At 62.6% G+C, this 57,671-nt stretch carries 48 protein-coding genes, 1 tRNA gene and 1 pseudogene (2 of these 50 running past the window's edge); 15 read left to right on the forward strand and 35 right to left on the reverse strand.

Translation table 11 applies throughout. From position 1 onward, the window contains the following. Positions 1-1,040, reverse strand: the 5' portion of a protein-coding gene (gene ilvA / locus O4H62_RS06755) for a threonine ammonia-lyase IlvA (protein WP_269386503.1). The gene continues 235 nt to the left of window position 1, outside the view; the window shows 1,040 of its 1,275 coding nt (coding positions 1-1,040); its start codon is at positions 1,038-1,040; its stop codon lies off the left edge, out of view. Positions 1,041-1,104: 64 nt separating this feature from the next. Here ilvA and O4H62_RS06760 point away from each other — a divergent pair, with 64 nt between their 5' ends. After that, on the forward strand, positions 1,105-2,559 hold the full coding sequence (locus O4H62_RS06760; RefSeq protein ID WP_269386504.1) for a TrkH family potassium uptake protein: 1,455 nt from the start codon (positions 1,105-1,107) through the stop codon (positions 2,557-2,559). Between the two features lie 201 nt (positions 2,560-2,760). Beyond that, positions 2,761-4,146: a methyl-accepting chemotaxis protein gene (locus O4H62_RS06765; RefSeq protein ID WP_269386506.1), complete on the forward strand. Its 1,386-nt coding sequence runs from the start codon at positions 2,761-2,763 to the stop codon at positions 4,144-4,146. Positions 4,147-4,281: 135 nt separating this feature from the next. On the opposite strand, the gene O4H62_RS06770 is transcribed toward O4H62_RS06765, so the two are convergent. Together O4H62_RS06770 and wrbA are read right to left on the reverse strand one after the other, a co-directional pair. Continuing rightward, positions 4,282-4,368 (reverse strand) — tRNA-Leu (locus O4H62_RS06770). A gap of 141 nt (positions 4,369-4,509) precedes the next feature. Then, on the reverse strand, positions 4,510-5,109 hold the full coding sequence (wrbA, locus tag O4H62_RS06775) for an NAD(P)H:quinone oxidoreductase type IV (protein ID WP_269386507.1): 600 nt from the start codon (positions 5,107-5,109) through the stop codon (positions 4,510-4,512). A gap of 189 nt (positions 5,110-5,298) precedes the next feature. On the opposite strand from wrbA, the gene O4H62_RS06780 reads away from it, so the two are divergent. Both O4H62_RS06780 and O4H62_RS06785 read left to right on the forward strand, forming a co-directional pair. After that, a complete protein-coding gene (locus tag O4H62_RS06780) occupies positions 5,299-6,060 on the forward strand; it encodes a competence/damage-inducible protein A (protein WP_269386508.1) in 762 nt (253 codons plus the stop codon). 83 nt (positions 6,061-6,143) lie between these two features. Then, positions 6,144-6,986 carry a universal stress protein gene (locus O4H62_RS06785; RefSeq protein WP_269386509.1) on the forward strand — a complete coding sequence of 281 codons (843 nt, stop codon included), beginning with the start codon at positions 6,144-6,146 and terminating at the stop codon, positions 6,984-6,986. Between the two features lie 45 nt (positions 6,987-7,031). On the opposite strand, the gene O4H62_RS06790 is transcribed toward O4H62_RS06785, so the two are convergent. Then, on the reverse strand, positions 7,032-7,628 hold the full coding sequence (locus O4H62_RS06790; protein WP_269386510.1) for a LysE family translocator: 597 nt from the start codon (positions 7,626-7,628) through the stop codon (positions 7,032-7,034). A gap of 200 nt (positions 7,629-7,828) precedes the next feature. Here O4H62_RS06790 and gpt point away from each other — a divergent pair, with 200 nt between their 5' ends. From gpt to O4H62_RS06815, 5 genes are all read left to right on the forward strand, one after another. Continuing rightward, positions 7,829-8,326, forward strand: coding sequence for a xanthine phosphoribosyltransferase (gpt, locus tag O4H62_RS06795; protein ID WP_269386512.1), 498 nt, complete (start codon positions 7,829-7,831; stop codon positions 8,324-8,326). A 305-nt stretch (positions 8,327-8,631) separates the two neighbouring features. Further along, positions 8,632-8,967 carry a hypothetical protein gene (locus tag O4H62_RS06800; RefSeq protein ID WP_269386513.1) on the forward strand — a complete coding sequence of 112 codons (336 nt, stop codon included), beginning with the start codon at positions 8,632-8,634 and terminating at the stop codon, positions 8,965-8,967. After that, positions 8,964-10,667, forward strand: coding sequence for a methyl-accepting chemotaxis protein (locus O4H62_RS06805; protein WP_269386514.1), 1,704 nt, complete (start codon positions 8,964-8,966; stop codon positions 10,665-10,667). The genes O4H62_RS06800 and O4H62_RS06805 overlap by 4 nt, the downstream gene beginning before the upstream one ends. A gap of 259 nt (positions 10,668-10,926) precedes the next feature. Next, on the forward strand, positions 10,927-11,427 hold the full coding sequence (locus O4H62_RS06810; protein WP_269386515.1) for an NUDIX hydrolase: 501 nt from the start codon (positions 10,927-10,929) through the stop codon (positions 11,425-11,427). Between the two features lie 717 nt (positions 11,428-12,144). After that, on the forward strand, positions 12,145-15,945 hold the full coding sequence (locus O4H62_RS06815) for a vitamin B12-dependent ribonucleotide reductase (protein WP_269386516.1): 3,801 nt from the start codon (positions 12,145-12,147) through the stop codon (positions 15,943-15,945). Positions 15,946-16,327: 382 nt separating this feature from the next. On the opposite strand, the gene O4H62_RS06820 is transcribed toward O4H62_RS06815, so the two are convergent. Together O4H62_RS06820 and O4H62_RS06825 are read right to left on the reverse strand one after the other, a co-directional pair. Further along, entirely contained in the window at positions 16,328-16,615 is a 288-nt protein-coding gene (locus tag O4H62_RS06820) for a GIY-YIG nuclease family protein (protein ID WP_269386517.1), read from the reverse strand. 880 nt (positions 16,616-17,495) lie between these two features. Next, entirely contained in the window at positions 17,496-17,873 is a 378-nt protein-coding gene (locus O4H62_RS06825) for a DUF6481 family protein (RefSeq protein ID WP_430538390.1), read from the reverse strand. A gap of 315 nt (positions 17,874-18,188) precedes the next feature. On the opposite strand from O4H62_RS06825, the gene O4H62_RS06830 reads away from it, so the two are divergent. Both O4H62_RS06830 and O4H62_RS06835 read left to right on the forward strand, forming a co-directional pair. After that, complete coding sequence (locus O4H62_RS06830) at positions 18,189-18,953, forward strand: metallophosphoesterase (RefSeq protein ID WP_269386518.1); 765 nt, start codon at positions 18,189-18,191, stop codon at positions 18,951-18,953. 87 nt (positions 18,954-19,040) lie between these two features. Beyond that, the gene (locus O4H62_RS06835; RefSeq protein WP_269386519.1) at positions 19,041-19,259 is read left to right on the forward strand and encodes an alkylphosphonate utilization protein; all 219 of its coding nucleotides are present in this window, start codon (positions 19,041-19,043) and stop codon (positions 19,257-19,259) included. A gap of 36 nt (positions 19,260-19,295) precedes the next feature. On the opposite strand, the gene O4H62_RS06840 is transcribed toward O4H62_RS06835, so the two are convergent. From O4H62_RS06840 to O4H62_RS06875, 8 genes are all read right to left on the reverse strand, one after another. Continuing rightward, a complete protein-coding gene (locus tag O4H62_RS06840) occupies positions 19,296-20,510 on the reverse strand; it encodes a cation:proton antiporter (protein WP_269386520.1) in 1,215 nt (404 codons plus the stop codon). An 88-nt stretch (positions 20,511-20,598) separates the two neighbouring features. Continuing rightward, entirely contained in the window at positions 20,599-22,077 is a 1,479-nt protein-coding gene (locus O4H62_RS06845; protein WP_269386521.1) for a protein adenylyltransferase SelO, read from the reverse strand. A gap of 101 nt (positions 22,078-22,178) precedes the next feature. Then, positions 22,179-22,685 carry a peptide-methionine (S)-S-oxide reductase MsrA gene (gene msrA, locus O4H62_RS06850; RefSeq protein ID WP_269386522.1) on the reverse strand — a complete coding sequence of 169 codons (507 nt, stop codon included), beginning with the start codon at positions 22,683-22,685 and terminating at the stop codon, positions 22,179-22,181. After that, entirely contained in the window at positions 22,686-23,135 is a 450-nt protein-coding gene (msrB, locus tag O4H62_RS06855; RefSeq protein WP_269386523.1) for a peptide-methionine (R)-S-oxide reductase MsrB, read from the reverse strand. Positions 23,136-23,259: 124 nt separating this feature from the next. Beyond that, positions 23,260-24,183, reverse strand: a complete 924-nt coding sequence (locus O4H62_RS06860) for a patatin-like phospholipase family protein (RefSeq protein ID WP_269386524.1) — start codon at positions 24,181-24,183, stop codon at positions 23,260-23,262. Between the two features lie 134 nt (positions 24,184-24,317). Then, on the reverse strand, positions 24,318-28,508 hold the full coding sequence (locus O4H62_RS06865; protein WP_269386525.1) for a translocation/assembly module TamB domain-containing protein: 4,191 nt from the start codon (positions 28,506-28,508) through the stop codon (positions 24,318-24,320). 1 nt (position 28,509) lies between these two features. Next, entirely contained in the window at positions 28,510-30,450 is a 1,941-nt protein-coding gene (locus tag O4H62_RS06870) for an autotransporter assembly complex protein TamA (protein ID WP_269386527.1), read from the reverse strand. 120 nt (positions 30,451-30,570) lie between these two features. Next, positions 30,571-31,077 carry a DUF1993 domain-containing protein gene (locus O4H62_RS06875; protein WP_269386529.1) on the reverse strand — a complete coding sequence of 169 codons (507 nt, stop codon included), beginning with the start codon at positions 31,075-31,077 and terminating at the stop codon, positions 30,571-30,573. Between the two features lie 190 nt (positions 31,078-31,267). Between O4H62_RS06875 and O4H62_RS06880 the strand changes: the two genes are divergently transcribed. Then, entirely contained in the window at positions 31,268-33,823 is a 2,556-nt protein-coding gene (locus O4H62_RS06880; protein ID WP_269386530.1) for a GcvT family protein, read from the forward strand. A gap of 4 nt (positions 33,824-33,827) precedes the next feature. Continuing rightward, complete coding sequence (locus O4H62_RS06885) at positions 33,828-34,640, forward strand: 2-keto-4-pentenoate hydratase (RefSeq protein WP_269386532.1); 813 nt, start codon at positions 33,828-33,830, stop codon at positions 34,638-34,640. Between the two features lie 126 nt (positions 34,641-34,766). Here the strand turns inward: O4H62_RS06885 and sufA are convergent, their stop codons facing one another. The 7 genes from sufA to O4H62_RS06920 all read right to left on the reverse strand — a co-directional run bounded on the left by sufA (position 34,767) and on the right by O4H62_RS06920 (position 41,884). Next, on the reverse strand, positions 34,767-35,156 hold the full coding sequence (gene sufA / locus O4H62_RS06890; protein WP_269386533.1) for a Fe-S cluster assembly scaffold SufA: 390 nt from the start codon (positions 35,154-35,156) through the stop codon (positions 34,767-34,769). A 108-nt stretch (positions 35,157-35,264) separates the two neighbouring features. Next, the gene (locus O4H62_RS06895) at positions 35,265-35,654 is read right to left on the reverse strand and encodes an SUF system Fe-S cluster assembly protein (protein ID WP_269386535.1); all 390 of its coding nucleotides are present in this window, start codon (positions 35,652-35,654) and stop codon (positions 35,265-35,267) included. Positions 35,655-35,667: 13 nt separating this feature from the next. Then, the gene (locus O4H62_RS06900) at positions 35,668-36,906 is read right to left on the reverse strand and encodes a cysteine desulfurase (protein ID WP_269386537.1); all 1,239 of its coding nucleotides are present in this window, start codon (positions 36,904-36,906) and stop codon (positions 35,668-35,670) included. After that, entirely contained in the window at positions 36,899-38,170 is a 1,272-nt protein-coding gene (sufD, locus tag O4H62_RS06905; protein WP_269386539.1) for a Fe-S cluster assembly protein SufD, read from the reverse strand. The genes O4H62_RS06900 and sufD overlap by 8 nt, the downstream gene beginning before the upstream one ends. A gap of 43 nt (positions 38,171-38,213) precedes the next feature. Further along, the gene (gene sufC / locus O4H62_RS06910) at positions 38,214-38,969 is read right to left on the reverse strand and encodes a Fe-S cluster assembly ATPase SufC (protein ID WP_269386540.1); all 756 of its coding nucleotides are present in this window, start codon (positions 38,967-38,969) and stop codon (positions 38,214-38,216) included. Positions 38,970-39,088: 119 nt separating this feature from the next. Then, positions 39,089-40,558: a Fe-S cluster assembly protein SufB gene (sufB, locus tag O4H62_RS06915; protein WP_269386541.1), complete on the reverse strand. Its 1,470-nt coding sequence runs from the start codon at positions 40,556-40,558 to the stop codon at positions 39,089-39,091. A 153-nt stretch (positions 40,559-40,711) separates the two neighbouring features. Further along, positions 40,712-41,884: a cysteine desulfurase family protein gene (locus tag O4H62_RS06920; protein WP_269387548.1), complete on the reverse strand. Its 1,173-nt coding sequence runs from the start codon at positions 41,882-41,884 to the stop codon at positions 40,712-40,714. A 247-nt stretch (positions 41,885-42,131) separates the two neighbouring features. Here O4H62_RS06920 and O4H62_RS06925 point away from each other — a divergent pair, with 247 nt between their 5' ends. Beyond that, positions 42,132-42,809 carry an alpha/beta hydrolase gene (locus O4H62_RS06925; RefSeq protein ID WP_269386543.1) on the forward strand — a complete coding sequence of 226 codons (678 nt, stop codon included), beginning with the start codon at positions 42,132-42,134 and terminating at the stop codon, positions 42,807-42,809. 363 nt (positions 42,810-43,172) lie between these two features. On the opposite strand, the gene O4H62_RS06930 is transcribed toward O4H62_RS06925, so the two are convergent. Beyond that, positions 43,173-44,333, reverse strand: a complete 1,161-nt coding sequence (locus O4H62_RS06930) for a Fic family protein (protein WP_269386545.1) — start codon at positions 44,331-44,333, stop codon at positions 43,173-43,175. 332 nt (positions 44,334-44,665) lie between these two features. On the opposite strand from O4H62_RS06930, the gene O4H62_RS06935 reads away from it, so the two are divergent. After that, the gene (locus O4H62_RS06935; RefSeq protein ID WP_269386547.1) at positions 44,666-45,514 is read left to right on the forward strand and encodes a hypothetical protein; all 849 of its coding nucleotides are present in this window, start codon (positions 44,666-44,668) and stop codon (positions 45,512-45,514) included. 111 nt (positions 45,515-45,625) lie between these two features. On the opposite strand, the pseudogene O4H62_RS06940 reads toward O4H62_RS06935, so the two are convergent. From O4H62_RS06940 to nuoN, 13 genes and pseudogenes are all read right to left on the reverse strand, one after another. After that, a pseudogene (locus O4H62_RS06940) lies at positions 45,626-45,856 on the reverse strand (ABC transporter); the annotation flags it as partial. 107 nt (positions 45,857-45,963) lie between these two features. After that, positions 45,964-46,848 (reverse strand): mechanosensitive ion channel family protein, encoded by an 885-nt coding sequence (locus O4H62_RS06945; protein WP_269386549.1) that lies wholly within the window; start codon positions 46,846-46,848, stop codon positions 45,964-45,966. A 149-nt stretch (positions 46,849-46,997) separates the two neighbouring features. Continuing rightward, positions 46,998-47,828 (reverse strand): LssY C-terminal domain-containing protein, encoded by an 831-nt coding sequence (locus tag O4H62_RS06950; protein WP_269386551.1) that lies wholly within the window; start codon positions 47,826-47,828, stop codon positions 46,998-47,000. A gap of 251 nt (positions 47,829-48,079) precedes the next feature. Next, a complete protein-coding gene (locus O4H62_RS06955; protein ID WP_269386553.1) occupies positions 48,080-48,535 on the reverse strand; it encodes a dihydrofolate reductase family protein in 456 nt (151 codons plus the stop codon). A gap of 201 nt (positions 48,536-48,736) precedes the next feature. Continuing rightward, positions 48,737-49,438 (reverse strand): ABC transporter ATP-binding protein, encoded by a 702-nt coding sequence (locus O4H62_RS06960; RefSeq protein ID WP_269386554.1) that lies wholly within the window; start codon positions 49,436-49,438, stop codon positions 48,737-48,739. Beyond that, on the reverse strand, positions 49,431-50,726 hold the full coding sequence (locus O4H62_RS06965; protein ID WP_269386555.1) for a lipoprotein-releasing ABC transporter permease subunit: 1,296 nt from the start codon (positions 50,724-50,726) through the stop codon (positions 49,431-49,433). Before O4H62_RS06965 ends, O4H62_RS06960 begins: the two co-directional genes overlap by 8 nt. 27 nt (positions 50,727-50,753) lie before the next feature. Beyond that, positions 50,754-52,097, reverse strand: coding sequence for a proline--tRNA ligase (gene proS, locus O4H62_RS06970; protein ID WP_269386557.1), 1,344 nt, complete (start codon positions 52,095-52,097; stop codon positions 50,754-50,756). Positions 52,098-52,581: 484 nt separating this feature from the next. After that, the gene (locus O4H62_RS06975) at positions 52,582-52,815 is read right to left on the reverse strand and encodes a hypothetical protein (RefSeq protein WP_269386559.1); all 234 of its coding nucleotides are present in this window, start codon (positions 52,813-52,815) and stop codon (positions 52,582-52,584) included. A gap of 136 nt (positions 52,816-52,951) precedes the next feature. Then, positions 52,952-53,233 (reverse strand): DUF1467 family protein, encoded by a 282-nt coding sequence (locus tag O4H62_RS06980; protein ID WP_269386561.1) that lies wholly within the window; start codon positions 53,231-53,233, stop codon positions 52,952-52,954. Between the two features lie 12 nt (positions 53,234-53,245). After that, entirely contained in the window at positions 53,246-53,650 is a 405-nt protein-coding gene (gene mce / locus O4H62_RS06985; RefSeq protein WP_269386563.1) for a methylmalonyl-CoA epimerase, read from the reverse strand. Positions 53,651-53,660: 10 nt separating this feature from the next. After that, positions 53,661-55,328, reverse strand: a complete 1,668-nt coding sequence (locus tag O4H62_RS06990) for a ribonuclease J (protein WP_269386565.1) — start codon at positions 55,326-55,328, stop codon at positions 53,661-53,663. A 238-nt stretch (positions 55,329-55,566) separates the two neighbouring features. Beyond that, the gene (locus tag O4H62_RS06995; protein WP_269386566.1) at positions 55,567-56,310 is read right to left on the reverse strand and encodes a biotin--[acetyl-CoA-carboxylase] ligase; all 744 of its coding nucleotides are present in this window, start codon (positions 56,308-56,310) and stop codon (positions 55,567-55,569) included. Positions 56,311-56,328: 18 nt separating this feature from the next. Next, positions 56,329-57,671: the 3' portion of an NADH-quinone oxidoreductase subunit NuoN gene (gene nuoN / locus O4H62_RS07000; protein ID WP_269386568.1), read on the reverse strand. It continues 100 nt past the right edge of the window; the window shows 1,343 of its 1,443 coding nt (coding positions 101-1,443); the start codon falls outside the window, past its right edge; the stop codon is at positions 56,329-56,331.

The raw sequence follows: 57,671 nt of genomic DNA on the forward strand, positions 1-57,671 counted from the left end.
CGCAGGATGAAATATTTCTTCGTGCCCGCGTACCGCATGGCCCGTTCCTTGACGTCGGGCAGCCGCTCGAAATCGAAATTGCCGCCGGAGACCACCGCCACCACCGTCTTGCCGGCCAGCTTGTCCGGCCCCAGGGCCTCGAGTGCCGAGATCGACAAGGCGCCGGCCGGCTCAAGCACAATGCCCTCGGTGTTGAGGATCCGCGTCATGGTCAGGCAGATGGCGTTTTCCGGCACGGTCATCACCTGGTCGGGCCGGAACCGCTTGAGGATCTCGAAGTTGCGCTCGCCGATTTCGGCCACCGCGGCGCCATCGACAAAATTGTCGATCCTGCCGAGCTTGACCCGGTGGCCGGCGCCAAGGCTTTCCTTCAGGCTCGGGGCCCCCGCCGGCTCGACCAGCAGGAAGTTGTCCGTATCGACCCGGCCTTCAAGATAGCGCGCTATTCCGGCGGAAAGACCGCCGCCGCCGACCGGCAGCACGATCAGATCGGGCGCTTCGCCCTCCGGCAGCTGGGCTGAGAATTCCGCGGCAACGCTCGCCTGCCCCTCGATGATGTCATCATGGTCGAACGGCGGCGTCATCAATGCGCCCTCGGCCGCGGCGAACTCCCGCGCCGCGTCGTAACAGGCATCGAAGAAATCGCCGGTCAGACGGATTTCGATGAACTCGCCGCCGAAGACCCGCGTCTTGTCGATCTTCTGCTGCGGCGTCGTCACCGGCATGAACACGACGCCCTTGCGACCGAAATGCCGGCACACATAGGCAAATCCCTGGGCGTGATTTCCCGCCGACGCGCAAACGAACAGGCTCTGTTGCGGATTTGCCACCAGAGCCTTGCGGATGAAATTGAACGCGCCCCGGATCTTGTAGGACCTGACCGGAGACAAATCCTCCCGCTTGAGCCAGATCCGCGCGCCAAATCGCGCCGACAGATGATCATTGAGCTGCAACGGCGTTTCCGCAAACAGCGCCCGCATCTCGGCAAGAGCGCTGTCGACGGAACGGCGGAAGGCATCGGGAGATTGTTTTTCGGTCATGACGGGTCTATGCCACGGGAACCTGCCGGTTGCCAACCGGATCCGGTTTTTGAGAGGGCAAGGGGTGCACGGTCTAACCATCAGATACGCGATCTTCATCGCATCCATGACGGGACTGTATCTTTCAGTGGCCATGCTGGTTCCGGCCGCTCTCGACCTCTACAACGGAAATCCCGACTGGATGGTGTTCACCGCCGCAGCCTTTTCGGTCGGCGCGGTCTGCCTCGCCTCGGCAACCGCCAATCGCGGTTCGGCCGCACCGTTTTCGCGGCGCATGGGATTTCTTCTGGTCAATTTGTTGTGGCTGACGCTTTCGGTGACAGGAGCCGTTCCGCTCTACCTTTCAGGCCTTGGGCTAGACATGGCCGACGCGCTGTTTGAATCGGTGTCCGCTGTCACCACCACCGGTTCAACTGTGATTGCCGGTCTTGATTCGGCCCCGCCCGGCCTGCTTCTATGGCGCTCGATGCTGCAATGGTTCGGCGGCATCGGCATTGTCGCGATGGGGCTTCTGGTGCTGCCGTTCCTCAAGGTCGGCGGCTTCACCGTATTCAAGATCGAATCTTCCGACACCTCCGAGAAGCCCTTCGCCCGCTTTGCCGTTTTCGTGCGCGCCTTTTTCGCTATCTACATCGGGCTGACCTTGGCCTGCGCCATTCTGTACGCAATATTCGGAATGAGCGGGTTCGACGCCGTCAACCATGCCATGACCACGATAGCCACCGGCGGCTTTTCGACCCATGACGCGTCATTCGGCGCATTCGATTCCCTTGCGCTGATCTGGACGTCGACACTGTTCATGGCGCTTGCTGGCCTTCCCTTTTCGGTCATGATCCTGTTTGCCGTGCGCGGCAGGCTCGATGCCTTGCGCGATCCGCAGATCGTTGCCTATATCGGCCTGATAGTGGTTCTCTCCATCATCGTCGCACTCAGCCTGCGGCTGAGCCAGGGCGAGAGTTTCGCCTACGCGCTGACCCATGCCGCGTTCAACATCGTTTCAGTTGTCACCACCACCGGCTTCGCCAGCAGCGACTACACGCTCTGGGGGCCGTTCGTCATCGTGATTTTCTTTGTCGCCACGTTCCTGGGTGGCTGCTCCGGATCGACCTCCGGCGGCATCAAGGCATACCGGCTGGTGATCATTTTCGGCTCAATCCGTTCCGGTCTCCTGCGGTTGATTTATCCCAACAGTGTCCGTCCGGTTCGATACGGCACTGTTGCCGTCGATTCGGAGATGCAGCGAACTGTGTTTCTGTTCGTCTGCGCCTATATCGGGATCTGGGCGCTGGGTTCGATGGCTCTGGCCGCCACTGGCCTTGATGTCGAAACCGCCATCTCCGGATCGATCACTGCGCTCGCCAATGTAGGCCCGGGCATCGGACCGGTGATCGGACCGTCCGGCAACTTCAGTTCTGTCGGGGATCCAGCAAAGATCATCCTGATTTTCCTGATGCTGATGGGACGGCTGGAAATACTGGCGGTTCTTGTTCTGCTGATGCCCGCTTTCTGGCGCGAATAGTGGCATCGGGACTGTATTAGAGCTAAATTATCCAAAGCTTAACCAAGATCTGATTTTCTTCACCAAGCTGGAGGACAGAATCGCATGCACGCTTTGCAGGTTTCCTATCCCGATCAACCGGATACTCTCACGGATGAAGGATCAGATGAAGCTCACATCTTGACGCCCCCCGCGGAAGATCAGGCCAGACTCGAGCGAGCCATGAACGTGATCGGTTCGCAGATCGGTGAATTGTCGGTCAATATTGCCGATACCAGTGGCATGGTCGGCGACGTTTCCAGTTCGATGTCGCGCCAGGCCGAGGAATTCCACTCGCTCACCCGCGACATTTCGATGATTGCCAGGTCGAACCAGACCGTGGCCGACGCCTCCCGCGGCGCGATCGAGGCCGCCAGGACCACCCAGGCGGGTCTCGACACCACCACGCAAAGCGTCAACGGCATTCTTGTCAACGCGGTCTCCGACATCAAGTCCATGGCGACCAACGCCACGGAGATCACCGGCGTTCTCAACTCCGTCTCCGGGCAGATCAAGGAAATCCACTCGTTTTCGGAATCGATCCAGGGCATTGCCACACAGACCCAGTTGCTCGCCGTCAATGCCGGCATCATGGCGGCCCATGCGGGCGAGGCAGGGCGCGGATTTGCCGTTGTCGCCGACGCGGTCAAGCAGCTGGCCGACAAGACCGGCACCGTCTCGCGTGACATTGTCTCCCGGCTCGAAGCCCTGCGCTCGATTGTCGACAAGCTGCAGAAGCAGAACGCCGACAACGAGATGGTGGCGACCGCAGCGCACCAGCGCTCCACTGAAATAGACGAGGAATTGCAGAAATTCACCGGCTTCAGCCAGACCGTGGCGGGAATGATCAGTGAAATCGAACGGATCAGCGATCCGGTCGAAGAGACCACACGAGCCTGCTCGACAGTCCTTGCCAAGGTTTCGGATCTCGACAAGCAGGTGCACTTGAGCGCCGACATGCTGACAGCGGCCAGCGCCAAGATCGACCGCCTGGTGTCCTTCTCCGAGGACGTCATCGGCGAGGTCGCCGAGAGCGGCATCGAGACCGAGGACACGCCGCTCATCCGCCATTGCATGGCCAAGGCCGAGGAAGTCGCCTCGCTCTTCGAACAGGCTGTCCGGTCCGGCGCCATGTCGCTCTCGGATCTGTTTGACGAAAACTACACGCCCATCGCCGGAACCGATCCGCAGCAGCACATGACGCGGTTCACCAGCCACACCGACCGCCTGCTGCCGCCCATCCAGGAGGCGATGCTGGAATTTGATCCGCGCGTCACCTTCTGCGCCGCGATCGACCGCAACGGCTACCTGCCCACCCACAACAAGATCTATTCGCAGCCGCAGAGTTCCGATCCCGTCTGGAACGCCGGCAACTGCCGCAACCGCCGCATCTTCAACGACCGCACCGGGCTTGCGGCCGGCCGCAACACCAAGCCGTTCCTGCTGCAGACCTACCGGCGCGACATGGGCGGCGGGAATTTCGTGCTGATGAAGGACCTCTCCGCGCCGATCGTGGTCAACGGACGCCACTGGGGCGGCCTCCGCATCGGCTTCAAGATCGCCGTTTGAACGAACTGCACAAGCTCGAAAAAGCGACAGATTGCGCAAAATCCGGAACATCTGGACGAAGGCCCATCAAACCGACAAAGCGGATATCGATCGCCAATAGACCAGACGCGAGCGAATGATCCATATCAGCCGGAATGGTGCGGACGACGGGAATCGAACCCGTACAGCCTTGCGGCCGAGGGATTTTAAGTCCCTTGCGTCTACCAGTTTCGCCACGTCCGCACGTCAGCTAGTCGGTACCGGACGATCCGCATGCAGGCAAGGGTTCCGGCGCGGTTTGCGCAAAAAACAGGGACACCCCGCTGTCACCGACAACGGGGCGTCTTGGTACGGAGCCGGCAAACCAGGCTGCCGTCAGTCCTGTCAGGCGACAAGCTTGGCCGTGATTTCAGCAACCCGCTTGCCCTGGAATTCCGCGCCTTCAAGCTCCTGTGCCGAGGGCATCCGCGATCCATCGCCATTGCTGGTCGTTGTCATGCCGTAGGGCGAACCGCCACGGACCACGTCATTGCCCATCTGGTCCTGGTAGGCGTAGGACAACGGCACGATGATCATGCCGTGGTGCTGCAGGGCCGCCTGGGTGCTGACAATCGCCAGTTCCGCGCCACCGTGCTGCGTCCCCGTCGACACCATCACCGAAGCGACCTTGTTGATGAGCTTGCCTTCCGCCCACAGCGGACCGGTCTGGTCGAGGAAGTTTTTCAGCTGTGACGACATCATGCCGTAACGGGTCGAGACACCGAAGATGATCGCGTCGTAGTCGGCCAGATCAAGCGGATCGGCGATCGCGGCTTCCTGGTCCAGCTTGTAGTGCGCAGCCTTGGCTACCGCCTCCGGCACCAGTTCAGGCACGCGCTTGATTGTCACGTCCGCTCCGGCCGCCGCCGCGCCCTTCGCAGCCGCCTGCGCCATGGCCTCCATGTGGCCCCAGCTCGAGTAGTAAAGCACCAGTACCTTCGCCATAATCGTCTCCTTGTTTGTGTCGCCGCCCGAAGCGGCCGATGCCCGAGAGATAGGCGTTTTATTGTTCATCGAAACCCGTAAAATGCAGCACGGATTGTTCACAGTCTGAAGCGATCCGAAACATAACGCGCCCTTGCGCAAACCCAGAGATCAGGTCTATTCAAGTCGATTTCGCCAAGGAGCACGACCATGAGCGACGCCCGTACCGTTACCGCCGCAGCGCTCGCCATCGGCGACGAACTGCTGTCAGGCCGCACCAGGGACAAGAACATCGGCCATCTGGCCGAACTGCTCACCGCCGCCGGCATCGATCTCGAGGAGGTCCGCATCGTGCCGGACGATCAGGACCGGATCGTCGAAGCACTCAATGCGCTGAGAAACCGCTACGATTACGTGTTCACCTCCGGCGGCATCGGCCCTACGCATGATGATATCACCGCCGATGCCGTGGCGGCGGCCTTTGGCGTCGCCTGCACCCATGACGCCGACGCGCTGGCGCTGCTGGGCGCGCACTATGCCGAGCGCGGCCTGGAATTCACCGAGGCCCGGCGCCGCATGGCCAGGATGCCGGTCGGCAGCCGCCACATCGACAACCCGGTCAGCCGTGCGCCGGGATTCGTCATCGGCAACGTTCACGTCATGGCCGGCGTTCCGTCCGTCTTCCAGGCCATGCTGGACAATGTGCTGCCGACATTGAGCACGGGAGTGAAGATCCTATCCGAGAAGGTCAGTTGCCCGTTCGGAGAGGGCGATATCGGCGATCCGCTGAGCGCCATCGCCAAGGCCCATCCCGAGGTCAACATCGGCTCCTATCCGCGTTTTACAGGCGACAGTTTTTCCACAGAGATCGTCATCCGCGGCCGCAGGCAGAGCGCAATCGATGCGGCCAGGGCCGATGTCGAGGCGATGCTCGCAAATGTCGCTTCCAAGCTCGGCGCCAGGACCGTTTGATAAGGATCAATGCGTCCGCACTGCGTGCACAGCATGATGTCTCCATAGACGCATTTTTCGCGCCGTTCAGAGGAGACTTCATTATGGCCTATCATACGATCCTTGCCGTCTACGCAACACTGGCTGACGTGGCGCCGGTCACTTCGGCCATTGCGGGCTTCGCGGCAGGCACGGACGTGCATCTGATCGGCTGCCACGGGGAACCGTCCCAGTTCGTCGTCCTGTCGGCTCCGATCGATGTCCCCGACGCGGCCACCATCGCCGCGCTCTACGAACAGGCCGATGTCCGCATGCGCGAAGTCGGCGAAGCCTTCGACAAGGCCTGCGAAGCCGAAGGTCTGTCGCACGAGTGGCGTCCAGTGCGCTCGCCCGGCGGCGACAGCGCGATTTCCGCCCTTGTCAGCGCCCGCTCCGCCGACCTGGTGGTCGTGCGCCAACCCGACCGCGCGGCCAACGAGGACATGGCCACCAATGTCGAGGCGCTGCTGTTCGAAGGCGGGCGTCCGGTTCTGTTTCTGCCGTCGAGCGGCAAGCTGGCAACGCCGATCAAGCGCATTGTCGTTGCCTGGGACGGATCCCGCGAGGCCGCCCGCGCCACCCACGACGCGCTGCCCCTGCTCAAGGCGGCCGAAGCCGTCGAAATCGTCATTGTCGACCCCGACAAGCTGCCCGACATCGATGCACCGCTCGCCGGCACTGATATCGCAAGCTGCCTGTCGCGGCACGGCATCCATGTCAATGTCACGACCGTTTCCAAGGGATCGGGTTCGACCGCCGAGGCCATTTCGGTCCAGGTCACTGCCAGCAATGCGGACCTTGTGGTGATGGGCGCATACACCCATCAGCGTCTCCGGGAATGGCTGTTCGGCGGCGTCACCAGGGCGTTCCTGGAAAACTCCCCGGTTCCGGTTCTGATGTCACGATGATCTGACCATTCCGGTCTGGCGTGCGGTGCAGCACCGCCGCACGCCCTATTTCAACAGCATCCACAGCGCCACGCCGGCCAGCAGAAGAGCAAAACCGCGGTTGAGCCATCGTGCGTAGCCCTCATTTCGGAACAGCCGCCCCAGCGCATCTCCGGCAAGCGTCCACAGCAGAAAAGCCAGGAAGTTGTTCAACGTGAACACCAGCGCAATCATCGCGATGTGATCATACTCGCCGGTGACAACGAGCCCGCCGAACTGGGAATACATCAGCAGGATGATCAAATAGGCTTTCGGGTTGAGGATCAGAAGCCAGACCCCGTCAAGAAAACCCGCTCCCCGGACGGACGATCCCGTATCTGCCCGACCGGAAGTCGCCATCCGCCAGGCCAGCCAGAGCACGTAGAGGGATCCGGCGGTCTTCAGGATGAAGAACAGCCGCGAACCGGGATCAAGTACCGAAACAAACCCTGCACCAATGCATCCCGTCACCAGCAGCGTGGCAATATGATAGCCCGCATTGGCAGGGAGCGTTGCAGCCATGCCGAACCGGGCGCCTAGTGCCGCGAAGAACATGTTTCCCGGACCGGGACTGTAGGCCAGTGGCAACAGGAACGCCAACAGCGGAAAAATCAGTGAGTTCATCGGGACAACTCCTCCAGTTGGGAGTGTTGATCCTTGCGCGCGGCCCCGTGTTGCCGCCACCCGATTCCATCCAGACTGACGACAATGGTTCATAGTTGCGCCGGCTGGCTTGCATTCGCCAGGAGATTCCGGCTATTTGCCGCGCTTGGATCATCAAACGGCAGCCACTGCGGCTGCCATCTCACTCGAGGAAGCCAGCCATGTCTCTTCCAGACAAAGCCTTTCCGGTCTCATGGGACCAGTTCCACCGTGACGCGCGCGCGCTTGCATGGCGGTTGAGCGGAAGCGGGCAAGTCTGGAACGCGATCGTCTGCATTACCCGCGGCGGGCTTGTTCCGGCTGCCATCATTTCCCGCGAACTCGACATCCGCCGCATCGATACCGTCTCGGTTGCCTCCTATCATGATTATGTCAATCAGGGCGAAATGCAGGTCCTCAAGGAAATCAATTCGGATATCCTGGAAACAGAGGGCGAAGGCGTCCTCATTGTCGATGACCTGACCGACACCGGAAAGACAGCGGCAATCGTCCGGGCGATGCTGCCCAAAGCCCACTTTGCCACCGTTTATGCCAAGCCGAAGGGCCGGCCACTGGTCGACACCTTCGTCACCGAAGTCAGTCAGGACACCTGGATCTACTTCCCCTGGGACATGGGCTTTGCCTATGTCGAACCGATCGCCAAGGACTCCCGCGGCTGATCTGCCCCCGGCTTGCGGCCGGGCGCAACTCGAAAGCGGCTCCGGCGCGCTTGCTCGACTGGCTGGTTTGAGCACACCCTCCCCCGATCCATTCTCCGGCGGATGACGGCAGCAGCATTGCGCTGATTCCGTTTCAGCCGTCGACTTGGCCGACCTCAGAATTTGGAAGGGCAGCATTAACCGTCCCTTACACATATGTGTAACATTATAGGGCGACCATTAATGATCCCCGGCTGGAATGATATCAGCTTGTCAAAGCCCGTGACGGGCATGCACCGCAGCCAATCGGCATATCATTCACCACCATGCGACAATCCGCGCCAGATTCCGGCAATACGTTCAGGCAGTGCCGCATCGTCGGTATGAACCTCGCTGTGATCCTTGTCGTTCTCTCCGCGGCCGCGATCGTTCCGCGCAACGGCAAGGCATTGGTGATTGTTTCCCCCTGGAGTGACCCCGGGCGGGTCATCGAGGTCATTGCCGACGCCGGTGGATCGGTCATGAACGGCACCGGCGCGCCCTATGCCGCGATCGCCCATTCCGATGAACCCGGGTTCGCCTTCCGCCTTTTTAAATCCGGCGCAATGCTGGTCCTCGACGGTAGTCTCGCTTTCTTTTGCAGGAGTAATTTTTCGCCATGAACTACATGACCTCGCTCCGTACCCGCGCAGCCATCGCTATCGTTTCGCTGCTTTGGATCAACCTCGGCATGATGATCCTGCGTTACCTCTGGGGCATGCAAGCCGACCCCGTCGTCGTGCTGGGCGGCGGCGCAGCCATCGCCGCTGCTGCCACCCTGACATGGTGGCGTGACCGGACCGGCACGGCAACGCAGATCTCCACGGCACTGGCGCACGCGGCAAGCGTTGCGCTTCTTGTCTATGCGTTCTCCGGCTCTCCACTGCAGATCGACATGCACATGTACTTCTTCGCCAGCCTGGCGATCTGCGCATCCTGGGTCAACTGGCAGCCGATTCTGGCCTTTGCCGGCCTGACGGCGGTGCACCATCTGGCGCTGTTCTTCCTGATCCCGGCGGCCGTTTTTCCCGGTGAGACCGATTTCAGCCGCGTCGTATTGCACGCGGTCATCCTGATCCTCGAGGCCGGCGCACTGGTGGCTTTGGGCCACTCGCTGGCAAGCGCCTTCGCCCAGAACGACGAGGCGATGCGCGAAACCGAAATCGCCAACCGGCAGGCCGGTGAAATGTCGCGCAAAGCCGAGGCGGCACAGCAGCAGAACCTCGAGGATGCAAGGAAACGCGAAGCCGAACGCGCGTCAGACACCGAGCGCCTGCAGTTTGCCATGCAATCGCTTGGCCGCGGGCTTCGCCAGCTGGCGGAAGGCGACCTCCGTTTCCGTCTCAACGACCGGTTCGACGATACGCTGGAAGTTCTCAGAAGCGATTTCAACTCCTCGATGGAATCGCTCGAGCAACTGGTGGCCGAACTTGGCGCTTCCGCGCGTCAGATAAGCGAAGGCTCCAACGGCGTCTGCGCCGATGCGGAGCGCATTTCGCAGCGCACCGAACAGCAGGCCGTATCGCTGGAAGAAACCGCCGCTGCAATCGGCCGCATCACCGAAAACGTCCAGACCGCGTCCAAGCGCGCCGGAGAGGCCGGAACCCTGGTCGACGAAGCGACGAAGAACGCCTCGGTTTCAGAACAGATCGTCTCCAAGGCCGTCAGCGCCATGACCGAGATCGAAGGCTCATCGCGCCAGATCGGCCAGATCATCACGGTGATCGACGAAATCGCCTTCCAGACCAATCTTCTGGCTCTCAATGCCGGCGTGGAAGCGGCGCGCGCCGGCGAGGCTGGCAAGGGCTTTGCGGTGGTGGCGCAGGAAGTGCGCGAACTGGCGCAGCGCTCGGCAAGTGCTGCCAAGGAAATCAACGCCCTGATCGAAACCTCGTCGACGCAGGTCAGCAGCGGCGTGACACTGGTCAACCAGACCGGCGAGGCTCTCCGGTCGATCGGCGAACAGGTCAAGCATATCAACGACTACATCGCCAAGATTGTCGACACGGCCCGCGAACAGGCAGCCGACATTTCCGAGATCAACTCGGCCGTCGTCAACATGGACCAGACAACCCAGCAGAACACCGCGCTGGTTGCCGACACCACGAAATCGATCCGCAACCTTGCGGTCGACGCCGACGGACTTGTCGCCAAGCTTGCCGTGTTCAGCGTCAATGAGCGCACCATGTCGACCCCTGCCCCGGCTGCCAGGGCCAGGCCCGCGGCTCCCGCCCCCCGGGCTGCGGCCAAGGCCGCAAAACCGGTCCGGCATGCAGGCGGTGGCGCCGCCGCCGCGGTGGCACAGGAATGGGACGAGTTCTGATCCCGCCGCGACCACGCGAGGTCTCCGGTCTCCGGAATATTGGCCTTGTGAAATGAAGCACTATATTGGGGACACAGCGCGCTGTGTCCCCTTTTTGGTTACGCTCGCTCCGGCAACCGCCGGTCCCACCGGGATTGCGACGGCGCCGTTCGGCGATCGGTGTGCCATTGCCGGCTGGACAGGCTCCGGCATCCGGCTACATGTATCAATTCGGTCATAAACCCATGAGAACATCGACCCAGGAGGCGATTCGCTCAACATGACGGCATTCGACAGGCTCAAACATCTGCTGGACCTGTTCAGGCTTCCCGACGAACCTCGGGCGGGACTGAAACAGAAATCCAGACGGCAATCGGCGGCTGCTGTTTTCCGCGGCTCCGGCGATGAGCGTGAGCTGTTGCTGGTGACCAGCCGCGACACCGGCCGCTGGATCGTACCCAAGGGCTGGATCGAGGACGGTGAAGACGGCGCCGAGGCCGCGTTGCGGGAAACCTGGGAAGAAGCCGGCCTGATCGGCGAAGTCCTGCCGGGCGGCCCTGTCGGGCATTATCGCTACATCAAGCAAAGGCAGCGGCGCCGCGACGCCGTCTGCGATGTCGATGTCTATCTTCTCATGCTGCGCGAGGAACGCGACCAATGGCCGGAGCAGGGCCAGCGCCGGCGCAAATGGTTTCCGATCGCCACGGCCATCGGCCTGATCGGCGAAGACGGATTGAAGGAAGTCATTCGCGACGCCTTCCAGATTCTCAAGGCCGCGTGACGGCGCCGGCCGCAAAACAACGCCGGCCCCTCTTCCTTCACCAACCAGTCCTGGTCAAATATACATCTGGCAGCCTGGCCCTCCCGAAACTTGAGGCCGGATGATTACTTGACCTCGTCACCGATATAGGCAACCCCGCAAAGCAGAGCCTAAATGCTTGATTGATCACGCAACCTGGCTGACCTGAGTCGGGCATCACTCACCAGCCTGCCGCCTGTGGCGTTTCCTTTGCGTTTCTGCGGGCAATGGCCAAAGCGCCCAAACACGTTTTTGTCCTCGTTTTCCACAGTCGCCATCCACTAGATATGGTGTGCAAGAATCTGCCACCGACAACCCCTTGACGCATCCAGCCGAGTCGCTGCTTATAGGACAGACGTTGCGGCGGCAGCGCGGCTGGGATGTTACGAGGCCAGTCAAATCCCGACATTTTTCGGTTCAGAGCATCTTTCACCGTGGCTTCCGCGGTGCATTGAGGGCGCGCTTTGACACGGAAAAAGAAGCGGCGACCTGCCAAGAGGGGACTGGCATAAATGAGTTGTTAACACTATATTTAGTGTTTACAGCCAACCTACCCACAAGATAGAGGGTTCCCCACGCGGGAATCAAACGAGTGACCGAGTTGTGAAACTGGCTGTACAATGAGTGTGCGGCCTGCGGGGAAGATTTTGTCGTGACGCAAGAATGCGTTCGGCTGCGAATTCAAAAAAGAGGACGACAATGCGCATTGAACGCCGGTTCACCAAAGAGGGCCAATCAGCCTACGCGGATATCGAATTCCGCAAGGCCACCAGCGAGATCAGGAACCCTGACGGCTCGATCGTTTTCCGCCTCGCCGACATCGATGTGCCGGTACAGTTCAGCCAGGTCGCAGCCGACATCCTGGCGCAGAAATATTTCCGCAAGGCCGGCGTTCCCGCACGCCTGAAGAAGGTCGAGGAAAACTCGGTGCCGTCATGGCTGTGGCGTTCGGTCGCCGATGAAGAGGCCCTCGCCTCGCTTCCCGAGGACGAGCGCTACGGATCGGAAACCGATGCCCGCCAGGTCTTCGACCGGCTCGCCGGCACCTGGACCTACTGGGGCTGGAAGGGCGGCTACTTCACCAGCGAAGAAGACGCCCGCGCCTTCATGGACGAGCAGGCCTACATGCTCGCCACCCAGCGCGTCGCCCCCAACTCCCCGCAATGGTTCAACACCGGCCTGCACTGGGCCTACGGCATCGACGGCCCCGGCCAGGGCCATTTCTATGTCGATCCGTTCACCGGCAAGCTCACGAAGTCCAAGTCCTCCTACGAGCACCCGCAGCCGCATGCCTGCTTCATCCAGTCGGTCGAGGACGATCTCGTCAACGAGAACGGCATCATGGACCTGTGGGTGCGTGAAGCCCGCCTGTTCAAATACGGCTCCGGCACCGGCTCCAACTTCTCCCACCTGCGCGGCGAAGGCGAAAAGCTCTCGGGCGGCGGCAAGTCGTCGGGCCTGATGAGCTTCCTCAAGATCGGCGACCGCGCCGCCGGCGCCATCAAGTCGGGCGGCACCACCCGCCGTGCGGCCAAGATGGTCGTTGTCGACATCGATCACCCCGATATCGAGGCCTACATCAACTGGAAGGTCAAGGAAGAGCAGAAGGTCGCAGCCCTCGTCACCGGCTCGAAGATCGTCGCCGGCCACCTGAAAGCCATCATGAAGGCCTGCATGAACTGCGAGGCCGACAACGACGCCTGTTTCGACCCCAAGCAGAACCCGGCGCTGAAGCGCGAGATCAAGGCTGCCAAGAAGAACCAGGTGCCTGAAAACTACGTCAAGCGCGTCATCCAGTTTGCCCGTCAGGGCTACACCGACATCGAATTCAAGACCTACGACACCGACTGGGATTCGGAGGCCTACCTCACGGTTTCGGGCCAGAATTCCAACAACTCGGTCTCGATCAAGGACGACTTCCTGCAAGCCGTCGAAGCCGACGGCGACTGGAACCTGACCGCCCGCAAGGACGGCAAGGTAATGAAGACGCTGAAAGCCCGCGACCTGTGGGAACAGATCGGCCACGCCGCCTGGGCCTCGGCCGATCCGGGCCTGCACTACAACACCACCATGAACGACTGGCACACCTGCCCGGCGGCAGGCCCGATCCGCGCCTCCAACCCGTGCTCGGAATACATGTTCCTTGACGACACGGCCTGCAACCTGGCCTCGCTCAACCTGCTGCGCTTCAAGGACAAGGACACCAAGCGCATCAACATCGCCGATTACGAGCATGCCGTCCGGCTCTGGACCATCGTGCTCGAAGTCTCGGTGATGATGGCGCAGTTCCCCTCCCACCAGATTGCCGAGCTGTCCTACAAGTACCGCACGCTCGGCCTCGGCTTCGCCAATATCGGCGGCCTCTTGATGACCACCGGCATTCCCTACGATTCCAAGGAAGGCCGCGCCATCTGCGGCGCGCTGACCGCGATCATGACCGGCGTTGCCTATGCCACATCGGCTGAAATGGCCGGCGAGATCGGACCGTTTGCCGGTTACAAGGACAACAAGAAGAACATGCTGCGGGTGATCCGCAATCACCGCCGCGCAGCCCACGGCGAAATGACCGGCTATGAAGAGCTGTCGGTCAACCCGGTGGCGCTGATCCACGAGGATTGCCCCGATCAGGACCTGATCGCCCACGCAACGGCTGCCTGGGACAAGGCGCTCGAGCTCGGCCAGAAGCACGGCTTCCGCAACGCGCAGGCCACCGTGATCGCCCCGACCGGCACCATCGGCCTGGTGATGGACTGCGACACCACCGGCATCGAACCCGACTTCGCGCTGGTCAAGTTCAAGAAACTCGCCGGCGGCGGCTACTTCAAGATCATCAACAATGCCGTCCCCGAGGCGCTCCGCACGCTCGGTTATTCCGAAGCCCAGCTCGCCGAGATCGAGGCCTATGCCGTCGGTCACGGCAACATCAACCAGGCACCCGGCATCAACCCAGGCTCGCTCAAGGCCAAGGGCTTCACCGACACCCAGATCGAGGCGATCAACGGCGCCACCAAGGCGGCCTTCGACATCAAGTTCGTCTTCAACAAGTGGACGCTGGGCGACGACTTCTGCAAGGACGTGCTCGGCTTCACCGACGAGCAGATGAACGACTTCTCCTTCGACATGCTGTCCGCCATGGGCTTTGCAAAGAAGGACATCGAGGCCGCCAACATCCACGTCTGCGGCGCGATGACGCTCGAAGGCGCACCGCACCTCAAGGTCGAGCACTATCCGGTGTTCGATTGCGCCAACCCGTGCGGCAAGGTCGGCAAGCGCTACCTTTCGGTGGAGAGCCATATCCGCATGATGGCGGCCGCCCAGCCGTTCATCTCGGGCGCGATCTCGAAGACCATCAACATGCCCAACGACGCCACCGTCGATGACTGCAAGAGCGCCTACATGCTCTCGTGGAAGCTGGCGCTGAAGGCCAACGCGCTCTACCGCGACGGCTCGAAGCTCAGCCAGCCGCTCAATTCCTCACTGATCGAGGATGACGAGGACGAGGATGACGCAATCGAGGCGCTGGCGGCCATGCCCGCCGCCGCCCAGGCCGTCACCGTCACCGAGAAGATCGTCGAGCGCGTGGTCGAGCGGCTCTATCGCGACCGCGAGAAACTGCCGAACCGCCGCAAGGGCTACACCCAGAAAGCCGTCATCGGCGGCCACAAGGTCTACCTGCGCACCGGCGAGTTCGACGACGGCCGCCTCGGCGAGATCTTCATCGACATGCACAAGGAAGGTGCCGCCTTCCGCGCGATGATGAACAACTTCGCCATCGCCATCTCGCTCGGCCTGCAATACGGCGTGCCGTTGGAAGAATACGTGGAGGCCTTCACCTTCACCAAGTTCGAGCCGGCCGGTATGGTGCAGGGCAATGACGCGATCAAGAACGCCACCTCGATCCTCGACTACATCTTCCGCGAGTTGGCCGTCTCCTACCTGTCGCGCCACGACCTTGCCCATGTCGACACCTCCGACTTCGGCAACACCGCGCTCGGCAAGGGCATCTCGGAAGGCAAGGCGCAGCCCTTCTCCAAGGGCCTGACCCGCGGCGCCTCGCTGAAGGTCGTCACCGGCGCCGGTGCAGCCGGCACCGCCGAACCGAAAGGCCAGGCAGCGCCCGCCAAGGCAAGCCCCTCCGGCGCCTCGGTGATCACCGCCTCGTTCTCGTCGAAGACCACGTCGAGCAAGGCGTCGGGCAATCTCGCCGTCCGCGCCGAACCGGAAGCCATCGCCTCCGACGGCGGCGTCGCCTTCAAGCGTGACTACGAGGAACGCGCCGAGGAACTGGCCGTCGAGATCGAGTTGGAGGAAACCCTGTTCACCGACGAAGCCGCCGAGACCGCGGCCAACGCCAAGAAGCTCGAAGCCGACCGCCGCGCCAAGTCGATCATGCAGGGCTACACCGGCAACATGTGCACCGAATGCCAGAACTTCACCATGGTCAGGAACGGCACCTGCGAGAAGTGCGACACGTGTGGAAGTACGAGCGGGTGTAGCTGAGGCCGGATTGAATTGAAGAGATCAGCCCGGGGCGCAAGCTCCGGGCTGATTGCTTTCGATCGAGGCTTGCTCAATGCAAGAGGAAGCATCACGGAATGGATCCTCGGCTCGGGGGCCGAGGATGACGACCCAGAGATTGCTGCAATATGGCAGTGAAAGAGTCAGTCGAAAAGACAATGCAGGGTGCCTGCCAGAGAGAACGACAACAGAGCCTTCAAAAAGACATCCGCCGAACTCGGATGAATTTGAGACGGTACCCCCATCTTCGTCATCCTAGGGCCCCGACCCTAGGATCCATTCCGTGATGCCGCCCAATACGGCGCGCCATCGCAGGGCAGCGCTCCTGCCTCACCGCGCGAAACAAACGAACGGCCCTAACCCATCACCACCCGGTCCCGCGAAACAGCTCTGACCAGTCCGGATTGGTCTTCTCGATCAAGTCGATCTTCCATTGCCTTGGCCAGCGCTTGAGCGATTTCTCGCGCTGGATCGCGTCGCTGATGTCGAAATGCTCCTCATACCAGACCAGCCTGCGCACACCGTACCGGCTGGTAAAGCGAGAGCCGGTGCCAGCCACATGCTCCGGAATCCGCCGCCCCAGATCATTGGTCACGCCGATGTAGATCGTCCCGCCCTTTCGGCTGGCGAGCATGTAGACATAGCCAGTCATACGCGGATGATACCGCAGGTTGCAGCATCACGGAATGGATCCTCGGCTCGGAGGCCGAGGATGACGACGGTGAGAGGAAGCCGGGACGACGGACAAATTAGGGAACCAAGACAAGTGCAAATGCCTAAGGTGTGCAACGCTGACCGCCCCACACTCTTCGTCATCCTAGGGCCCCGACCCTAGGATCCATTCCGCGATGCCACAACGTCGCACGAACCACCGCTTGGCACGCGTCGGCAAGTCCCCCGCGTACAATCCCCTCCCTCACCATCTGACATTCCAACCACTTGCCCCAAAACCAGCCCAGTCTTTTCCCCACCCCACCCCCGCATGCGACACTGGCACTGCCTTTCGCCAGATCGGATGTTTCGGGGCCACGGACCCCGGGGCGGCGGGGGACGGTAGATCCGGTTCGTGCGGAGCCGAACCGCGGGGGCCGGAGGGATTGAGCAACGATCATCCCGGCGCACTGTCGAAGGATTGGCGCCGGTGCCGGTGACCCGGCTGACCCGTGTCAGCCACCGGCAAGCCCGCAAGATGCGATGGTCGCAGGACCTGAGCATGCTCCGGGCAGGACGGGTTCGGCGGCGCGGGCCGCCAAACGATGACAGCCGTCCGCGCGAGTGATCGCAATCAATTCAGGAACCACCCGGCGCCCGGAAGGCATCGGGTCCGACACCGGCGGGGTCAGCGCGAGCGAGCCAATGCCAACACCCTAGTATTCCATTCGGGCACGCCCGAGCGCCCCGCATTCCGGCCTGTCACAGACAGAACCCGGAACCCGGACTGATCAGACCGTCGGTGACATTGTCACGCGCGGTTATCGGCGTATGTGCAAGCGGTGCGGCGGCTCAACGGACCACGCCGCGAGCCATGCGCCTCAGCGCCGCGCCTTGCGGGCCGCGTAGCGCTGGTCGCGCTTTTCCTTCATCGCCGCCATGTCGGCCACGGCGCGTTCGGCGCGGGCGGCCTCGTCGGCTTCGCGGGCGATGGCTTCGGCATGTTCGGCCTCGTAGGCGGCAGCCGCATCGGCGGCGTCCTGCGCGGCCTTGCGTTCCTGTTCTTCAAGCTTTGCCCGCGCGCGTTCGGCCTGGCGCTCTTCGCGCGCCTTGGCCACCGCCTCGCGTTCGGCGCGTTTTGCAATGACCTCGGGGTCATCCGCCTTCGGCGCCGCCTTCATTTTCTCCAGAAGCTTCTTCTTGGCTTCCATGGCGTCCTGACGGCGGTCGGTGAAGGCAGTGCGTAGTGAGTTTTTCAAACGAAATTCATCCTGGGTTGAGATCAATGCCGGGTCGGCAAGCCGCCAGATGCGGCGATCCACCTGTTATGTGACGGTCCGGAGGGCTTTGTGCAACCCCGCCGATCCGTTTTGACGAAGGTTCTTTTGTCCCGGCCGCCTTAGGTTTGCCCAAAACGGCCGTCTCGCAGCCGCCACCTCTCCCCGCGCCATCGGAACGCCACCCACCGCCACAAGGCCATCAATACGCCGCTTCAAGGTTTTACAGCCAGCCCGGCCCGTTCTATGCATGCGTGACAAGGGCACCACCCGCACCATTTCGGCAAGGAACTCCGCATGTCCCTCACCTATGCCATCGGCGATGTTCACGGTCGGCGCGACCTGCTCGAGGCCCTGCTTGCGGCAATCAGAGACGATGCCCGCGGCCGCAATGCGCGGATCGTCTTTCTCGGCGACATCATCGATCGCGGCCCGGAAAGCCGGCAAAGCCTGGACCTGGTGATCAGGACGCTCGAGGCCTGTCCCGGATCGCGCCTGGTCCAGGGCAATCACGAGGAGTTCCTGCTCACCTTCCTTGATGCCGCCTCCCCGGAGGACCGGCAGGTCGCGGCGCGCCGATGGCTGCCCAATGGCGGCACCGAGACGCTTCGCTCCTACGGCTTTGCCGACACCGACCCATTCGACGACATCGCCCAAAGTCTGGCCGCGGAGTTTCCGGCCCACATTACCGCCCTGCGCGATGCCGAGTGGATGGTCGAGACGGATGGCTGCGTGATGGTCCATGGCGGCATCGATCCGGATCTGCCGCTGGCGGCGCAGGACCCGGTGACCACGCGCTGGATCCGCGACAGGTTTCTCAGGTTCCAGGGCCCGCTGCCGAAGATCGTCGTCCATGGCCACACCATGACCGAATCCTCCCTGCCGGAGCTCCACAACAATCGCATCGCGCTCGACACCGGCGCGGTCCATTCGGGCCACCTGACCTGCGCCGTCTTCGACGGCGATGCCCCGCCCCGGTTTCTCGCCACCGACGATCACGGGCCGGCAATCGAAGTCGGCGAAATCCGTCCGCTCGACTATCGCTCGCATGCCAGCCGGTAGAGAGTGCCGCCCTCCCGCTGGCCGGCCCTTCCCCTCGACGGTCCACCGCGCTAGACCAACCGCAAATCAACCAGAAAGGCGACTCACATGAGCGACGAAACCCGGGATTCCAACGGCACGGCTTTGGCCGATGGAGACAATGTCACCGTGATCAAGGATCTCAAGGTCAAGGGCACCTCGTCGACCATCAAGCGCGGCACGCTGGTCAAGGGCATCCGGCTCACCGGCAATCCCGACGAGGTCGAATGCCGGGTCGAGAAGATCAAGGGCCTGGTGCTCCGCACCGAATTTCTGAAAAAGGCCTGAGTCTGCGGAAAAGCCCTGGACGGCCCCGGTCCGCCGTCAGTTGCCTGAAACCTTGCCGATCCACCTGGCCAGCGGCGTCGAACTGAGCCCGTGGACAAGAATCGACAGCGCCACAGTCATCGACACGCAGGCCAGCAGTTCGGCCTCATTGGCAAATTCGAACGCGTCGAGGATCACCAGCGTGAACAGGATCGAGGCCAGCCCGCGCGGCCCGAACCAGCCGAGAAACAGTTTTTCCCGGGTCTCGAGCCCCGAGCCCAGCAGCGACAGCCAGATCGCGCCCACCCGCACGACGGTGAGGAACGCCACCGCGATCAGAACGGTTTTCATCGAGGCATGCGCAAGCCCCTCGGGCAACAGCACCGCGCCGAACACCAGGAAGGACGACATGGTCAGGAGGAGGCCGGCGCCTTCCATGAACTCGCGCACGAAGCGGATATTGTGCTTGTAGGTGTTGCCGAAGATCATGCCCGCGACAAACGCGGCAATGAATCCGTTGCCGCCGATGACCGTCGCCAGCACATAGGCCGCGAAGGCGGCTGCCAGGAACACCACCCCTTCCGCCGATGCGGCGATCAGCCGGCGCGCCTGCGCCACATCCATCAACCGCGCCACCACCCAGCCGGTGAATATCCCGGCCAGCGGGCCGAGCACGATCTGCAGGGCCGCCTTGAGCGCCAGTCCGTCGGTCGCAGCATTGGCCATCCCGGCCGTAGCCAGGGTCGAGGCCAGCAACACGAAGGGCAGCACCAGCCCATCATTGAGGCCGCTTTCGACATTGATCGTCTCGCTGAGCTTTTCGGGCACATTGGCGCTGGTGACGACGCTCTGGCCCAGCGCCGCGTCGGTCGGCGTCAACAATGCGGCGGTGAGCAGCGCCATGGCGACGCCGCCTTCCGGGCTGACCAGCCAGGTCACGAGCGTGCCGAGTGCAATGGACAGCGGCAGGCCGATCAGCAGCATCCGTGCCGGCAGCTTCCAGCTTTGCTTGAGTTGCGAGAACTGCACATGCGAGGCATCCGAGAACAGCACCAGCACAAGCGTGATTTCCGCCAGCAGCCGCTTGCCTTCATGCATCACGTCCGGTGGCACCGCCGCCAGCAATTGCTCCGACAGAGCATAGCCGAAACACATGAAAGTGATCGGAAGCGTCAGCAGCGAGCGGTCGATGGCACGGGTGACCAGCGAATAGACGATAAAGGCAACCAGGATGGCCAGAACCACCAGATCGAAATGCATGTCCTGGTTCATTGCGCGCGCACCCCACCATCCCCGGTTCAGGCGCGACTATGCCCCGCCCCGAACGGATTATCCACCGTCATTCCTGCAAGGTTCTAGCTCAGGTGCCGCAATAGGTGGTGTAGGGCCCGAAATCCGAAGGCGCGCCCAGCGCGAACACTTCCAGTCCCTTGCGCTCGGTGAACGGATCGGCCAGCACCTCGACCAGCCGCTCGAACGGCGCCAGGTTGCCGCTGGTTGCCGCGCCGAGCGCCGCCTCGACCATGTGGTTGCGCGGAATATAGACAGGGTTGACCTTGTTCATGGCAGCAGTCCGCGTTTCCACCGGCACCTGCTCGCGGGCCAGCCGCGCCTGCCACAGAGCCAGCCAGACATCGAATCCCGCGGGATTTGCAAACAGCGCGCGCGCAGGCGCCACCTCACCTACCGCCGCCTGTCCGAGACTGCGGAAGACGCGGGTAAAATCGGCATTTTGGGTTTCCAGCACCGCAAGCAGCCCGACGGCGAGATCCATGTCCTCCGGCTCTTCGCGCGTGAGCCCCAGCTTGGCCCGCATGCCGGATAGCCAGGCGCGCTCATAGATGAGCGGAAAGCCGTTGATGATCTCTCCGGCCTGGCGCACCGCGTCGTCACTGTCATCGGGGTTGATCAGATCCAGCAGCGTTTCGGCCAGCCGCGCCAGGTTCCACTGCGCGATCTTCGGCTGGTTGCCGTAGGCGTAGCGGCCGTGGCTGTCGATCGAGCTGAACACCATGGCCGGGTCGTAGCCATCGATGAAGGCGCACGGACCGTAATCGATGGTTTCGCCGGAAATCGTCATGTTGTCGGTGTTCATCACGCCATGGACGAAGCCAAGGTTCATCCAGCGCGCAATCAGCGCCGCCTGACGGTCGCGCACCGCCTTGAGCAGCCCGAGATACCGGTCCGGCTGGCCGGCAAGCTCGGGATAATGCCGTGCAATGGCATAGTCCGCCAGTTGCCTGAGCCGATCGATCTCGCCCCGCGCCGCGAAGAACTGGAACGTGCCGACCCGCAGGTGGCTCGAGGCCACCCGCGCCAGCACAGCGCCGGGCGCAGGCCCGTCCTGCCGCATGATCTCCTCGCCGGTCGCCACCGCCGCCAGCGCCCGCGTCGTCGGCACGCCGAGCGCATGCATCGCCTCGCCGATCACGTATTCACGCAGCACCGGCCCAAGCACAGCCTTGCCGTCGCCACCGCGCGAGAACGGCGTGCGGCCCGATCCCTTGAGATGGATGTCGCGGCGCCTGCCCTGCCTGTCGATCACCTCACCCAAAAGCAGTGCCCGGCCATCGCCCAGCTGCGGCGAAAACCCGCCGAACTGGTGCCCGGCATAGGCCATGGCCAAGGGCTCCGCCCCTTCGGGCGCCTCGTGGCCGGCGAAGATCGCGGCCCCGGCATCGCTGTCGAGCGCATCCGCATCGAGGCCGAGTTCGTCGGCCAGTTCCCGGTTGAAGCGGATCATCCGCGGCGCGGGCACTTCCGCCCCTTTCCACGGCACGTAGAACCCTTCGAGTTCGCGGGCATAGGAATTGTCGAACTGGAAGTTGGCGATGCTCATGCGGGTGGTCCTTCTCGGTCTTGATACCGCAAATGCGGACGACCGGCCCGGCGAAGTCAGTCACCGGCCGGTCGCTTCTTGTTCAGCCTCGCGGCAGCAGCCTATTCGGCCGCGTCCCGCTTCGGCAGCACCCAGTCGGGCCGCGCGAAATGGCAGGTGTAGCCATGCGGAATCCGCTCGAGATAATCCTGGTGCTCGGGCTCGGCTTCCCAGAAATCTCCCACCGGCTCGACCTCCGTCACCACCTTGCCGGGCCACAGTCCCGACGCGTCGACATCGGCGATGGTGTCGAGCGCGGTCTGCCGCTGCTGGTCGTCGGTGTAGTAGATCGCCGAGCGGTAGGACATGCCGCGGTCATTGCCCTGCCGGTTGGGCGTGGTCGGATCGTGGATCTGGAAAAAGAACTCCAAGAGCCTGCGGTAGCTGATGCGGTTCGGATCGAAGATGATCTCGATGCCCTCGGCATGGGTACCGTGGTCGCGGTAGGTGGCGTTCTTCACGTCGCCGCCGGTATAGCCGACGCGGGTCTTCTCCACGCCGGGCATCTTGCGGATGAGATCCTGCATGCCCCAGAAGCATCCGCCGGCAAGAACTGCACGTTCGCTCATCTAGATATCCTCCACCTGGTCAAGATAGTCGCCATAGCCCTCGGCCACCATGTCGGCCTTCGGCACAAACCGCAAGGATGCGGAATTGATGCAGTAGCGCAAGCCGCCCCGGTCCCTGGGACCGTCGGGGAACACGTGCCCGAGATGACTGTCGCCATGCTTTGAGCGCACCTCGGTGCGGACCATGCCGTGCGACACGTCGCGCAACTCGGTTACATGCGCAGGTTCGATCGGCTTGGTGAAGCTCGGCCAGCCGCAGCCGCTCTCGAACTTGTCCGACGAGGCGAACAAGGGCTCGCCCGAGACGATGTCGACATAGATGCCGGCGGCCTTGTTGTCATTGTATTCGCCGGTGAAAGGCCGCTCGGTTGCGTTCTGCTGGGTGACCCTGAACTGTTCAGGCGTCAGCCGGGCAATGGCTTCATCGGTTTTCGTAAAAGCTCTGGTCATACCGGATCCCTTCCTGAAGGCGCGTGCTGTCAGAAAGAGAGATGGGCCACTATGGTAGGATTTTCAATCGCCAAACCGATAGGTCCAGCATCACAAAGGGTCAACTTGCGGTGAGATCCGGCCTCTACAGGTACCGCTGCAACATCGGCAGCGCGTTCTCGACACAGGCGCGGCCTTCGGCGATTGTTTCGCGGGCACGGTTGAATTCCATCAGGCCGATGTCGCTGAGCCGCGGTATGAGCATCACGTGCGGCGGCTCACCTGCGAGACGGGTGCGGGTGATCTGGTCCTGCATGATGTTGATCGAGTTGGAAATCACGTCGAAATATCCCGGCGTCGACGGCCCTTTCTGGAGAAGCCGCGGGATCATCTGTTCCGCCGGCTGACGGAGCGGCTGCGGCAGGTGCCGCAGCATCGCATCGAGCGATTCATTCGGAACCGGCGTTTGAAGCAATTCGGCAGCCCCCTCCGGTTGGGTCTCGAAACGCCGCCCCACGAGATCGCCGTTCAGGTTGACAGCGATGATCACATCCGCCCCCAGGGCACGGCACACCGAGACCGGCACCGGATTGGTCAGGCCGCCGTCGACCAGCCACCGCCCGTCGATCCTGGCCGGACTGAGAATGCCCGGCAAGGCGACCGAGGCCCGCACCGCCTCGTGGATCGGTCCCGACTGCAGCCAGATCTCTCGGCCGGTGACCAGGTCCGTGGCAACCGCTGCAAATTTCTTGGCGTGGCTCTCGATCGGCTCGGCGATGCCGAGCCCCTGCAGAAATGTGACGATCTGTCTGCCGTCCATCACCCCGCCACCCGATAGCCGGACATCCATCAATCCGATGATCTCGCGCCAGGTGGCAGCCATCGCCCAGTCTCGTAGCGCGGGCAACTGCCCCGCGACATAGGCCGCGCCCACCAGAGAGCCGATCGACGTTCCACACACGATCTCAGGCTCGATGCCGGCTTCCGTCAAGGCGTCGATGACGCCGATATGCGACCATCCACGCGCAGCGCCACTGCCCAGCGCCAGGCCGATACGGGGATGTTTCATAGGCTGATGTTCCTGAGACGCTGATGCAGACAGGCAAGCTTAGCGCTCGCCCCTAGCCTTGTCATCCCTTGGTTCCGGTCGGGCCATGGCGGACACCGGCCCGCCACCTTGCACCCTGTCCACCGTTTCGCACCCTAGTATTCGCGCTCGAAGAAAATCCCGCCCTTGGTCTCGCCGCCGGAACTGGCCTCGCCGCGCAGCTTGATCCCCTTACCGATGTCGAGATCGATGCGCGCCTTGCCCGAGCCCGCCGACGATCCGCTCTCGATGCCGAGATAGGTGCGGTCGTTGAGATATTTGCCGACGCCGAGCGAAGTGTCGCCGGTTTCCTCGTCTGTGCGCACGTCGATGTCATCGACCCCGGTCGCGCGGCGCAGTTGCTCCAGCACCCCGCCGCCGTTCACCGCGCCGGTCAACTGCGCTGCGGCTTCCGCGAGTTGGGCTATCTGCACCGGCGACAGGCTGGAAATCGAGCGTCCGAACACCAGCTGCGCGAGCACCTCGTCCTCGGGTAGCTCCGGGCTCGAGGTGAACCTGAACCTGGGCGCGTCCGCCGGGCCGGTGATCAGCACCGTCACCGTGGTGCTGCCCGACTGGCTTGAAGCCGCGAGATCGAGGATCGGCACCACCGAACCGGCAAATCCAAGCGTGCCGCGGGTGAAATCGAGCCTTTTACCCAGCAGGTTGAGCCTGCCGCGCACCAGATCGAAACCGCCGGCTGCAACCGGCGCGCCGGTGCTACCGGTCAGCCGCAGCGATCCGCCGAGTTCCACATCCATGCCCCGGCCGCGGATGAAGATGCGGTTTGCCCGCACCTGCACATCGAGCCCCAATCCGCCGGAGGACCCGCCCTCCCCGTCACCCGACAGGCGTTCGGCCTGCGACCGGATATCGGCGGGCGCATTCTTGTGGGTCACGTCTAGGCGCGAGATCGAGCTCGGCAGGGAGTCCGGAACCACGATCGTGGTTTCATCGAGCTGCACGCTGCCGCCGAGTTGCGGCAACAGGGTCAGCGGACCGGTCAGCGTCAGATCAGCATCGAAGCGGGTGGCAACCATCTGGCCGTCGGCATAGCGCCCACGCGCCACCTTGAGCTTGAGGTCGGCAGGAAAATTGGCGGCTGCATCGAGACTGACAGTTCCCGAACCGCTGATCCGTCCGCCCGACGACAGGTCACCCGACAGCGAGCGGATCGACGCCTGGCCCGGTGTCAGGCCGATGTCCGCCGACAGATTGTCGATCGCGATACCCGATCGCCCGTCCACCAGGCGGCCGCCCGATGTCGTGATGGTTCCCGAGATCTGCGGCGCGCCGATGGAACCGTCGATTGCCATATCGGCCCGTGCCGTGCCGGAGAGCGCCAGCCCCTGCTTGGCGATCGCCCCCGACAGCAGCGAAAACGGCACGCTGCCGTTGATCCGCGCGGATATTGCCTGCGCGCCCGATGTCTGCAACCCGCCGGACGCCGTGAAAGCCAGGCCGCCGCCGCTCGCTTTGGCGTCGAAGCTCAGCCGATCCGCCTTGAAGCCGCCTGTTGCGCTGACCGCCAGCGGCACATCGGCAACCGACGAGGCCGCCGCGGCCCGGACATCGCGGGCGTCGAGCGCGTAGTCGACGACAGGCGCTGAGCCTGTGCCCCGCACCCTGACCGTTCCCGATAGCGCACCCGACAGTCCCGCGCCCGGCGCGACCGCATTGACCGCGGTCAGCGGCAAGCCGGATATCGCGAGATCGACCGCCAGCGTCTCTCCCGCCGACCCTGTGACGGACACCCGTCCGCCACCTGGAGACAGCACCAGCCGCTCGATCCGCGCCACGCCGTCGCGAACGACAATGCGGGCAGGCTCGACAAGACTGATCGCCAGGCCTTTCCACACGGTACGGGCGGATTCGGCTTCGAGTTCGGTCCCATTTTCACTCTGCCGAACCCGCGCATTGATGGAGACCGGAAGTCCGGCTGCCTGCGCCTTGCCTTCGACCACCGTCCAGGCGTCGGTCTGGCTGAACGACGCCGCAAGCGTCGTCACGTCGGTTCCTCCGGCGCTCAGCCTTGCCACATCCAGCGTGCCAACGGGTTTGGGTGCGCCGAAAAGATCAGCCACGTCGAGGTTGACCCGGGCATCGCGGAGCGAGAACCCCTCTCCCGACAGGTCCGGGAAACCGATCCCTATGGTGGCGACCGACTTGTCGTCCACCACGTCGAACCTGATCGAACCGCCGCCGCTCCCCTCGATCGCCTGCAAGGCCAGCGCGGACAGCGACCCGATATCGTTCAGCTCGAGATCGATCACGCCAGCCGGGCGATAGGCTTCATCGAGAACAAGAGAGCCGGAGATCAGGTTGTCGGCGACCTGCAGCCTGAGCGGATCGATCCGCACAGCACCATCAGCCTGAGAGACCACCAGACTGCCGTTGACCGGTCGCCCCTCGAGCGAGCCGGTCAGTTCCACATCGGCTTGCGGAGAAGCCGGATCGGCCACCCCTTTGGCGGTGAGCACCAGATCCGAGAGATCGCGCCCCTGCAGCAACAGCTCGTTGCCGCTGAGCCGCGCTTCGAAAGCCGGCGCCGAGGCCTTGCCGGAGACGCTTGCCGTCAGGTTCAGGCCGCCGGAGACCGCATCGCTATCGTCGGCGGGCCGGGAGAACGCCGCCTCGACGTCGCCGGCAATCTCGCCCTCGGCGCTCAGCGCCACACTGCCGCTGGCCTGCACGGATGAGGACGAAGCCTCAAAATCACTGACGGTCAGCGCACCGGCCTCGTCCCGCGAGACCTCCGCCTGAAACGTCGTGTCCGGCCCCAGCAAATCCGTCGCCTGCACAGACAGCACGGCATTGCGGATCGAGCCCGACAGGTTTGCCGCCAGTGCGCCCGCCGCGTCAAACGAGAAATCCCGGATCGCCAGTTCGGCCACGCCGGTGCGGAGCTGCAACGCCTCGCTTGAGATGGACCCGTCTTCATCAAGCGCAATCGCGCCGGACAGGTTTACCCCGCCGGCAACCGCGCGGGCAGCGATGTCATTGCTCGACCCGACCGCATCGATCCGGACGTTGACCGTTCCCGTGCCGCTTCTTGTGTCGAGCGAAAACCGCTCGAAATCGGCGACCACAGCAAGTCCGTCGGCACTGAAATCAGACCCGGACACGCGGTCGACCGACAATTCGAGACGCAGGCCGGCTTCTTCCGCCTTGCCATTGATGCGGACCGTGGCCTCCGGCACCGTCAGGTTTACCCGCGATGTTCCCTCGCCGAAACGCAATTCCGCCGCCCCCGCCTGCGGCGAGACCGAGGCCGTCAGGTCCACCTGCCCTTCCCGCGCCACGCGGCCGTGGCCCTGCGCCGTCAGCCGCGACGATGAGAACGTGAAGATGTCAATCACCGCCCCGGTGCGGTCGGGTTCGATCACACCTTCGAGCAGCAGGTCGCTTCGACCTGACAGCAATTGTCCGACCGAAGGCGGCAGGAACTGCTCGAACGTGCCGTTGGCTTCAAGCGAGACCGCATCACCCGCCTCGCCCGCGACCATCTGCAGGTTGGCTTCCGCAACAATCTCGTCATTGATCGCACCGGCGGCATTGAGCCGCCAATCGGCGAGCGAGCCTTGCGATGTCGCCGTCAGGCTGATTGCATCCCGGGGCGACAGCTTGAGAAGATGCGCCATCACACCGCCCGCCGGTTCCGAGAGCTTGGCCGATACGTTGAACCGGTCTTCGGCTTTAAGATAATCGGCATCGACGGTGAGAGCGCCGCCGGCTCCATCGATCCGCTTGACCACCAGATCGGCGAGCGCGGTTGACAGCGATGCATCGACGCGGGCACTGCCCCTGGCTTCGAACCGGGCGAGACGGCCGGCGACCGGTTCGCCCACCAGGATATCCGGCGCCGTGAACCGCTTGATGTCAAACGCCAGCGGCAGCACCAATGGTCCGCCATCCGACTGGCTGTCCGAACCTTGCGGAAGCCGCGCCAGTTCCACCGCGTCAATGGTCAGGTCATCGATGGCCAGCCCGGCGCTCAGCAGCGCCAGTGGCGACCAGTCGATCTGAATTCCCTTGAGCAGGAGCCAGGGTTCTCCATCGGCATCGCTCAGCAGCACATGCCCGATGCGCGTCGACCCCGACAGCAATCCCTCGATCCGGTCGATCTCGACGCTCTGCGCCGGGCTCGAACCGAGCCGGTTCAGGGTCAGCGCGATCAGCCGCCCGCCGGGTGTCGTGGCGAAAACGAAAATCAGAGCCGCCAGAAGCACCAGTATGGCGATGGCAAGCCACCGGATCACGCGCCGGATCATGCCCGGACGGGATCTGTCTCTTTGCTTCTCCGCCATGTCAGAATGCCTGCCCGATCCCTGCATAAATCCCGTAATCGGGATCCGTGGGCTCCTTGTTCAGCGGCACGGCGACGTCGACGCGAAGCGGCCCGAACGGTGTGGAGTAGCGCACTCCCACGCCGGCGCCGGCCTTGAACCGGGCGCCGGAAAAATTCTGGTTGGAGCTGACCAGACCAGCATCGAGGAACGGCACGATGCCGATCGTGTCGGTGACGCCAATGCGCAATTCGGCCGACGCCTCGACCACCGAGCGGCCGCCCGTGGGTAATCCCGCCACATCGCGCGGGCCGATGTCCTGATAGCCATAGCCGCGCACCGAACCACCGCCACCGGCATAGAACCGACGGTTGGCAGGAATGGCGGCAAGATTGGCGCCGTAGATCGACCCGGCGGCCACCCGGCCGGCAAGCACGAAGCGTTTTTCGGCATCAAGCGCCCGGTAGGCCGAAGCTTCCGCGCGCAGCTTGACGAAAGTCGCGCCCCCATTGATCTCGTAGGTCGGCTCGGCCAGAAGCGACAGCCGGGTGCCGGTGGTCGGATTGAGCTTGTTGTCACGGGTGTCGCGGACATATTCGAGCGGCACCGCCACGGTGATCGTTTCGCGATTGACGTTGAAGCTGTCGGTCAGCTTGGCATATTCGACATCGACGCCAGCCGAGACCGTCTGCTCGGACGTCAGCTCATAGGAAATCCCCGCGGATGCTTCGACGGAAAACCGGCGATAGGCATCGGGGTTTTCCTGCTTCACTTCAAGCTTCGAGGCAAATTTCGACGCCGGCCCGAGAACACCGGGCTTTTCGAACAGCAAAGCGCCGCGCCAGGTCAGGTCTTTCGCCTGAGCGGTCTGGCCCAAGCTGCTGACCGAGCCTTCGATGCGCAGCTTCTCCGCACGGCCAAACAGGTTCCGGTGGCCCCAATAGGCCTCCAACCCGCCGCCATCGGTGGACGAATAGGTGGCGCCCGCGCCGAGGAAGCGGTGTTTTCTTTCTGCAACCGTCACCGCAACCGGAACGGAACCATCCGCCGACAGGCTTTCGCTGCCACGCACCGTCACGCTTGAAAACACCTCCAGCGCCCGCAGCCGTTTCTCCGCTGCCGCCAACGCTGCCGGATCATATTGATCGCCCTCAGGGATACCCGCCATCCGGGCGATGAAATCCCGGTCGACGCTTTCCGCTCCATCGACAGCGGTCTGGCCGAACGGCGCGATTGGCCCGGCCTCGAGCTCAAGTGAAACGTCGATGACGCCGCGCGCGTGGTCGGCGACCACATCCCGGCCGGAGACCCTGGCAAACGGGTGCCCGCTCTTTTCCAGCTCCTGTACCAGCGCATTCTCGGCCTCGAGAATGACCGTCGACTTCGCGAGCTGGCCGGAAACCAGCCCCTGCTCGTCAGCCGCATAGGCGCGTCCATCAACATCGCGGACAGAAACGTCGCCAAACCGGAACGGCTTGCCCGGCTCGACCAGGATGCGAACCGGAACCGCTCCGCCGCCGCTCAGATCGGCATCGGGCGGCAGGTCGGCGAGCCGCCTGCCATCGAGAAGAATACGGACTTCGCCGGCATAGCGCGCATTCTCGTAGAGTGCGGCGATCAGCTGTTCGAAATCGCCATTTGCCCGCTGGATCAGCCCGATCGACCCCGCCACCGGGCGGTCGGCACCTTGCACCAGCGCCGAAGCGGCTTCCAGCCTGGTCTTCAATTCGCCATCGGGATCTTCGCCGGCAACCTCAAGCGTGACCGAATAGGAAAGCGGGTCGACCACTTCCACCGCATCCGGCGTGTCGCTTTCAAACAGCTTGAAGCCAAGGATTTCAAACGCCTGCGCCCGGTCGGCAGCAAGCCCGCCGGCAAAGCCCAGAACCAGGACAGCCGAAAGGGTTCGCAGCCATAAGGAGCCGCGCGCCCTGGAAATAATGTCCTGCGCGTCTTTCATCATCACCAATCTAGCAGGACACAATGAACGGTTGCTGAACATTGTGGCCCAAGTTCAATGCCCTCAGCCGGGCACATCGCTCCCTTATATAGAACAATCGGCTGGTTTGTCGCCCTCTTGCGCTCAGCCGCGGCCGAAGAAATCGCCCTTGCCGAGCGGAACGCCGTTGTGGCGCAGGATCGCGTAGGCCGAGGTCATGTGGAAATAGAAGTTCGGCACCGAGAAGCCCTGGAAATACCGCAGGCCGGGAAAGCTCATCTCCTGGCCGCCGATCTTCAATGTAATCGTCTTGTCCTCGGCGCCGGCAAAATCGGCTTCCGGCAGGCTTTCGATGAATTCGCGGGTCCTGGCGAGACGGGCCTGCAGTTCGTCGAAGCTCTCCTCGACATCCGGATAGGAGGGAATCTCGACGCCGGCGAGCCGGGCAATGGCGCCCTTGGCATGATCGGTGGCGAGCATGACCTGCCACCTGAGCGACAGCATGTCCGGCGCCAGGCGATCGTTGAGCAGGACGGCCGGGTCGATCTTGCGCTCCGCCGCCCAGGCTTCGGCCTTCTTCAGCACGTGGCCGAGATTGGAGAGCATGCTGGCATAGAACGGAACCGAGATGGAATGCATGGAAATCGACATTGGAAACCCCGTTTGAAGCTGCGGACACTGCTGATCCGCCGTCCAGCATGTGGAATGCCCTTGCCGGTAAAAGGCAAGCGGCATTCATCCGTTGCCGCAAACTTCTTTGTTACCGGATGTCGCATTTGCCTCTTGTGCACGCTGATTCGATTTCGCAATCTGCCGCCGAAATCGGGCACGGAGACGAGCAATGAAATCGCATGTCAGGGCAGTTGTAATCGGTGGCGGCGTGGTCGGATGTTCCGTCCTGTACCATCTGGCCAAGGCCGGCTGGAGCGATGTCATGCTGATCGAGCGCTCGGAACTGACCTCGGGTTCGTCCTGGCATGCCGCCGGCGGCTTCCATACGCTCAACGGCGATCCCAACGTCGCCAAGCTGCAGGCCTACACCGTCAGCCTCTACGAGGAACTCGAAGCACTCTCGGGTCAGTCCTGCGGCCTGCACCTGACCGGCGGCGTGATGATGGCCGATTCGCCGGAACGCATGGACTTCCTCCGGCTTGTCCACGCCAAGGGCCGCTATCTCGGCATGGAGACCGAGCTGATCACCCCCTCCGAGGCCAAGGCGATGTTCCCGCTGATGGACGAGAGCAATTTCGTCGGCGCGCTCTGGGATCCGGTCGAGGGCCATCTCGACCCGTCCGGCACCACCCACGCCTACGCCAAGGCTGCCAAGAAGCTTGGCGCCGAGATCGTGCTCAGGAACCGGGTCATCGAGCTGACCCAGGAGGTCGACGGCACCTGGAACGTCGTCACCGAACAGGGAACGGTCAAGGCCGACCACGTCGTCAATGCCGGTGGCCTCTGGGCGCGCGAAGTCGGCCGCATGGTCGGCCTCGAACTGCCGCTTCTGGCCATGGAACACATGTATCTCTTGACCGAGGAAATGCCCGAGGTGCTGGAGTTCAACGCCAAGACCGGCCGCGAGCTGGTCGGCGTCATCGATTTCAAGGGCGAGATCTACACCCGCCAGGAACGCACCGGCATCCTGCTCGGCACCTACGAGAAGGCCTGCAAGCCCTGGTCGCCGGTCAACACGCCGTGGGATTTCGGCCATGAACTGCTGGCGCCCGATCTCGACCGCATCGCGCCCTCGCTGGAAGTCGGCTTCCGCCACTTCCCGGCGATGGAAAACGCCGGCATCAAGCAGGTCATCAACGGCCCCTTCACATTCGCTCCCGACGGCAACCCGCTGGTCGGCCCCGTCCCCGGCCTGACCAACTACTGGACGGCCTGCGCCGTGATGGCCGGGTTCTCCCAGGGCGGTGGCGTGGGCCTGGCGCTGTCGAACTGGATGGTTCATGGCGATCCGGGCGCCGACATCTGGGGCATGGATGTTTCCCGCTTCGGCGAATGGGCGACGCTGCGCTACACCAACGCCAAGGTACGCGAGAATTATTCGCGCCGCTTCTCGATCCGCTTCCCCAACGAGGAACTGCCTGCCGCCCGCCCGCAGCAGACGACGCCACTCTACGACGTCATGGTGCGCGACAATCACGCGGTGATGGGCGACAGCTGGGGGCTGGAGACGCCGCTCTGGTTTGCGCCAAGCGCCGAGGAAGCGCATGACGTGCTCTCCTTCCACCGCTCCAACGATTTCGAGCACATCGGCAACGAGGTCCGCGCCGTGCGCGAGCGCGTCGGCGTCACCGAGATCGCCAATTTCGCCAAGTACCGCGTTTCCGGCCAAGGCGCGGAAGCCTGGCTGTCGCATCTGATGACCAACACCATGCCGAAGACCGGCCGCATTGTGCTGACCCCGATGCTCAACGAGTTCGGCAAGCTGATCGGCGATTTCACCATTGCCAAGGCGGGCGACGAGGACTTCATGGTCTGGGGCTCGTCGGCGGCGCAGCGCTACCACATGCGCTGGTTCGAAAAGCACCTGCCAAGGGACGGCTCGATCCGCGTTCACCGCTACGACCTCACCCTGGTCGGCCTGTCGATCGCCGGCCCCCGCGCCCGCGACCTGCTCGCCAAACTCACCGATGACGACGTCTCCAATGCGGCCTTCCGCTTCATGGATTTCCGCTGCATGGATGTCGGCGGCGCGCCATGCATGGTCAACCGTGTCACCTATACCGGCGATCTCGGCTACGAGATCTGGATGGAGCCGTGCTACCAGCAGGCGGTCTACCGCGCCATCAAGGCGGCGGGCGAGGAATTCGGCATCGCCGACTTCGGCATGCGCGCGCTGCTCTCGATGCGGCTCGAGAAGAACTTCCCCACCTGGTTCCGCGAACTCAGGCCCATCTACGGCCCCTACGAGGGCGGCATGGAGCGCTTCATCAAGCTGTCGAAGAACGATTTCATCGGCCGCGAGGCGGCGGCAAAAGAACATGCGGACGGCCCGAAGCTGATACGCACCTCATTCCTGGTCGATGCGCTTGACGCCGACGTGATGGGCGACGAGCCGGTCTGGGCGAAAGTCGGCGACACCGATTACGGCACGGTCGAGGCCCCGCACGGCTACGGCGCGCCGCGCTTTGACGGCGACGGCAAGGAAATCGCCAAGCCGGAAGGCGGAACCCTGCGCGACGGCGACTGGCGCGTGGTCGGCTGGATCACCTCGGGCGGCTACGCCCACACCATCGGCTCCTCGATGGCCCAGGGCTACATCCCGGCGGCACTCGCGACCAACGGCGAGACCGGCATGTTCGAGATCGAAATCATGGGCATCCGCCGCCCGGCCCGGATCGCGCTCGAGGCGCCGTTTGATCCGATGGGCGAAAAGATGCGGGGGTGATCCGGTGACGGCCACCTGGGAGGAGAAGCGCGCGCGACACATCCATGACGCCCGGCGCGACAGGCGGCAGATCGCCTGTGCCCAGGCCGAAGACCTCTCGATGGAAACGGCCTACAGGATCAGCCGGCGGATCAGGGATCTGCGCAAAGCTGAAGGCGAGCGCGTGATCGGCCGAAAGCTCGGCTTCACCAACCGCACGATCTGGGACGAATACCAGGTGCACGCCCCGATATGGGGCTACATGTATGACACGACCTTCCACGACGTTTCGTCGGCCCAGATCCCGTTTTCACTCGCCCCTTTCTGCGAGCCGCGGATCGAGCCCGAAATCGCCTTCGCCTTCGCGCGCGCCCCGCGGGTTGGGGAAAGCGACGACGAACTGCTCGGTGCGGTTGCCTGGTATGCGCACGGCTTCGAGATCGTCGATTCGCTCTACAAGGACTGGAAATTCAGGGCCGCCGACACGGTGGCTGCCTTCGGCCTGCACGGCGCCTATCTGTGCGGGCCGCGCCGGCAAATGACGGATGAAGACGCCGCGATGCTGCCGTCGGCTCTCAAGACCTTCCAGATCGAGATCGCGCGCGACGGCGAAACCATCGACATTGGCCATGGCGGCAATGTTCTGGGCAGCCCGCTGTCGGCACTGCGCCACGCCATCGAGGTGATTGCAAACGATCCCGACGCCGAGCCGATCGGCGACGGAGAAATCGTCACCACCGGCACGGTGACGCGCGCGTTCCCGGTCAAGCCGGGCGAGACATGGGCAACAACGGTCAGCGGGCTGCCGCTCGACAATCTGCGGATTGCCTTCGCCTAGAACGCCGAGCGATAGACAAGACCACTCGACCGGACAACGAAATGCCCGCGAAGTCAGAGACTTGCGGGCATTTCAGGATTCAATCTGCAAAGCACCTGACTCAGCGTGTCAGGGGCAGGATCCGGTTCAATCCGCCCGGACCACAGCATTGCCCTCGGCGGCGAGCTTGGCCAGATCGGCAGGTTTCAGCTCGACCGATTCGCCGCAGCCGCAGGCCGATGTCTGGTTCGGGTTGTTGAACACGAAACCCGAGCGCAGCTTGGTGACTTCGTAATCCATCTCGGTGCCGAGCAGATAGAGCACGGCTTCCGGTGCCACGAACACCGTGGCGCCGTCGCGCTCGATCCGGTCATCCTTGGGATCGGCTTCCTTCGCCAGATCGATGGCGTATTCCATCCCGGCGCAACCGCCCTTCTTGATGCTCACGCGGATACCCGCGGCATTGTCGGATGTCTTCAGGATTGTCTTGACGCGCTCGGCTGCCGCCGGCGTCAATGTCATTACGGCAAAACCCATCACGGTCTCCTTCGGCAAAACGGGTTCAAGGCCCGCTGCTTTGTTCCATGAATGTAGTGTGAAGCAGTCAACTTAACAAGAAGCCAACAAAGTGACAGCGGCACGGCATCAGTACCAGCCGACAGCTACCTGCGCCTCTTCGCTCATCCGGTCCGGTGTCCAGGGCGGGTCGAACGTCATCGATACGTCGACGCCGGAAATGCCCTCGACCGTGTTGACGGCGTTCTCGACCCAGCCCGGCATTTCGCCGGCCACCGGGCAGCCCGGCGCGGTCAGCGTCATCTGGATCTTGACCATCCGGTCGTCCTCGATATCGATCTTGTAGATCAGCCCGAGCTCGTAGATGTCGGCCGGAATTTCCGGGTCGTAGACGGTCTTCAGCGCCGAGATGATGTCGTCGCTCAGCCTCGCCAGTTCCTCGCGCGGAATCGCCGACTCGGTGACGGCAGTGCCGGTTTCGGCTGCTGCTGCGGTGTCAGTTTCGGATGCGTCGCTCATCGGCTCATATCCTTCAAGAGAAAAACGCCCGGGCCTTTTCGAGTGCTTCGACCAGCACATCGATTTCCGCCCGGGTATTGTACAGCCCCATCGAGGCGCGGCAAGTCGAGGTCGCGCCGAACCGCTTGAGCAGCGGCTGGGCGCAATGGGTGCCTGCCCTGACGGCAACGCCAGAGCGATCGATCAGCATCGAGACGTCGTGGGCATGAATGCCCTCGATCTCGAAGGCGAAGATTGCGCCCTTGCCCGGAGCCGTGCCGATCAGGCGAAGCGCGTTGACCGCCTTGAGCTTTTCGGAGGCATAGGCGGCCAGATCGGCTTCGTGCGCGGCAATCCGCTCACGCCCGAGCTTTTCCATGTACTCGAGCGAGGCGCCAAGCCCGATCGCCTGCACGATCGGCGGTGTGCCCGCCTCGAACCGGTGCGGCGGATCATTGTAAGTGACCGCATCCTCGCTCACATCGACGATCATCTCGCCGCCGCCCATGAAAGGCTGCATGGCATTGAGCGCCTCTGACTTGCCGTAAAGCACGCCGATGCCCGACGGGCCATAGAGCTTGTGACCGGTCATCACGTACCAGTCGCAATCGATGTCCTGGACATCGACCGGCATGTGAACAGCACCCTGGCTGCCGTCGACCAGCACCTTGATGCCGCGCTCATGCGCGATGCGGCAGACCTCCTTCACATCGACCACGGTGCCCAGAACGTTGGACATGTGGGTGATCGCCACCAGCTTGGTCCGGTCGGTCAGCGCCTTGCGGAAATCGTCGAGATCGAAATTGCCCTGGTCGTCGACGCCGACCCAGACGATCTTCGCGCCCTGGCGTTCGCGCAGGAAATGCCACGGCACGATGTTGGAGTGATGCTCCATGATGGTGATGACGATCTCGTCGCCCTCGCCGATATGCGGCATGCCATAGCCGTAGGCCACCGTGTTGATCGCCTCGGTGGTCGACTTGGTGAACACCACATTGTCGACCGACGGCGAATTGAGGAACCGCTTCACGATCTCCCGCGCATTCTCATAGGCGTCGGTCGCCGCATTCGACAGGAAATGCAGGCCGCGGTGCACATTGGCATATTCGTTCGCATAGGCATGGCTGACCGCATCGATCATCGCCTTCGGCTTTTGCGCCGACGCGCCATTGTCGAGATAAACCAGTGGCTTGTCATAGACCGTGCGCGACAGGATCGGGAAATCCTTGCGCACCGCCTCGACATCATAAACCTGATTCAGATTGTCAGCCATGATCGGCAAGCCATTGTTCGATCAGCGCTTCCAGTGCCTCGACCAGCTCTTCGTTTTCAAGCTCGTCAATCAGCTCGTCAACGAACCCGTTGACCAGCAACGCCCGCGCCGACTTCTCGGTGATGCCGCGCGCCATCAGGTAGAACAGGTGATTGTGATCGATATCGATCACCGTGGCGCCATGCGCGCAGATCACGTCATCGGCGAAGATCTCGAGTTCCGGCTTGGCCGAGAACTCGCCGTCATCCGACAGAAGCAGCGTGTTGCAGGCCATCTGCGCGTCGGTCTTCTGCGCGATCTGCGCCACCCGGATCTGGCCCTGGAAGACGCCACGCGCCCGGTTCAGCACCACGTTGCGGACGATCTCGGAGGACGTGGTGTTGGGCACCGTGTGGCCCAGCGTCAGCGTCACGTCGGTGTGGCTGTCGCCCGCCAGCAGGTTGACGCCGCGCAGGTCGAAATGCGAGCCCTCGCCCGCCACGTCGATATGCAGTTCCTGCCGCACCAGCTTGCCGCCGGCGTTGATCACATAGACCTTCAGCGTCGAGCCCGCGCCCAGCCGGGCGTTGAGCTGACCCAGATGCTGGTCGGTCTCGCCGCAGCCCTGCAGGACGATCCAAGTCACCTCGGCGCCGTCCTCGAGCTCGAGCGAGGCGACCGATGTCGACAGTCCGGCCTCGGCCTTGTCGCCAAGATGCCGTTCGATCACGGTGGCCTTCGCCTCGGCTCCGAATGCGGCCACGAAGCGGTTGTGCACCTGGCCGCCGGACTGGACCGACTGGATCTCGATGATCTCGTCGATCGTCTGACCCGCGGCAACCTTGAAGCTGTAGCCGTCGCCGACGAAGGCGCCGTTGAGCCGGCCGATCAGGTCGTCGGAACCGCGCTCGGCAAGGCTCTTCGCCGCCCCACCGGAAACCAAGAGGTCCATGTAGGGCTCAAGTTCCATGCCGTCCGGCGCGCTCATGTCGGCGCTCTGGCCCTGGACGACGGGCAGCACGACGCTGCCGCGAACCAGCGGATCCAGCCGCCGTGCCGAACCGGTCGCCTTCTTCGGCACATCGCGCAGCAGGCTGCGCAGGTCGGTGTAATGCCAGCTTTCGATCCGCCGGGTCGGAAGGCCGGCATTGCTGATGCCACTGAGCAGCTTGTCGCGTGCGGCGGTCACCGGCGCATCACCCGGCAATTGACCGATCATCTCGGCGAAGCTGTCGAGGATCGCCTGTTCTGCTGCGGTGTGGGGCGGCTTTGTCTGCATGTTCATGCCTGTCTCTCCTGGCCTTGCGGCCCGTCTTTGTCGCGCAGCCTCAAGCGGCGGCTTCGATGATCCCGGCATAGCCATTGGCTTCGAGATCGAGCGCCAGGTCCTTGTCTCCGGTCTTGATCACCTGGCCCTTGTAGAGCACGTGCACGGTGTCGGGCACGATGTGCTCGAGCAGGCGCTGATAGTGGGTGATGACGATGACCGCGCGGTCGGGCGAGCGCAGCGCGTTGACGCCATCGGACACGATCTTCAACGCATCGATGTCGAGGCCGGAGTCGGTTTCGTCGAGCACGCAAAGCTGCGGCGCCAGCAGTTTCATCTGCAGGATCTCGGCGCGCTTCTTCTCGCCGCCGGAGAACCCGACATTGAGCGGACGCTTGAGCATGTCCGGGTCGATCTGCAGGCTGGCGGCGGCTTCCTTGACCAGCCTGATGAAGTCCGGGGTCTTCAGCTCTTCCTCGCCGCGCGCCTTGCGCTGCTCGTTCATCGCCACCTTCAGGAACTGCATGGTGGCCACACCCGGGATCTCGACCGGATACTGGAACGCCAGGAAGATGCCCTTGGCGGCACGCTCGGCCGGGTCGAGTTCGAGAATGCTCTCGCCATTGTAGAGGATGTCGCCTTCGGTGACCTCGTAATCATCGCGGCCGGCGAGGATGTAGGACAGCGTCGACTTGCCCGAGCCGTTCGGCCCCATGATGGCGGCGACTTCGCCGGCCTTGACCGTCAGGTTGAGGCCGCGAATGATTTCCGTGCCGTCTTCGGCGATACGGGCGTGAAGGTTCTTGATTTCCAACATGTCTGATTCCGATACCTAGATAATTTCAAGCCGCTTGTGCCAGCGGCGACAAAACACTGCGATGAGGGCCGCGGGCGCCCTGACCTTGACGGCCTGCACCCGCGCAACAGCCAGCATCACTAACCGACGCTGCCTTCCAGCGAGATGCCGATCAGCTTCTGGGCTTCAACGGCGAACTCCATCGGCAGTTCCTGGATGACTTCCTTGACGAAGCCGTTGACGATCAGCGCGATGGCTTCTTCCTCGGGGATGCCGCGGGCCAGGCAGTAGAACAGCTGGTCCTCGGAGATCTTCGAGGTCGTGGCTTCGTGCTCGAACTGCGCCGTCGAGTTCTTGGCCTCGATGTATGGCACCGTGTGCGCCCCGCAGTCGTTGCCAATTAGCAAACTGTCGCACTGTGTGAAGTTGCGGGCGTTCGTTGCCTTGCGGTGGGCCGAAACCTGGCCGCGATAGGTGTTGGACGAATGGCCGGCGGAGATGCCCTTGGAGATGATCCGGCTCGAGGTGTTCTTGCCGAGATGAATCATCTTGGTGCCCGAATCGATCTGCTGGTAGCCGTTCGACACCGCGATCGAGTAGAACTCGCCACGGCTGTCGTCGCCGCGCAGGATGCAGGACGGGTATTTCCAGGTGATCGCCGATCCGGTCTCGACCTGGGTCCAGGAGATCTTCGACCGGTCGCCGCGGCAGTCGCCGCGCTTGGTGACGAAATTGTAGATCCCGCCCTTGCCGTCCTTGTCGCCGGGATACCAGTTCTGCACCGTCGAGTACTTGATCTCGGCGTCATCCATGGCGATCAGCTCGACCACGGCGGCATGCAGCTGGTTCTCGTCGCGCTGCGGCGCGGTGCAGCCTTCGAGATAGGAGACGTAGGCCCCCTCCTCGGCGATGATCAGCGTGCGCTCGAACTGGCCGGTGTTCTTCTCGTTGATGCGGAAATAGGTCGACAGCTCCATCGGGCAGCGAACGCCCTTTGGCACGTAGACGAACGAACCATCAGTGAACACCGCCGCATTGAGCGTGGCGTAGTAATTGTCGGTCACCGGAACCACGGTGCCGAGATACTTCTGCACCAGCTCGGGATGCTCGCGCATCGCTTCCGAGATCGACATGAAGATCACGCCGGCCTGGGCCAGTTCCTTCTTGAAGGTGGTGACCACGGAGACCGAATCGAACACCGCGTCGACAGCGATCTTCGACTGCTGCACGCCGGCCAGGATTTCCTGCTCGCGCAGCGGAATGCCGAGTTTCTCGTAGACCCGGAGCAGTTCCGGATCGACATCGTCGATCGACTTCGGGCCCGCCGTTCCCTTCGGCGCCGAGTAATAGTGAATGTCCTGGAAATCGATCTTGGGATAATCGACGCGCGCCCAGGTCGGCTCTTCCAGCGTCAGCCAGCGCTTGAACGCATCCAGCCGCCACTCGAGCATCCATTCGGGCTCGTTCTTCTTGGCCGAAATCATCCGGATGGTGTCTTCGGTCAGACCCTTCGGGGCGGTATCGCTCTCGATAACGGTCTCGAAGCCGTATTTGTACTGATCAACGTCGATCTGGCGGACCTGATCAATGGTCTCCTGCACGGCAGGCATGGCGCTCTCCAATCTCGCCGGGTCAAGGCCGGCAGCTTGTTAACGTCGTGTGATGTGCCATTCATGGCTCATCACTATGTAGTGCGGGACGGTCGTCCACGCTATGTCATTCGCGAAATTTTCTGTCTCGCGAATCAAAATCTTCCAGCCGCGTCAGGCGGCCACTTCGGCTCCCTTGCGGACCATCCGCCGGGTATTAATCGCTTTGAACGCTTCAAGGAACCGCTCAACGTCATTTTCCGTGTGTTCCGGCCCGAGGCTGATCCGGATTGCTCCGAGATCCGCGTCCGCGCCCATGGCCGCAAGCACATGGCTCAAGCCGATCTTGCCGGACGAACAGGCAGCCCCGGCGGACACCGCCACGCCTTCCATGTCGAAGGCGATCTGCGCCGTTTCCGCCTTCAGGCCCGGCAGCGAGAAGAAGCTGGTGTTTGCGAGCCTCTCAACTGCCTCGCCATGCAGGATCACATCGGGCGCCAGTTCGCGCAACCCGGCTTCCAGCCGGTCGCGCAACGCGGCTATGCGGCCGACATTAACAAGGGCTTGGCGAGCGGCATCGGCGGCTGCGCCAAACCCGGCAATGCAGATCAGGTTCTCGGTGCCGCCGCGATGGCCCTTTTCCTGCCCGCCGCCGCGCAACAGCGGTGCCGGCATCAGGATCTCGCCGGCACTGACAAGCGCGCCGATCCCCTTCGGGCCGCCGATCTTGTGACCCGACAGGATCAGGAAATCGGCGCCGAGATCGGCAAGCGACAGCGGCAGCCGGCCCGCGCCCTGCACCGCGTCGACAACCATCAGCCCGTGATGGGCCTTGACCAGCTCGGCGGCTTGCCGCACCGGCTGGAACACGCCGGTCTCGTTGTTGGCCAGTTGAAGCGCCAGCATCGCCTGGCCGCTCGCCTGATCGTGACCGGCGAGAGCATCTTCCAGGGCCTTGAGATCGAGCCGCCCCTCGGCATCGACCGGCAGCACGGTGATCTGGTCCGGCGCGAACCGGCCGCCCGAGAGAATGGCCGGATGCTCGACCGCAGAGACGTAGAGCCGCGACACCCGCACCGGCGAACGGCCCATGCGGTAATCGGGCGTCAGAACATGATTGGCGGCTTCCGTCGCGCCCGAGCAGAAAATCACCTGCGCCGGCGGCACATCGCAGAGCCGGGCCACGGCCTCGCGCGCCTTGCCGATCAGGGCGCGGGCCTTGCGGCCTTCCGCGTGCACCGATGAGGGGTTTCCGGGCAGCTCCATCGCGTCACACATCGCCGACTTCGCCGCCGCAAGCAGCGGCGCGGTCGCGTTGTGATCGAAGTAGAGACGCCCCTTGGCCATCATCTTCCTTGCCTGCGGATGACGCCCGCCACCGTGGCAGGCGCATTTTTCTTGAATTTTCTGTGCCCGATGCCGTAAGACACACAAACTTTCAGCGACACCGCTGCAGTTTCGAACGATTCTAAACTAGGTTCTAGGGAGCCGCCCCGCCCCCGTCAAGGGCACGCTAGCGATATCCACCCGCCCGCCGGCATCCGCAAACCCGGACGGCAGGCCGCCCGAACCTGAGCCCATGCATGGAGTATCAATGCCTGAAGTCATTTTCAACGGACCCGCCGGTCGTCTCGAAGGCCGCTACCAGCCGGGCAAGGAAAAGAACGCGCCGATCGCCATTGTGCTGCATCCGCACCCGCAGTTCGGTGGCACCATGAACAACCAGATCGTCTACCAGCTGTTCTACATGTTCCAGCAGCGCGGCTTTACGACGCTTCGCTTCAATTTCCGCTCGATCGGCCGCAGCCAGGGCGATTTCGACCACGGCGCCGGCGAACTCTCCGATGCCGCCGCAGCACTCGACTGGGTGCAGGGCCTGCATCCGGATTCGAAAAGCTGCTGGGTGGCAGGCTACTCCTTCGGCGCCTGGATCGGCATGCAGCTTCTGATGCGCCGCCCCGAGATCGAGGGCTTCTTCTCGATCGCGCCGCAGCCCAACACCTACGACTTCTCGTTCCTTGCCCCCTGCCCGTCCTCGGGCCTGATCATCCATGGCGACGCCGACAAGGTGGCGCCCGAGAAGGACGTCAACGGCCTGGTCGAGAAGCTCAAGCTGCAAAAGGGCATCCTCATCACCCAGAAGACCATGCCCGGCGCCAACCACTTCTTCACCGGCAAGGTCGACGAGCTGATGGAAGAATGCGAGGACTACCTGGATCGCCGGCTGGCGGGAGAGCTGGTGCCGGAGACGGCAGCGAAAAGGTTGCGCTGAGGGTATCAAACAGGACACATTCATGAGGCACGGCAGAGAAATCCGCCGTGCTTTTTTGTGTGGAGACTGGAGTAATATTGGCTTTCCACGGCAAGGTTGCTATGGGCGGACAGTGGGCTTTTGGTGCATTGGAACAATGGACTGAAAAGGGGCCGGTAGCGGGCTGACGGCTTCAAGAGATAAGCGGTCGGATCGATGCCTTTAAGGTCATACTGATCTAAACGGCGGCGACCCCATTTCAATCGCTCTGAATTTTGCCGAATATGCCCGAAAGTTGCAGTACAGTTGCCTGCCACGCCGAGGTGCGGCGAGGGCGAAACGTCCAGCTGGCGTGACAAACGCTAACAAGCCGTTAAGGAATAGTCAGCCGCTGACGGCTTTCAGGATAAGCGCCTTAAGCGGTGCAAATTCGCCGCCGTCTGCGGCTTGGAGAGACGTGTAGTAGGGAACACCACGATCAAGACGGCTCATGTCGACATGTCCGAATGTGTCGAGGCACTGCTGCATTAAGATGCTGCGCGCAACGCGACCGTTTCCATCAAGGAACGGGTGAACCGATAAAATGCCATGGAAGAGTCGGACAATCGCATCCATCTGTTCAATCGGGTTCTTGGCGGCGGCGATACCGGTTCGCCACTCCGTACATACTTCAGTGAGAAGCCTCCGTATATCGGCAGGTTTAGGCGGACTGATCGTTGGATCTGCCGGCGCTGCGCTTGCCTTCCTTATTACGACTTCTTCAGTGCGTAGATGGCCAACGATTCGGGACGGCAGATCGAAGCATACAAGGCGGTGAAACAGCAGAACCATCGCGGGATCGAGCTGCAAGGATATCTTCACCACTCCTGGTTCGGATAAAATCTCACCGACTGCGAGTGGATCCATAGATCGCACGGGATCGATAGACAAATCCTGCGCCCCTGCCATAACACGCATCGTTTGCGCCGCATCTGCCTGACCTTGGCGGATCTGATCGATATGACTCAGAACGACCTTCAGATGCTGCGTCTGCTCCGTCATGAGGTCAGCAAGCTGATTCTCACGGTTTGCAAAGAAGGCCACCTGCTCGTCAGCGTTCATAGCGATGTGGAGATAGCCGACGCGGAGGCCGTACCCTTCCGGCGAATCCAAAGCTCCACGAATACGCTCAACATCGTAGATTTCACATTCCTGCCTCAGCGCATTAGCTTGATCACGCAAATCATTTCGTTGCTGGCGCGTCAGACGCTGATTTGTCATAAAAATAAAGCCGTTGCGCCCGTGCACTTGCGCGCTTTCTAGATCGTGTAGGAACTTGCGTTCGATTGCGGAAAACTCTTTCTCCGTTGTTGGGAAGTATACCGCGCAGACCCAAAAATAACGTCCACGATCGCAAAGTATATCAGCGCCGTTGTCAGGGCCGCCGAGCGGTGCTTGAGGGTGAACGTTATTATACTTTTCTAGTCGCAGAATACCAACGACAAGCCGCTCAGCCTGAGTCGGTCCGTATCGCCACTCTCTAAGTGCTGTTTCTGTACTTGGCATTTTTGAAATGTGCTCTCGATCTTTTTATTCACGCAATATCGATTGGTGAGTGCCAGCCCTTTCGTCAGCATGTCAGCCGCAGAATTTGAGGGTCGCTCCCCGTGGCTGCTCAAGTCCGGAAGTAGTTATACGAATTCAGACCCACAGATTCCTTCCCGACTGCTTCTCCACACAGATGACGCTGGCCTGGATTCGATCCCATTGCTTTCATTCGAAACCGTTTCTCGTGTAGCAAAGATATTCATTGAGCGCATTCTGACCGACTTTATTGACCTAGGCACTCGCCAGCCAGGTCTGTATACAGACCCTTCAACCTGCAGTATGCATAGGCAATGAACCGTGTCGAGCCTTTCTCAATTCCCGAATGGAAAGCGTTGCACCGTGAAGCATCGCTTGTCAGCCAGATACTCGGCTCCGGCGCCACTGCGTTGGGGCGTGCGAGTTATGGTAGCGGCTTTGGTGAATACTACACAGCGTTTTTCGGGCTTACGATTGGGATCGAGCGCTTGGCAAAACTCATTTTGGTTGCGGACTTTGCTATCGACAATGGCGGCACATTGCCAGGTCAGGCTGTGGTCCGGCGATATGGCCATCGGTTGAAAGACCTGATTGGCAAGGCCGATCAGATTGCTACCAAACGAGACATCTCTGTTCCATATCTGCTGCCGACCGACCCGATTTGCTCTGCCGTTATAGATTGTCTTGATGAATTTTCAGACGCATCGAAGGGGCGGTATGCTAACTTTGAAGCTATCGGAAACCCCAATTTCAACGCTGCGGACGAGCCAGTCAATAAGTGGTGGACTGAGGTCGTCGAGCCAATCCTAGACAAGCATTATCGCGGAAGACGTACGGAGAGCAGGGTAAAGCAGCGGGCAGCGATCATGAATGCTTTAGTCGGCGATAGCGTTTTTATTCATCATACGAACGAAACCGGGGCGGTCATATCAAACCTCACAACCGCTTCGGAGCGCACCGGGCAGACGAAATGGGCGCAGAAGTATGGTCGTTTCTATACACTGTCGGTTGTCAGGTGGCTCTCCCATATTTTTGATGAAATGACCCACACGGCGGGATACCAGCCGGGACTTGAAAGCTTGTTCGGACACTACGAATTCTTCCAAACATACACAGTCGATGACTACTTTCTTCTGACAAGAAAGGTCTGGCCTCTCACCTGAGGCATACTCTGTGTTCGTGATCACCACAGGTAGGTCGGTTGCTGGATGGCGAGACGGGCAATGTAAAGGAGATAGAAGGCGCTAAAGCTAAGCCCTCGCTACCCGCCCCCTCTAAACCTCCACAACCTTGCCGTCATGCAATGTCCCCCGGCGGTTCATCAGGCTGGCGAGGTCGTGGTTGTGGGTGGCGATGACGGCGGAGAGGCCCGACTGGCGCACCAGCGCATCGAGCGCCTCGAACACGTAGCCGGCGGTTTCCGGGTCGAGATTGCCGGTGGGCTCGTCCGCCAGGAGCACCAGCAGCGCGTTGGCCACCGCGCGGGCAATCGCCACGCGCTGTTGTGCGAAGCGCAAGGCCCCAGGGGACAGGCTCAGACGATACTCGGAATTCCCGAACCACTGCCGATCTGCCCGGTGGGCCAGCCCGCACTGAAACCAGCGAAGTCCGATCACCCGGTCTTGTCGCGCTCTTGCTGACGTCGCACTTCCGGCAGCTGCTTGACCACGACATTCTGGTAGGCGTAGGGAATTTCGATCCCGGCCGCGTCGAAACGCTTCTTCACGGCTTCGAGCATGCTGTTCTTCACCCCCGCCGCAACGCCGGAATCCCCGCACCAGACGCGCAGGCTGAGATCGACGCTCGAGGCGCCGAGATTGGTGACCGGGCAGCCGACGACCTCTTCGATATCGGAAAGTCCCGAGGCGACCTCGATGATCAGCGCCCGCGCCTCGTCGATGTCGCAATCATAGCCGATCGAGATCGGAATGACCGCCATGGTCCGCTGTTCCTTGGCAGAGAGGTTGATCATGGTCGCGCTCGAAATCGAGGCGTTCGAGATGATGACGCGGCGATTGTCGAAGGTTTTCAGCATCGTGTAGCCGAGCGATACGTCCTCCACCACGCCGGTCTCGATGCCGCCCGGCGCATTGATCTGCAATTTGTCGCCGAGCCGGAACGGGCGATAGAAGATCAGGCTGAAACCCGCCACGAAATTCGACAGGGTCGATTGCGCGGCAAGGCCGAAGACCACCGAGGCGACCGAAACGCTTGCCAGAAGCGCTGTGGCGAGACGGTCGAGCGCCGGAATCATATGCGCGTAAAACATCAGGATCATGATCCAGACGAAGGCGCTTGCCACCTTCGACAGGAAGGCAATCGACATGCGGTCGAGCCGGTTATCGTGGTCCCGTTCGACCACAAGGTGGATCGCCCGCCTGAGCAGATGCGACAGCAACAGACCGGCGACCCAGAAGAGCGCGAGGATGATCAGCGCGCCCGACCATCTGTCGGGATGCAGATGCGTCAACCAGTTCTCGACTGTATTCCAGCTCATCGGTTCCTCCATCATCGTTCCGGGTTCGCGCCCTCGTCAGCACCAAGCACAAGCCGGAACTGCCTTCCAGCAGATTCTGCCCTTCAGGCTTTGCAGACAGTGCCGGCCCGCGGCTGAACTCTGGCTGCCGCGCGGGCCGTTGGCCGGGGTCAATGGGCGGCGGCATTCCACAACGCATTCTTCAGGTCAACGAGGGGCGGGTTGGGCAGAACCGGCGGCGGCTGGCGGCCGCTCACTCCCGGGCCTTCCAGAACGGAGAAGCGGATCTCGCCGTCGGTGTAGTAGCGGTCGCCCTCGCCGTTGCGTCCGTTGACGGTCAGGCCGACGCCCGTCACTTCGTAGACCTGGGCGACGCGTCCAGTCGCGGCAAGGTCCGCGCTCAACTCGTCGCGCATGGCGTCAACGTCCGGGGAGATCGCGTGGGTCACGGCCCCCGTATAGTGGCTGAATCCGACGCTGACATCGAACGAGGCGGACCCCAGCCAGACGGGCCGCCCCTCCGCACCGGTGGAAAGGACGTTCCAGAAGCGCACATGCTGTCGCCTGTCTGCGCTCCGGCCAACCGCCTTCTCGAAAGCGAAATCCTGCCGCCGCCCCTGGTAGTACAACGGACTGACCGGCGCATCGCGATATTCCCTGTCGAAAATCACGCTGCCGACGATCTCGATGCTGGTGCGCAGCGTCACGGGATCGGCCGGCGACCAGCCCGCCGCCGCCATCGCCATCAGGAGGTCGTCCCGCGATCCGATGATCCCGATATTCAGGGGATCGCCCGCCAGCCCGTCCGCGGTACGCGTCACCATCTCAAGGCCTTCCAACGCCTTTTGATGCCCGTAGTGGCGAAGGGCGAACGGCAATACGAGATAGGCCATGCCCGCCCAGACGATGGCGACGACGCCGACGGCAAGGATCAGGCGACGCAGGATGCGCCTGTACCGTCCCGGTCGGGCAGTCATTGTTTGAGGAAACCGCTCACTCATGGCCGATGTAATTCCGAACGAAATGCGGGCTCTTGCCACCAAGCCCGGCTGCCTCGCCCAGCCCAGTCATTTGAACTCAACCCGGTGGCTCCCGACTTCCTCTGCCCCAGACAAGCTTACCTGAAGCGCCAATCGAGGCAACCAATGTTGCTCCTGCCCGGCAGTGCGCGCTGCCCGCAGCAAGACCAGCATGTCGCCATCGGGCGACACCCACACCCGGAGCACCGACGACGACGCGAGACCTGTTGGCGTCAGCGTCCGCGCCGATAGTGCATGGCGACCACGCCATTGCTGAGCGGCACGGCTGAAACAAGTTCCAGCCGTCGTGTGCCGGGAAGTCCGTTCTGGTAGAGTTTTGGCCCATGGCCGGCAATCATCGGCTGGACGAGAAACTTGTACTCGTCAATCAGATCCAGGCGATCCAGTTCCGTTGCCAGCGTTCCGCTGCCGATGAGGACCCCGTCGGGATTCGCGTCCTTCAGGCTCTCCACGCTCTTGCGAAGGTCGCCCTGCATGTGGTGGCTGTTGGTCCAGGGGAAATCGCTCCGCTTCGAAGACACCACATATTTCGGCTTGGTCTCCAGCTTGGCCGCCCACTCGCGGATCGCCAGCGGAGCTTCAACCTCGCCCCGGGCGACCGCAGGCCAGTAGCTTTCCATCAACTCGTAGGTGACACGCCCCCACAGCATCGCCCCGGCGTCGTCCATGAGGCGGTGAAAAACGCATGTGTCTCGTCGTCTGCTATGCCTTCCTGATGGTCGACACACCCGTCCAGAGTCACGTTGAGGCTGAAAGTCAGTAATCCCATCGGGTAAAGCTATGCCAAAAATGCGAGACCGGCCAGACCCGACTGGCCGGCTTGGCCGAACCACAACCGCCCGCGGAAAAGACACCGCCAGCCGATATCGCTACAGCTCCACCACCTTGCCGTCGGCAAGCGTCACCCGGCGGTTCATCAGGCTGGCGAGGTCGTGGTTGTGGGTGGCGATGACGGCGGAGAGGCCCGACTGGCGCACCAGCGCATCGAGCGCCTCGAACACGTAGCCGGCGGTTTCCGGGTCGAGATTGCCGGTGGGTTCGTCCGCCAGCAGCACCAGCGGCGCGTTCGCCACCGCGCGGGCAATCGCCACGCGCTGCTGTTCGCCGCCCGACAACTCCGCCGGCCGGTGGTCGGCGCGATGGCCGATGCGCATGTAGTCGAGCAATTGCTCGGCCCGCTCCCTGGCGTCGGCTTTCGACAGGCCGGAGATCAGCTGCGGCATCATGATGTTTTCAAGCGCCGTGAATTCCGGCAGCAGGTGATGGAACTGGTAGACGAAGCCGATCTCCGAGCGGCGGATCGCGGTACGGCGGTCGTCCGGCAAGCCTGCACAGGATTCGCCATTGACCAGCACGTCGCCCTCGTCGGGATGCTCAAGCAGGCCCGCCAGATGCAGCAGCGTCGATTTTCCGGTGCCCGAAGGCGCCACCAGGGCGACCGTTTCGCCGGGTTCGAGAATGAAGTCGGCCTGGTCGAGGATCGAGATCTGGTTCTCGCCCTGGACGAAGTGACGGCTGACGCCGGCCAGTTGCAGGACGGGGTGCGAGCGTGTGCCCATGCGATCACTCATAACGCAGCGCCTGAACCGGATCGAGCCTCGAGGCCCGCCAGGACGGGATCAGGGTCGCGATGAAAGACAGAACCAGCGCCACCACCAGCACGATGATGGTCTCGCCCGAATCCATGTCGGCAGGCAGCTGGCTCAGGAAATAGAGTTCCGGGTTGAACAGCGTGGTTCCCGAAAGCCAGGAGAAAAATTGCCGGATGCTCTCGACGTTGAGACACACCACCACGCCGAGCAGGAAGCCCGCGATGGTGCCGGTCACGCCGATCGCCGCCCCGGTCATGAAGAAGATCCGCATTACCGAGCCCGAGGTCGCCCCCATGGTCCTCAGGATCGCGATGTCGCGGCCCTTGTCCTTGACCAGCATGATCAGCCCGGAAATGATGTTGAGCGCCGCCACCAGGATGATCAGCGTCAGGATCATGAACATCACGTTGCGCTCGACCTGCAGAGCCGAGAAGAAGGTTTGGTTGCGCTGCCGCCAGTCGGTGATGAACACCTGCCGCTCGGCCGCCGCCTCGACCAGCGGCCGGATCGTGTCGATGTCGTCGGGCCTTGCGACGAACAGTTCGATCGACTGCACCACCCCTTCGGAATTGAAGTAGAGCTGCGCCTCCTCGAGCGGCATGTAGATGATCGAGGCATCGTATTCCGACATGCCGACCTCGAAGATGCCGGAGATCGGATAGGCCTTGACCCGCGGATTGACGCCAAACGGCGTCACGTCGCCTTCAGGTGCCACCAGCGTGATCATGTCGCCGGCGCCAAGCCCGAGCGACTGCGCCATGCGCGAACCGACCAGCACGCCCTCGCCCGCCGTGAAGCCGACCAGGTCGCCGGAGCGGATATTGTCCGAAACGATCTTCATCGACTGCAGGTCTTCGGCCCGGATGCCGCGTACCAGCGCGCCGGTCCCTGCCCCGCCGACGCCCGAGGCGAGCGTCTGGCCCTCGACCAGCGGGATGGCGTTGAGCACCCCGTCGACCGCCTTGAAGCGGGTGGCCAGCGCCGCGTAATCGTCAAGCGGCCGGTCGATCGGCTGCACCACCATGTGGCCGTTGATGCCGAGAATGCGGGTGATCAACTCGCCCCGGAAGCCGTTCATCACCGCCATGACGATGATCAGCGTGGCCACGCCGAGCATGATGCCGACAAAGGAGAACCCGGCGATCACCGAGATGAACGCTTCCTTCCGCCGTGAGCGCAGGTAGCGCCAGGCGACCATCCGTTCGAAGGTCGAGAACGGTTTGGCCGAGGTTGGGGCGGCGATGGCGTCGGTGTCCGGATCGGTCATGGGTCTGTCCTTTGGCCCATCCTTGCCCTAGCGGGCTTGCGCGAGGCGGTTGATGGCGTCTTCGATCGACAGCGTTTCGCGTTCGCCGGTTGCCCGGATCTTGATCTCGACATTGCCCTCGGCCACCGCCCGCGGCCCGGCGATCACCTGGATCGGCAGGCCGATCAGGTCGGCGGTCGCGAACTTGGCGCCGGCGCGCTCGTCGGTGTCGTCGTAAAGCACCTCGAGCCCGGCATTCTCCAGCGCGGTCTCGAGCTTTTCGCAGGCAGCGTCACAAGCAGCATCCCCGGGCTTCATGTTGATCAGGCCGATATCAAACGGCGCCACGCCCTTGGGCCAGATGATGCCGTTCTCGTCGTGCGAGGCTTCGATGATGGCGCCGAGCAGGCGCGACGGCCCGATGCCGTAGGAGCCCATGGAAACGAAATGCTGCTTGCCGTCCGGGCCCTGCACATAGGCGTTCATCGGCTCGGAATACTTGGTGCCGAAATGGAAGATATGGCCGACCTCGATGCCGCGGGCGGAAACGCGCGAATCCTCACCCAGCCCGTCCCAGGCCTGGCGCGCCCACTCTTCCTTCTCCATGATCTCGTCGGTGGCGGCAAACGGCGTCGTCCACTTCTCGACGATCGCCGCGACGGCGGCGTCGTCGTTATAGTTCATGTCCGCGCCAGGCACGGCGAACGCTTCGAAATCGCGGTGGCAGAACACCTGGCTTTCGCCGGTCTCCGCCAGCACGATGAACTCATGGCTGAGTTCGCCGCCGATCGGCCCGGTGTCGGCGCGCATCGGAATCGATTTCAGCCCGCAGCGCTCGAAGGTCCTGAGGTAGGAGACGAACATCCGGTTGTAGGCGGCCTTCGATGCCTCGTAGTCGAGATCGAACGAATAGGCATCCTTCATCAGGAACTCGCGCCCGCGCATCACCCCGAAGCGGGGGCGGCGCTCGTCGCGGAACTTCCACTGGATATGGTAGAGGTTGAGCGGCAGGTCCTTGTAGGACTTGACGTAGGAGCGGAAGATGTCGGTGACCATTTCCTCGTTGGTCGGCCCGTACAGCATCTCGCGGTCGTTGCGGTCGTTGATCCGCAGCATTTCCTGGCCGTAATCATCGTAGCGGCCGCTCTCCCGCCACAGATCGGCAGCCTGGATGGTCGGCATCAGGATTTCGATGGCACCCGCCCGGTTCTGCTCCTCGCGGACGATATTGCACACCTTGTCGAGAACCCGCTTGCCGAGCGGCAGCCAGGAATAGATCCCGGCCGACTGCTGCTTGATCATGCCGGCACGCGCCATCAGGCGGTGGGAGACGATTTCCGCATCCTTGGGATTTTCCTTGAGGATGGGCAGAAAATATTTTGACAGACGCATGGGATGATCCGGTTTGGCTTCAAGCCTTGATGGCTGAATCGGGCAAAATGAGGGTTGTCGTGACCTGGGTCAGGACTCATGCGTTCATAACCGGTTCGCCAGGCAAAGAAAACCCGTTCGAGAGCGCCTCCCGAGCATGATAGTTTGCATACAGGTCTTATAATGGAATAGCCGCCACAGCATCGTCACAAAACGCGTGACAAGCCATCTTCATTGAGCTAAATAAAGCTCACTAAAGAGGCAAATCCCACCGGGAGATGCCCAATTCGCGGTCAAAGTCTTGGGAGGATAGGATCTCAGGCGCGCTTTGTTCGCAGCCCCCGGGAAACCGGGAAACAGATCACGCGACACCTGAACAACAAGGCTTCATGCCTTGTTTTTTTTTGGCCTGAAATCTCGACGTTGCTGTTGTTTGCAGTATCTCCCAGGGTACGCCGGCCATCGCTGCAGATGACCGCAAGGCATTCGGGAAGACCCGTGCCGGTCAATCTTGCTTGCGCGCACCCTTGCCGAGTTCTTCCTCGGCGCGAACGTCCTTGTCCATTTTCTCAAGACTGTCGGTCACGTTGCCATCGGGCTTCTGCTTGACGCCGGGCACGGCCTGGCACTGGTTGCGGACATTTGCCTGGTCATTGCCCTGCAGGGAGTTGTCGCCCATTTTGTCCTGCGCCAGATCAGCCTCGGTAACGCGTTCGGCTTTGTTGGTTTTTGCGGACATGATCAACCTCCGTGATTGCGTTGCGGGTCTCAACCCAACGCCCGCACATCACCAAGGTTCCAGAATGCCCGGATAAAACCGGCAGCCATCAATGCCGGGGCATGCCGACAGACAGGGCCCTGCCGCCGGGCGCGGGTCAGTTGCCCGCAGGCTTGAAATTGGGCGACAGCGCGATCAGGTCGTCAAGCGTATAGCCGCCGACGACGGTGACAACGAAATAGGCCGCAAAGACCAGTCCGGAAATCAGCGTCGTGCGCCAGAAGATCGGCCCGAAGCGAAAATTCGCCGGCGCACTGTGCGTGGTTCCCAGTGTCACCTCACCCTCGTCAGCCTGGCTGCGGGCGGAAAACGGCAGCACCGTGAACAGGACCACCCACCAGATGATGAAATAGATCGCAAAACCCGTACCAAAACCCATCGGGGAAACTCCTCAAACCTGCTCGAGTTCGATCAGGGTGCCATTGAAGTCCTTGGGATGCAGGAACAGCACCGGCTTGTTGTGCGCGCCGATCTTCGGCTCGCCGTCGCCCAGAACCCGCGCGCCTTCGCTTTTGAGCCGGTCGCGCGCCGCCAGGATGTCCTCCACCTCGTAGCAGACATGGTGCATGCCGCCCGACGGGTTCTTGGAAAGGAACGCCGCGATCGGCGATCCCTCCCCCAACGGCTCCAGCAGCTCGATCTTGGTGTTGGGCAGCTTGATGAAGACCACGGTCACGCCGTGTTCGGGCAGCGCCTGGGGTTCGGTCACATCCGCCCCGAGCATGGTCCGGTACTGGGCGCTCGCGGCCGCAAGGTCCGGCACCGCGATGGCAACATGGTTCAGGCGTCCAAGCATGATCGTCCTCTCACACCTTGCTGACGAACACCGTCACCACAGGTTTCTTGCCCCATACCTCGTTTGCGGCGGCGCGAACAGAGCGGCGAATTGCCTCGCGCACGCCGTCGGTGTCCTTGCGCCGGCCGCGCGGGATGCTTTCGACCGCGCCCAACACCGAATCATAGAGGATATCCTCCATGTCGTCGCCATCCGCATCGAAGGCCGGCAGGCCGATGGCCGAGACCACCGGGTCGCGCTGGAACTCCAGCCGGTGGTCAAGCACCACATTCACCGCCACATGGCCGGCGAACGACAGCTTGCGCCGTTCCGAAATCCCCATCTCGTCCATATCGCCGATCAGCTGGCCGTCCTTGTAGATGCGGCCGTGATGGGCCTGGCCGATCACTTCCGGCTTGCCCGGCGCCAGCCGCAGGATCGAGCCGTTGCGCACGCGCGGCGTGATCTCGATTCCCGAGGCCTGCGCCAGTTCGGCCTGCGCCGTCAGGTGCGCTGCCTCGCCGTGCACCGGCACCAGGATCCTGGGCTTCACCCACTCATACATCTGCACCAGTTCCGAGCGGCGCGGATGGCCGGAGACATGGACCAGGGCGTCCTGATCGGTGATGATCCTGACCCCCTGCTCGATCAGCCCGTTCTTGATGTCGAGGATGCCCTTCTCGTTGCCGGGAATGGCGCGCGAGGAGAACACCACGGTGTCGCCCGAGGCCAGCGCCACATTGCGCATCTCGTCGCGCGACAGCTTGGCAAGCGCCGCACGCGGCTCGCCCTGGCTGCCGGTGAGGATCACCACCACCTTGTCGCGCGGAATGTAGCCGTACTCGTCTTCGGCAAGGAATTCGGGAATCCCCTCCATCATGCCAAGCTCGGTGGCGACGTTGACCACCCGCTTGATCGAGCTGCCGAGCAGCAGCACTTCGCGGCCCGCGTCGCGCGCGGCCTCGGCGATCGAGCGGATACGGCCGACATTGGACGAGAACGTGGTGATCGCCACCCGGCCCTCGGCATTCTCGATGACTTCGCGCAGGCCCTGGCTGACTTCCTTTTCGGACGGCGAAATCCCCTCGCGCATGGCGTTGGTCGAATCGCACATCATGGCGAGGATCCCCTCCTCGCCCAGTTGCCGGAAGCGGTTCTCGTCGGTCAGTGGCCCGAGCGACGGAGTCGCGTCGATCTTCCAGTCGCCGGTGTGGATGAGCTTGCCCAGAGGTGTGTCGATCGCCAGCGAGAACGGCTCCGGGATCGAATGGTTGACCGCCACCGGCTCGATTTCGAACGGGCCCGCGGTGAATTTCTGGCCCGCCTTGAACAGCGTGATCGGCACCTCGGCGCGGGTCCGCTCGTAGGCGCGCTTGGCTTCCAGCATGCCGGCGGTGAAGGCAGATGCATGAACCGGCACATTGAGCTGCGGCCAGATCTGCGCCAGGCCGCCATAATGATCCTCATGCGCGTGGGTGATGATGATCGCCTTGAGCTGCTTGCCGAGGCTCTTGACGAAATCGACGTCCGGCAGCACCAGATCGACCCCCGGAAGCTCCGGCCCCGGGAAAGTTACGCCGCAATCGACCATGATCCATTCGCGGCTCTTGGGGGAACCATAGCCGTAAAGCGCCAGGTTCATGCCGATTTCGCCAACGCCGCCAAGCGGTACGAATACGAGATCATTGTCTTTTGTCATCAATTGTCCTGTCTGGTCATATCACTGCGGCGCCGGGCACCAGATGTGGCGCATTGAGGTCGCTGCAGACCCTGATGCATATCACGTCCAAATGTGTTCATTCGAACCATAACGTGCATGCATTGTTTCAAAGTCCTAGAGCGCCCTATGCCCATCCGGTCGGATGCGCGGCGCTGTAGAGGTGGTACATGGTTTTCATCTGGAGCCGGACCCGGATCAAGGTGAAAAACATGCTCTCTCAGGAGAAGAACACGTCTCCCGAAGCGATCATCTGCCTGCTCCCGTCCGGCATTGCAAGCATCAGCCTGCCATCATCGTCAATTCCGTCGAACAGACCATGTATTTGTCGCTCTGGCAAATTCACCGTCACCGGCCCGCCCATACCCTGGGCGCGGTCGATCCAGGCCTCGCGAATGGCTGCCAGACCCCGCCCCTGATCCCAGGTTTTCAGCGTACGGTCCATGGAAATCACCAGACGCGCGAACAGATCCTGCGGCGTGGCCGCGCTGCCCTGATCGTTGAGACAGGTCGCCGGGTAGAGACCCGCTTCCGGGAAATGCGCGACATTGACGCCGCAGCCGATCACCACCGCCCTGCGCCCGTCGGCCAGCTGCTCGGCCTCGATCAGGATGCCGGAAGTCTTCCGGCCGGAGATCAGCATGTCGTTCGGCCACTTGATCCGGAGCGCTTCCGCGGCATCGGCCGAAAGCACCGAGGCAATCGCGTCATGCACCGCAACGGTCACAGCCATCGGCAGGCTGGCAAGGGCCTGCCACGGCGCCGGGTCGATCAAGAGCAGCGACGAGTAGAGATTGCCGGGTTCGGACACCCAGTTTCGGCCCCGGCGCGCCCGGCCGCCGGTCTGCCGCACGGCCGTGATCCACAATCCGCCGGGATCGCCCGCCCGCGCCCGCTCCATGCACTCGATATTGGTGGACGCAACGTCCCCCAACTCGATGTGCCGGAAGTCCGGACCCTTCATGCGCTCCGCCGCAACATTTTAGAAAAATGTCTTCGCGGCGACGTCGGCGGCAAGGCCCAGGGGATTGGAGACGATCACGTAGAACAGCACGAACAGGCCGGAAATGCCGAACACCAGCTTGAGTTCGCCGGCCACGGGGACGAACGAGCCGCTCGGCTGATCGAACCACATGATCTTGACGATCCTGAGATAGTAGTAGGCGCCGATCACCGAAGCCAGAACGCCGATGATGGCGAGAGCGTAGAGCTTGGCCTCGATCGCCGCGACGAAGACGAAATACTTGCCGAAGAAGCCTGCCAGCGGCGGAATGCCTGCGAGCGAGAACATCAGGATGGTCAGCATCAGCGCCATGAACGGGTTGGTCGATGACAGGCCCGCCAGATCATCGATCTGCTCGACATTGCCGTCTTCCTTGCGCCGCATGGCGAGGATGCAGGCGAATGTGCCGAGCGTCATCACCATGTAGATCAGCATGTAGAGGATGACACCGCGCACGCCGGCCTGGCTGCCGGCGGCAAGACCGACCAGGGCAAATCCCATATGCGCGATCGAGGAATAGGCCATCAGCCGCTTGATGTTCTTCTGGCCGATCGCCGCGAAGGCGCCAAGCACCATCGAACCGATCGAGATGAACACCACGATCTGCTGCCAGTCGAGAGTCACCGGCTCGAACGCGACAATGACGATACGCACGAACAGCGCCATCGCGGCCACCTTCGGTGCGGCCGCGAAGAAGGCGGTCACTGGCGTCGGAGCGCCCTCATACACGTCCGGCGTCCACATGTGGAACGGCACGGCGGAAATCTTGAAGGCAACGCCGGCCAGCAGGAACACCAGGCCGAAGATCAGGCCGAGCGAGCGCTCGCCACCGGAAATGGCGGCCGCGATCTCATCGAAGCCGGTATGGCCGGTGTAGCCGTAAACCAGCGAGGCGCCGTAAAGCAGCATGCCCGAGGACAGTGCGCCCAGCACGAAATACTTCAGGCCCGCTTCGGTCGAACGCTGGCTGTCGCGGTTGATGGCGGCGACCACGTAGAGCGCCAGCGACTGCAGCTCGAGGCCCATGTACAGCGCGATCATGTCGTTGGCCGAGATCATCAGCATCATGCCGAGCGTCGCCAGCACGAACAGGACCGGAAGCTCGAACTTGTCGATCCGCTCGGCCTTGGCGTGGCCGACGGTCATCACCATTGCGGTGATCGCCCCGATCAGCGCCAGCACCTTCATGAACTTCGCGAATGGATCGGACAGGAACGCGCCGTTGAAGGCCTCGCCATTGCCGGTGACCAGCACCAGCACCAGGCCCGCCATGATCAGGAGCGCCACCGCCAGGCCGTTGACCATCGTCACCGACTTCTCGC

The organism is Parahoeflea alexandrii (genome assembly GCF_027214025.1).
GTDB lineage: Bacteria > Pseudomonadota > Alphaproteobacteria > Rhizobiales > Rhizobiaceae > Hoeflea > Hoeflea alexandrii_A.

Coding starts and splice junctions, on each gene's coding strand:
- O4H62_RS06950 (WP_269386551.1), bottom strand. CDS start 47,828: ATGAGTGAGCGGTTTCCTCAAACAATGACTGCCCGACCGGGACGGTAC.
- O4H62_RS06805 (WP_269386514.1), top strand. CDS start 8,964: ATGAACTACATGACCTCGCTCCGTACCCGCGCAGCCATCGCTATCGTT.
- O4H62_RS06790 (WP_269386510.1), bottom strand. CDS start 7,628: ATGAACTCACTGATTTTTCCGCTGTTGGCGTTCCTGTTGCCACTGGCC.
- O4H62_RS06945 (WP_269386549.1), bottom strand. CDS start 46,848: ATGAGCTGGAATACAGTCGAGAACTGGTTGACGCATCTGCATCCCGAC.
- sufC (WP_269386540.1), bottom strand. CDS start 38,969: ATGTTGGAAATCAAGAACCTTCACGCCCGTATCGCCGAAGACGGCACG.
- O4H62_RS06840 (WP_269386520.1), bottom strand. CDS start 20,510: ATGAACCAGGACATGCATTTCGATCTGGTGGTTCTGGCCATCCTGGTT.
- O4H62_RS06925 (WP_269386543.1), top strand. CDS start 42,132: ATGCCTGAAGTCATTTTCAACGGACCCGCCGGTCGTCTCGAAGGCCGC.
- mce (WP_269386563.1), bottom strand. CDS start 53,650: ATGCTTGGACGCCTGAACCATGTTGCCATCGCGGTGCCGGACCTTGCG.
- O4H62_RS06800 (WP_269386513.1), top strand. CDS start 8,632: ATGCGACAATCCGCGCCAGATTCCGGCAATACGTTCAGGCAGTGCCGC.
- O4H62_RS06960 (WP_269386554.1), bottom strand. CDS start 49,438: ATGAGTGATCGCATGGGCACACGCTCGCACCCCGTCCTGCAACTGGCC.
- O4H62_RS06765 (WP_269386506.1), top strand. CDS start 2,761: ATGAACGTGATCGGTTCGCAGATCGGTGAATTGTCGGTCAATATTGCC.
- O4H62_RS06865 (WP_269386525.1), bottom strand. CDS start 28,508: ATGGCGGAGAAGCAAAGAGACAGATCCCGTCCGGGCATGATCCGGCGC.
- O4H62_RS06930 (WP_269386545.1), bottom strand. CDS start 44,333: ATGCCAAGTACAGAAACAGCACTTAGAGAGTGGCGATACGGACCGACT.
- O4H62_RS06835 (WP_269386519.1), top strand. CDS start 19,041: ATGAGCGACGAAACCCGGGATTCCAACGGCACGGCTTTGGCCGATGGA.
- O4H62_RS06900 (WP_269386537.1), bottom strand. CDS start 36,906: ATGGCTGACAATCTGAATCAGGTTTATGATGTCGAGGCGGTGCGCAAG.
- O4H62_RS06935 (WP_269386547.1), top strand. CDS start 44,666: ATGAACCGTGTCGAGCCTTTCTCAATTCCCGAATGGAAAGCGTTGCAC.
- O4H62_RS06780 (WP_269386508.1), top strand. CDS start 5,299: ATGAGCGACGCCCGTACCGTTACCGCCGCAGCGCTCGCCATCGGCGAC.
- O4H62_RS06980 (WP_269386561.1), bottom strand. CDS start 53,233: ATGGGTTTTGGTACGGGTTTTGCGATCTATTTCATCATCTGGTGGGTG.
- sufA (WP_269386533.1), bottom strand. CDS start 35,156: ATGGGTTTTGCCGTAATGACATTGACGCCGGCGGCAGCCGAGCGCGTC.
- O4H62_RS06965 (WP_269386555.1), bottom strand. CDS start 50,726: ATGACCGATCCGGACACCGACGCCATCGCCGCCCCAACCTCGGCCAAA.
- O4H62_RS06785 (WP_269386509.1), top strand. CDS start 6,144: ATGGCCTATCATACGATCCTTGCCGTCTACGCAACACTGGCTGACGTG.
- O4H62_RS06875 (WP_269386529.1), bottom strand. CDS start 31,077: ATGTCGATTTCCATGCATTCCATCTCGGTTCCGTTCTATGCCAGCATG.
- proS (WP_269386557.1), bottom strand. CDS start 52,097: ATGCGTCTGTCAAAATATTTTCTGCCCATCCTCAAGGAAAATCCCAAG.
- msrA (WP_269386522.1), bottom strand. CDS start 22,685: ATGAGCGAACGTGCAGTTCTTGCCGGCGGATGCTTCTGGGGCATGCAG.
- O4H62_RS06920 (WP_269387548.1), bottom strand. CDS start 41,884: ATGGCCAAGGGGCGTCTCTACTTCGATCACAACGCGACCGCGCCGCTG.
- O4H62_RS06845 (WP_269386521.1), bottom strand. CDS start 22,077: ATGAGCATCGCCAACTTCCAGTTCGACAATTCCTATGCCCGCGAACTC.
- wrbA (WP_269386507.1), bottom strand. CDS start 5,109: ATGGCGAAGGTACTGGTGCTTTACTACTCGAGCTGGGGCCACATGGAG.
- sufD (WP_269386539.1), bottom strand. CDS start 38,170: ATGAACATGCAGACAAAGCCGCCCCACACCGCAGCAGAACAGGCGATC.
- O4H62_RS06975 (WP_269386559.1), bottom strand. CDS start 52,815: ATGTCCGCAAAAACCAACAAAGCCGAACGCGTTACCGAGGCTGATCTG.
- O4H62_RS06955 (WP_269386553.1), bottom strand. CDS start 48,535: ATGGACGACGCCGGGGCGATGCTGTGGGGGCGTGTCACCTACGAGTTG.
- sufB (WP_269386541.1), bottom strand. CDS start 40,558: ATGCCTGCCGTGCAGGAGACCATTGATCAGGTCCGCCAGATCGACGTT.
- O4H62_RS06870 (WP_269386527.1), bottom strand. CDS start 30,450: ATGATGAAAGACGCGCAGGACATTATTTCCAGGGCGCGCGGCTCCTTA.
- gpt (WP_269386512.1), top strand. CDS start 7,829: ATGTCTCTTCCAGACAAAGCCTTTCCGGTCTCATGGGACCAGTTCCAC.
- O4H62_RS06820 (WP_269386517.1), bottom strand. CDS start 16,615: ATGACTGGCTATGTCTACATGCTCGCCAGCCGAAAGGGCGGGACGATC.
- O4H62_RS06995 (WP_269386566.1), bottom strand. CDS start 56,310: ATGAAGGGTCCGGACTTCCGGCACATCGAGTTGGGGGACGTTGCGTCC.
- O4H62_RS06815 (WP_269386516.1), top strand. CDS start 12,145: ATGCGCATTGAACGCCGGTTCACCAAAGAGGGCCAATCAGCCTACGCG.
- O4H62_RS06810 (WP_269386515.1), top strand. CDS start 10,927: ATGACGGCATTCGACAGGCTCAAACATCTGCTGGACCTGTTCAGGCTT.
- O4H62_RS06880 (WP_269386530.1), top strand. CDS start 31,268: ATGAAATCGCATGTCAGGGCAGTTGTAATCGGTGGCGGCGTGGTCGGA.
- O4H62_RS06895 (WP_269386535.1), bottom strand. CDS start 35,654: ATGAGCGACGCATCCGAAACTGACACCGCAGCAGCAGCCGAAACCGGC.
- msrB (WP_269386523.1), bottom strand. CDS start 23,135: ATGACCAGAGCTTTTACGAAAACCGATGAAGCCATTGCCCGGCTGACG.
- O4H62_RS06860 (WP_269386524.1), bottom strand. CDS start 24,183: ATGAAACATCCCCGTATCGGCCTGGCGCTGGGCAGTGGCGCTGCGCGT.
- O4H62_RS06990 (WP_269386565.1), bottom strand. CDS start 55,328: ATGACAAAAGACAATGATCTCGTATTCGTACCGCTTGGCGGCGTTGGC.
- O4H62_RS06830 (WP_269386518.1), top strand. CDS start 18,189: ATGTCCCTCACCTATGCCATCGGCGATGTTCACGGTCGGCGCGACCTG.